34 protein-coding genes (1 of these 34 running past the window's edge) are annotated in these 40,975 nt (G+C 41.5%); 25 read left to right on the forward strand and 9 right to left on the reverse strand.

The window, feature by feature from the left end:
- Positions 1-364, forward strand: partial view of a KUP/HAK/KT family potassium transporter gene (locus GWD08_RS01580; RefSeq protein ID WP_159559730.1) — the end only. It extends 1,649 nt beyond the left edge of the window; 364 of the gene's 2,013 nt are visible here — the last part of the coding sequence; its start codon lies off the left edge, out of view; its stop codon occupies positions 362-364.
- A gap of 194 nt (positions 365-558) precedes the next feature.
- Here the strand turns inward: GWD08_RS01580 and GWD08_RS01585 are convergent, their stop codons facing one another.
- Positions 559-825, reverse strand: a complete 267-nt coding sequence (locus GWD08_RS01585; protein ID WP_159543693.1) for a GIY-YIG nuclease family protein — start codon at positions 823-825, stop codon at positions 559-561.
- Entirely contained in the window at positions 818-1,591 is a 774-nt protein-coding gene (locus GWD08_RS01590; RefSeq protein WP_408022830.1) for a tRNA1(Val) (adenine(37)-N6)-methyltransferase, read from the reverse strand. Before GWD08_RS01590 ends, GWD08_RS01585 begins: the two co-directional genes overlap by 8 nt.
- A gap of 119 nt (positions 1,592-1,710) precedes the next feature.
- Between GWD08_RS01590 and GWD08_RS01595 the strand changes: the two genes are divergently transcribed.
- From GWD08_RS01595 to GWD08_RS01620, 6 genes are all read left to right on the forward strand, one after another.
- Positions 1,711-2,448: a lysophospholipid acyltransferase family protein gene (locus GWD08_RS01595; protein ID WP_167547758.1), complete on the forward strand. Its 738-nt coding sequence runs from the start codon at positions 1,711-1,713 to the stop codon at positions 2,446-2,448.
- 63 nt (positions 2,449-2,511) lie between these two features.
- A complete protein-coding gene (locus GWD08_RS01600) occupies positions 2,512-3,192 on the forward strand; it encodes a ComEA family DNA-binding protein (protein ID WP_159563983.1) in 681 nt (226 codons plus the stop codon).
- Positions 3,173-5,464, forward strand: a complete 2,292-nt coding sequence (locus tag GWD08_RS01605; protein ID WP_159563984.1) for a DNA internalization-related competence protein ComEC/Rec2 — start codon at positions 3,173-3,175, stop codon at positions 5,462-5,464. The genes GWD08_RS01600 and GWD08_RS01605 overlap by 20 nt, the downstream gene beginning before the upstream one ends.
- A 30-nt stretch (positions 5,465-5,494) precedes the next feature.
- Positions 5,495-6,532, forward strand: a complete 1,038-nt coding sequence (gene holA / locus GWD08_RS01610; RefSeq protein WP_159563985.1) for a DNA polymerase III subunit delta — start codon at positions 5,495-5,497, stop codon at positions 6,530-6,532.
- Between the two features lie 87 nt (positions 6,533-6,619).
- Positions 6,620-7,228, forward strand: a complete 609-nt coding sequence (sodA, locus tag GWD08_RS01615) for a superoxide dismutase SodA (protein WP_159563986.1) — start codon at positions 6,620-6,622, stop codon at positions 7,226-7,228.
- 393 nt (positions 7,229-7,621) lie between these two features.
- Positions 7,622-8,686 carry a serine hydrolase gene (locus tag GWD08_RS01620; protein WP_231700353.1) on the forward strand — a complete coding sequence of 355 codons (1,065 nt, stop codon included), beginning with the start codon at positions 7,622-7,624 and terminating at the stop codon, positions 8,684-8,686.
- Between the two features lie 159 nt (positions 8,687-8,845).
- Here GWD08_RS01620 and queA read toward each other — a convergent pair whose 3' ends face one another.
- The gene (gene queA / locus GWD08_RS01625) at positions 8,846-9,874 is read right to left on the reverse strand and encodes a tRNA preQ1(34) S-adenosylmethionine ribosyltransferase-isomerase QueA (protein WP_159543703.1); all 1,029 of its coding nucleotides are present in this window, start codon (positions 9,872-9,874) and stop codon (positions 8,846-8,848) included.
- A 347-nt stretch (positions 9,875-10,221) separates the two neighbouring features.
- Here queA and nagB point away from each other — a divergent pair, with 347 nt between their 5' ends.
- The 10 genes from nagB (at position 10,222) to alaS (ending at position 22,477) form a co-directional block, all read left to right on the forward strand.
- Positions 10,222-10,926, forward strand: a complete 705-nt coding sequence (nagB, locus tag GWD08_RS01630; RefSeq protein ID WP_159563987.1) for a glucosamine-6-phosphate deaminase — start codon at positions 10,222-10,224, stop codon at positions 10,924-10,926.
- A gap of 66 nt (positions 10,927-10,992) precedes the next feature.
- A complete protein-coding gene (locus GWD08_RS01635) occupies positions 10,993-11,709 on the forward strand; it encodes a pseudouridine synthase (RefSeq protein ID WP_159563988.1) in 717 nt (238 codons plus the stop codon).
- A 77-nt stretch (positions 11,710-11,786) separates the two neighbouring features.
- Entirely contained in the window at positions 11,787-12,932 is a 1,146-nt protein-coding gene (locus GWD08_RS01640) for an MFS transporter (RefSeq protein ID WP_159563989.1), read from the forward strand.
- Between the two features lie 78 nt (positions 12,933-13,010).
- The gene (locus GWD08_RS01645) at positions 13,011-13,964 is read left to right on the forward strand and encodes a competence protein CoiA (RefSeq protein ID WP_159563990.1); all 954 of its coding nucleotides are present in this window, start codon (positions 13,011-13,013) and stop codon (positions 13,962-13,964) included.
- A gap of 9 nt (positions 13,965-13,973) precedes the next feature.
- The gene (gene pepF, locus GWD08_RS01650; protein WP_159563991.1) at positions 13,974-15,776 is read left to right on the forward strand and encodes an oligoendopeptidase F; all 1,803 of its coding nucleotides are present in this window, start codon (positions 13,974-13,976) and stop codon (positions 15,774-15,776) included.
- A gap of 51 nt (positions 15,777-15,827) precedes the next feature.
- Entirely contained in the window at positions 15,828-16,442 is a 615-nt protein-coding gene (locus tag GWD08_RS01655) for an HAD-IA family hydrolase (protein WP_159563992.1), read from the forward strand.
- 158 nt (positions 16,443-16,600) lie between these two features.
- On the forward strand, positions 16,601-17,821 hold the full coding sequence (locus tag GWD08_RS01660) for an L-lactate MFS transporter (RefSeq protein ID WP_159563993.1): 1,221 nt from the start codon (positions 16,601-16,603) through the stop codon (positions 17,819-17,821).
- A gap of 42 nt (positions 17,822-17,863) precedes the next feature.
- Entirely contained in the window at positions 17,864-18,565 is a 702-nt protein-coding gene (locus tag GWD08_RS01665; protein WP_159563994.1) for an O-methyltransferase, read from the forward strand.
- Positions 18,566-18,635: 70 nt separating this feature from the next.
- Positions 18,636-19,583 (forward strand): peptidylprolyl isomerase PrsA, encoded by a 948-nt coding sequence (prsA, locus tag GWD08_RS01670; RefSeq protein ID WP_159543721.1) that lies wholly within the window; start codon positions 18,636-18,638, stop codon positions 19,581-19,583.
- A 275-nt stretch (positions 19,584-19,858) separates the two neighbouring features.
- A complete protein-coding gene (gene alaS, locus GWD08_RS01675) occupies positions 19,859-22,477 on the forward strand; it encodes an alanine--tRNA ligase (protein ID WP_159563995.1) in 2,619 nt (872 codons plus the stop codon).
- 378 nt (positions 22,478-22,855) lie between these two features.
- Here alaS and GWD08_RS01680 read toward each other — a convergent pair whose 3' ends face one another.
- The 5 genes from GWD08_RS01680 to nrdH form a co-directional block, all read right to left on the reverse strand.
- Positions 22,856-24,616 carry an LPXTG cell wall anchor domain-containing protein gene (locus GWD08_RS01680; protein WP_159563996.1) on the reverse strand — a complete coding sequence of 587 codons (1,761 nt, stop codon included), beginning with the start codon at positions 24,614-24,616 and terminating at the stop codon, positions 22,856-22,858.
- Positions 24,617-24,938: 322 nt separating this feature from the next.
- Positions 24,939-26,192 carry a chloride channel protein gene (locus tag GWD08_RS01685; protein WP_159563997.1) on the reverse strand — a complete coding sequence of 418 codons (1,254 nt, stop codon included), beginning with the start codon at positions 26,190-26,192 and terminating at the stop codon, positions 24,939-24,941.
- A gap of 266 nt (positions 26,193-26,458) precedes the next feature.
- A complete protein-coding gene (gene nrdF, locus GWD08_RS01690; RefSeq protein ID WP_159543729.1) occupies positions 26,459-27,418 on the reverse strand; it encodes a class 1b ribonucleoside-diphosphate reductase subunit beta in 960 nt (319 codons plus the stop codon).
- 60 nt (positions 27,419-27,478) lie between these two features.
- Positions 27,479-29,638 carry a class 1b ribonucleoside-diphosphate reductase subunit alpha gene (nrdE, locus tag GWD08_RS01695; protein ID WP_159563998.1) on the reverse strand — a complete coding sequence of 720 codons (2,160 nt, stop codon included), beginning with the start codon at positions 29,636-29,638 and terminating at the stop codon, positions 27,479-27,481.
- A gap of 26 nt (positions 29,639-29,664) precedes the next feature.
- Entirely contained in the window at positions 29,665-29,883 is a 219-nt protein-coding gene (nrdH, locus tag GWD08_RS01700) for a glutaredoxin-like protein NrdH (RefSeq protein ID WP_159549789.1), read from the reverse strand.
- A gap of 555 nt (positions 29,884-30,438) precedes the next feature.
- On the opposite strand from nrdH, the gene GWD08_RS01705 reads away from it, so the two are divergent.
- From GWD08_RS01705 to GWD08_RS01720, 4 genes are all read left to right on the forward strand, one after another.
- The gene (locus tag GWD08_RS01705) at positions 30,439-30,702 is read left to right on the forward strand and encodes a phosphocarrier protein HPr (RefSeq protein WP_012515399.1); all 264 of its coding nucleotides are present in this window, start codon (positions 30,439-30,441) and stop codon (positions 30,700-30,702) included.
- A gap of 2 nt (positions 30,703-30,704) precedes the next feature.
- Entirely contained in the window at positions 30,705-32,435 is a 1,731-nt protein-coding gene (gene ptsP, locus GWD08_RS01710; RefSeq protein ID WP_159543735.1) for a phosphoenolpyruvate--protein phosphotransferase, read from the forward strand.
- A gap of 349 nt (positions 32,436-32,784) precedes the next feature.
- Positions 32,785-34,212, forward strand: coding sequence for an NADP-dependent glyceraldehyde-3-phosphate dehydrogenase (locus tag GWD08_RS01715; RefSeq protein ID WP_159549786.1), 1,428 nt, complete (start codon positions 32,785-32,787; stop codon positions 34,210-34,212).
- Positions 34,213-34,336: 124 nt separating this feature from the next.
- Positions 34,337-35,620, forward strand: a complete 1,284-nt coding sequence (locus GWD08_RS01720; protein ID WP_159549783.1) for a polysaccharide deacetylase family protein — start codon at positions 34,337-34,339, stop codon at positions 35,618-35,620.
- A gap of 715 nt (positions 35,621-36,335) precedes the next feature.
- Here the strand turns inward: GWD08_RS01720 and GWD08_RS01725 are convergent.
- A complete protein-coding gene (locus tag GWD08_RS01725) occupies positions 36,336-37,424 on the reverse strand; it encodes a DEAD/DEAH box helicase (RefSeq protein WP_159543741.1) in 1,089 nt (362 codons plus the stop codon).
- Positions 37,425-37,596: 172 nt separating this feature from the next.
- Between GWD08_RS01725 and udk the strand changes: the two genes are divergently transcribed.
- The 4 genes from udk (at position 37,597) to dnaX (ending at position 40,822) form a co-directional block, all read left to right on the forward strand.
- Positions 37,597-38,223: a uridine kinase gene (udk, locus tag GWD08_RS01730; RefSeq protein ID WP_159543743.1), complete on the forward strand. Its 627-nt coding sequence runs from the start codon at positions 37,597-37,599 to the stop codon at positions 38,221-38,223.
- Between the two features lie 75 nt (positions 38,224-38,298).
- Positions 38,299-38,532, forward strand: coding sequence for a DUF1294 domain-containing protein (locus GWD08_RS01735; protein WP_425280422.1), 234 nt, complete (start codon positions 38,299-38,301; stop codon positions 38,530-38,532).
- A 113-nt stretch (positions 38,533-38,645) separates the two neighbouring features.
- Entirely contained in the window at positions 38,646-39,143 is a 498-nt protein-coding gene (locus GWD08_RS01740; RefSeq protein ID WP_328707132.1) for a GAF domain-containing protein, read from the forward strand.
- Entirely contained in the window at positions 39,143-40,822 is a 1,680-nt protein-coding gene (gene dnaX, locus GWD08_RS01745) for a DNA polymerase III subunit gamma/tau (protein ID WP_159563999.1), read from the forward strand. The genes GWD08_RS01740 and dnaX overlap by 1 nt, the downstream gene beginning before the upstream one ends.
- Positions 40,823-40,975: the final 153 nt, after the last annotated feature.

A 40,975-nucleotide genomic window follows, 5' to 3' on the forward strand; every position in this document is an offset into this window, starting at 1 on the left:
TAGGATGCCCCAGTCTGTCCCTCGTTATCTGCGCACCATTGTTCAAGACCTAATGGAAAGTGGTCGTTTACCCAAGCAAGTTCAAGATTACTCCATCACCCCTGGTCGAACGGTTGGAGATTTTAAATTTGTGATTATCGAAGAACGCGTCTCCAACGCCCGAAAGCTCAGCGGATTTGAGCGATTCATTATGCAAACCAAAGCAAGCATTAAACACTTTACAGCCACACCAATGCGCTGGTTTGGCTTACAGTATTCAGAAGTCGCCGTTGAGGTTGTGCCCCTCATTTTATCGGATATTTTGAAATTACCTATTAAAGAATACGTTCCTGCTATCGAAAGTGATACCAGTGCTAAAAAATAACAAAGTGAGGCAAAACCACAAGGACTACAGGCAGTTCATGTGCTTTGTCTCACTCTTTTTTTGACGGATGCTTAATATCGCTAAGCAAGGCCTAAGGCCTGATAAGGCTGCGCTAACCAATGAAGCTAGGTAGGCAGGTGTTCTCTTTTGCACTTAGCCAAGCTGTTAAAAATTAGCCATATCCATAAATAGGGTTAGGGTTTTGTTTGCTGCCTTGCAATATAAGCTAATTTTTCTTGTCGACTTTTTTGTTTAAAATAGCTCTCAGCACTCATGGCTGCTTGCTTACTGGGAAAAGCTTCGACATATCGAAGAACGACTGGCCGCCTATGGCGTGTGTACTTAGCCCCCTTACCCGCATTATGTGCTTTGAGGCGTTTTTGGACATCAGTGGTGTAACCAGTGTACAAGGTGTGGTCTGCGCATTCTAAAACATACATGTAGGCTTGCTGTTTACTCATGCGGGCCGTCCTTGCTTGTTGGTTTTTGACCAAAATAAATCTCAAAAATGGTATCGGTATAGTCCCCATTATCTTGGTGGACAATAAGCGGTGCTAACACCTGCATCCCCTCAATGGAGCCGTCTTTAATAGCTTCGATGAGTAGTAGATTAGCTTGACGCTGAGCTTTTGGATAGACAAATTGGATACGTTTTGGGGCGAGCTTGTATTTGCGCAAGCAATCAATAATCTCAATAAATCGATCTGGACGATGCACCATGGCCAGACGGCCGTTCGATTTGAGGGCGTGTTGACTAATTTGGCAGATCTCTTCTAGATTGGTTGTGATTTCGTGCCGCGCCAGCAGATAATGCTCAGAAACATTCTTACGTGACGTCTCTGTCGCTTTAAAATAGGGCGGATTACAGAAAATAAGGTCAACGCCTGAACGGGGAACATGCGTTAGTAAGTTCTTCAAATCATCCTGAACCATTGTAACTTGTTCCTCTAAGTGGTTCAGGCTAATGGAGCGCTTGGCCATATCTGCTAGGCGCTCTTGCAGTTCGATTCCAATAAGCTTTGCTTTGGTTTGTGTACTTGCAAACAGGCCGACTGCACCGTTACCTGCGCACAAATCAACGATAAGCCCTTTGCTTGGGATGCGTGGAAAGCGTGATAGTAAAACACTATCAATGGAGTAACTAAAGACATCCTTGTTTTGGATAATTTTGACATCGCTAGAGAACAGCTGATCAATTCGTTCCCCGTCTTTGAGAGTTATATTCATAATAATTATTATAGCAAAATTCTGAGTCTGCTGATAGTCTTCTCCCAATGCTTACTCAGGCTTTGCTATTAGTCGTAATCATGGTACAATAAATAAGATATTTATGAAGGAGAATGCCTGTGTTTTATGCTTATTTAAGAAGCCTTGTTATGGCACTGTTATGGGTAGCTAACGGCAATGCCCATTATCATCATCAAGATCGCATCTTGCCTGTGGAGGAAAATTACATTTTAGTGGCTCCTCACCGAACCTTCTGGGACCCTGTCTATATGGCCTTTGCTGCCCGTCCTAAGCAATTTATCTTTATGGCCAAAAAAGAGTTGTTTCAGAACCGGTTATTTGCTTGGTGGATTAAAATGTGTGGAGCCTTTCCGATTGATCGGGATAAGCCTGGTTCGGATGCCATCAGGTATCCTGTTAATATGTTGAAAAAAGCCGATAAATCCTTGGTTCTTTTTCCAAGTGGGAGTCGTCATTCAAATGAACTCAAGGGAGGGGTAGCTGTTATTGCCAAGATGGCAAAAGTTAAGATTATGCCCGCAACCTACGCTGGACCACGTACCCTTAAAGGCCTTCTTAAAGGCGAACGGGTGGATATGAACTTTGGTCAAGCTATTGATGTTTCTGATATTAAACGGATGGATGATGAGGGGATCCAAGAAGTATCACGGCGAATACAAGCAGCCTTTACAAGGCTAGATCAAGAAACATCAGCCTACCAGCCAGGTAAACGCCTGAATATCCTGACTTATCTTTATCGTATTCCTCTAGGCTTGCTCTTGCTTGTGGTGGTGCTTTTAACTATGATTTTTAGTTATCTGGCAAGTTTTGTCTGGGATCCTGATAAACATCATTAAAAAATGTCTACAAGGGCATTTTTTTGTTGGCTTTTTTCGAATAATACAATGAAAGGAGACGAGATGTTCAATCAGATAAAACAAAAGCTAACAGTAATTACCACGCTGCCATCACGTAGACCCTATCTACTCATGGCTTTTTTACTATTACTTTTAGTGCTCATGCTTCTTGTTAGTGTCACTAGCTGTCATCGATCAGCAAGCTCCAAGCCGGTTTCGCCAGCTGAATTCAGCTTTACCAGTCAGAGTTCACCAGACACTACTAGCCAAGAACAAGACACTAAAAAAACAGAAGACATCGTAGTAGATGTGAAAGGCGCGGTCAAAAAAGAGGGGGTTTATCAGTTAGCAAAGGGCAGTCGTTTAACAGATGCTATTGCTTTAGCGGGTGGTCTAACAGAGGATGTTGATCGAAATGCAGTGAACTTTGCTATCAAGTTAACCGATGAGTCGGTGGTTTATATTGCTCGAAAGAGTGACCACAAGGCTCCTGTGACGGTTAGTCAAGCACAAGAGGCAGCCCAAGGACCCTCTTCTCGGGCCTCAAAGCAAGCGATTAATATCAATCAAGCCACATTAGCAGATTTGATCCAAATACCAGGAGTAGGTGAAAAGCGGGCTCAAGAGATACTTACTGTGCGAGAACAGCTGGGAGGTTTTAACAAGTTAGAAGATTTAAAAAAAGTATCAGGTATCGGACCTAAGATGATTGAAAAACTAAAAGATGAGATTACGATTGATTAAGGCTTATTGTATCAAACCCGTTCATTTGGCGTTTTTAGTTTTGTTACTTTATTTTACCTTCCACACTTTCTTTCAAGCCTTTGAAGGGTATTGGTTGATTATTTGGGGCCTTGTTTTTCTTCAATTAGCGCGCCAATATTGCTGGCAAAAACTTCTTTTTACTGGAGGCTGTTTGCTTATTTTTAGTTGCTGGTTCTTTTGGCAGTTTAGTAAAGTTCAGGTAGAGCCATCAGCAAGAAATGTTGATTTAGCCCAGGTAACTCTGAATCCTGATTCCATTACCATTGATGGTGACTTAATGACAGGAGTGGTTCATAGTAAAGGTCAGGCCTATCGGTTGTCCTATCGCCTCCAAAGTCAAAAAGAACAACGGTTTTATCAGAAGTTGACCTCAATCGTTCAGTTACAGGGTGATTTCATTGTGGAGCAGCCAAGTGGGCGGCGAAATCCCAAAGGTTTTGATTACCAAGCTTACTTGCGCCATCAGCAATTAAAGGGCCTGCTTGCACCCAAACATCTCAGAGTGACAGCGATGTGCCAGCCACAGCGATTGACCGAGTACCTTGCAGTTTGGCGCCGAAAAGCAATCGTTTATGCTCAGACGTCATTTCCAAAACCATTATCACATTACATGACAGGACTCTTATTTGGGTATTTGGATAAGGATTTTTCAGAAATGGCTGATCTCTATAGCCAATTGGGGATTATCCATTTGTTTGCCCTATCTGGTATGCAAGTTGGTTTTTTCATGCGGGCATTTCGTAAAGTCATGCTTGGTTTACAGCTACCCTTAGAAATTATTCCTTATTGTGAACTGATTTTTTCTGTGATGTATGCTGGAATGACAGGTTATAGTATTTCGGTCTTACGAAGTCTGATCCAAAACAGTCTATCACAATTTCGCGTGCGAGGACTAGATAATCTAGCGCTTACCTTTTTGATAATGTTTTTCTTGCAACCCTTTTTTCTAGCGACCATTGGTGGCCAACTCAGTTTTGGCTATACCTTTATGCTGATAGTAATGACCTTTGATGAGCTGAGCGGTAAAAAGCGAGCGGTGTTTCAATGTTTAGCAGTGTCTTTAGCTGTTATTCCAATCATCTTATTTCATTTTTCAACATTTAACCCGCTTGCCATTCCACTAACTTTCATTTTTGGCCTCTTTTTTGATCTATTCTTGCTCCCTTATTTGTGCTTGGCTTTTTGCTGCACACAAGTATTGGCGAAGCTTCTAAATCCTATCAATCATACTATAAATGCAGTGCTTCATCAGCTAGAAAGAGGAATTCATTTATTAGCTGAGTGTCTTTTTACCCAAATGACTTTTGGTAGTCCCTGTGTTTGGCTCTTGGTCCTGTTGCTTTTAATGATAGCGGTGGCTTATGATTTTCGAAAGAAGACATCACGACTAGTTGCTAGTCTTACTATAGTATTTGCTCTTTTTTGGGGAATGGGCCAAGCCGTCTATAATGAAATCACTATTGTCGATGTGGGTCAGGGTGATAGCATTTTGTTAAGAGATATGTACCAAAAGACAATTTTAATTGATGTTGGCGGTTATCCTAGCCCACCTAAGGAAGCCGCATGGCGTAAGCGACATACAAAAGCTAATGCTGAGCGAACCTTGATTCCCTACCTAAAGAGTAAGGGTATTCGTACCATTGATCAGCTCATTATTACACATGCTGACTTTGATCATCGTGGTGATTTGCCTTGGGTACATCAACATTTTAAGATCAAGGAAGTCTTGGTTAGCCCAGGCAGCCTTAGCAATAGACAGTTTGCTCAACAATTGCGGAAATTCAAACTCAAGGTCAAAATTTTAAAAGTTGGTGACAAAATCCCGATAATGGGTTCTCATCTGGTAACCCTTTATCCCTTTCAAGCTGGTGATGGAAAAAATAATGACTCCTTGGTCTTATATGGACACTTACTGAATCAACGTTTTTTGTTTACAGGAGATATTGAAGAAGAGGCCGAGGCTGCCTTACAAGAACATTACCCTTCTTTAAAGGTAGACATCTTAAAAGCGCCTCATCATGGTTCCAAGGGTTCATCAACAGAAGATTTTCTCAAGCAAATCCAGGCAAAAACAGTCTTGATTTCAGCTGGCCAAAACAATCATTTTAAGCACCCGCATCCTCAAACGCTAGAGCGTTACAAAAAGCAAAAGATGACTGTTTATCGTACCGACAAAGATGGGGCGATTCTTTTGAAAGGCTGGCGCAACTGGCATATTAGTACCACTCGAAAAATGCATAAAGATGACTAGTATTTACGAAGAAGATGGTATAATAAAAATATGATTGCATTGGAAGAATTACAAAAACTGACAGTTGACCAACTCGGTCCTTTGACCCTTGTTACAGGAGATGATGTTGGTCAATACACTGAGCTTAGAGATACACTTTTAAGCAAAATTGGCTATGATAAGGATGACCTCACTTATTCTTTTTTTGACTTGTCAAACACTAGTTATAAAGAAGCAGAAATGGATTTGGTTAGTCTTCCCTTTTTTGCTGACTATAAATTTGTGATTTTTGATCAATTGTTAGACATTACAACAGCGAAGAAGGCTTATTTTAAAGAGCAAGAGCTAAAAGCTTTTGAAGCTTATCTGGAAAAGCCACTTGAGAGTACACGCTTAATCATCCTTGCCCCTGGTAAATTAGATGGGAAGCGTCGCTTGGTGAAATTACTTAAGCGCGATGCTCGTGTCTTTGAGGCGACTCCGCTTAAGGAGCAAGAGTTTAAACGTTTTTTTCAAGCTTATGGTGATCGTTTAGGCCTCTCATTTGACAGTGGTGTCTTTGATAGGTTATTAGTAAAATCAAATGGTGATTTTGGTCAAATGGTTAAAAACCTAACCTTCTTAAAAGACTATAAACCAGATGATTCTATTACGTTAGATGACATAGAAGAGGCTATCCCCAAAACCCTCCAAGATAATGTGTTTCAATTAATAAAACATTTATTACGAAAAAACGCTTCTAAGGCTAGCTCTTTGGTGCATGATTTGCGTCTACAAGGTGAAGATGAGATTAAATTGATTGCTATCTTACTGGGGCAATTCCGACTTTATTTGCAGCTTGCCATTTTACAAGAGAGTGGGAAAAATGAGCAGCAAATGCTGGCCCATCTTTCTACAGTCATGGGCCGTAAGCTTAACCCTTATCAAATCAAGTATGCTTTAGCCGATACAAGATCTCTTTCTATTGCTTATCTAAAAACCGCGGTAGGGCAGCTCATTGAGACTGATTATCAGATAAAAACAGGAGTCAATGATAAAGCATATCTCTTTGATATTTGCTTGCTAAAGCTAATGGCTAGCCCGCTCTGATAACCCTTTATGGTCTGGGCAAATTAGTTGAAAGCTCTATCAAATTGCGTTACTATGGTTTTAGACTATAGGAAAGAGGATAAAACAATGGCAATTACCTTACCAGATCTTCCGTATGCGTACGATGCACTTGAACCGCAAATTGATCAAGAGACAATGACTCTTCATCATGATAAACACCATGCTACCTATGTCGCTAATACGAATGCGGCTTTAGAAAAGCATCCTGAAATTGGCGAAGACTTAGAAACCTTACTGACCAATCCTGACACCATTCCTGCTGATATTCGACAAGCACTAATCAACAATGGTGGAGGCCACCTTAACCATGCTTTGTTCTGGACATTATTATCTCCAGAAAAAACTGAAATTACAACAGATGTGGCTAAAGCTATCGATCAGGCCTTTGGTTCTTTTGATGCCTTTAAAGCTGCGTTTACTAAAGCTGCTACTGGTCGTTTTGGTTCTGGCTGGGCTTGGCTTGTAGTAAATAAAGAAGGTAAGCTAGAAGTGATTTCTACAGCTAACCAAGATACACCGATTTCCCAAGGCCTAAAACCCATTCTTGCTTTAGATGTCTGGGAACATGCCTATTATTTGACGTATCGCAATGTCCGGCCAAATTATATCAAGGCCTTCTTTGAAATTATCAACTGGAATACAGTTGCTGAATTGTATCAAGCTGCGCTAGCTTAATACCTCTTTAAGCAAATTTTAATACCTACCAAGTTATCTTACGAACTTACAATGCCTGTAGATTGAAGAATGTCCTTTTGGGTCTGTTTCTTCAATCCTTTTTATTTGCTACAATAATAGGCTTAATTATCTCTGGCGAACATTTCGGTTAGTTTGCTTCAAAGACTTAGTTGATAAACACTGGCGTTCAAGTTGGCCGTGTATCTGAGTGGAAAATCTTGCCCAAGGGCCAGTTTAGTCAGATTATGATAGCTTATTTTATTACAAACTGTTGACAAAAAATATATTTTTGGTTACATTAGTAATAATTATGAAATATTTTTGTAAAATAAAGAAATCCTGATCGTTATTTCTTGGATTTTTTATTATTAACCAGGCAAAGGAGTTCAAGTTTTGGATAAGAAAAACCGCTCTGTCTTGAGGGAACAATCTACTCTGCTTATTCTGACCTGTGTCACCTTATTCCTTGCAGGAATTATCCTATCCACGTTACTGATTGCTAATGCGAAAAGTGAAGATAGGCCATCAAAAGCAGTGGTTAAGCACGAACAAGCTAAAAAACCTTTTAAGCCTAAGTCAGTTGAAAAATCTCAGGCAGCTAAACAAGCTGTGATGGCACATGATTTAGAGCGAATGAATGCTCTCAATCTTTATTATGACTATCCCAATCTCTCCTTAGCTGCTACGGTTAAGGCTTATTTACAAGAATATGGTATTGATCCCTCACAGGTAGCCTTTTCTTACAAGGATGTGCGCACAGGTAAAACAGATGGAATGAATGAAGTGGTGCCAATGACTGCAGGGAGTACTTACAAACTTCCTTTAAATATGCTTGTGCTTGATGAGGTCGCAAAGGGTAAACTCTCGCTGACAGAACGCTTTGATATTACCCATACCACCTATGAGTATCAAGGAGAGCATGCTGCCTATGTTAGCCAATTTAAGGGCGCGATGACCATTCCTCAGATGCAGGAATATTCGCTGGTTTACTCTGAAAACACACCAGCCTATGCTCTAGCTGAGCGATTTGGCGGACTTGATCAGGCATTTAAAGCCTTCGATCGTTACGGAAAATCACGTTCAAAAGAACTTCCAACGATCGCTCGAGCGGGCAATAAGACGACAGCAAGTTATTACCTGCAAGTTCTAGATTACTTATGGAAACACCAGGACAGCTATAAGCCGATTCTTGATTGCATCGGCCGTTCCTTTCCTGGGCAATATTACAAAACCTATCTCCCTGATCTAATCATCTATCAAAAGCCAGGCTATGTTCATGAAGCGCTCAATGTTGCTGCTATTGTTATGGAAAAGTCACCCTACCTCGTTGCAATCTATACGCGTCAGCTAGGAGGAACAACTCCAGAAAGTCAGGAGATTAGCCCTTTAGGCTATAATCAATTAGCTGCGCTGACCTATGTGATAAATGAATGGCACCGGGTTAACCAAAATCCCTAAAGCTTGGGCCAAAGTTTTCTTTGGTATAAAAAATAGCAGGACATTAAACTCTCTTAGAATTTAATGTCCTGCCATTTTAGTCATTTTAGTGTATTACAAGGCCCAAGGTCTCGTTAGGACTAAGTCTTAAAAATAAGCCTTTTTCAATCTTTAGTGCCTTTACATCACAAACATGGCATCGCCAAAGCTAAAGAAACGGTATTTTTCGTGAATGGCATGCTGATAGGCTTCTAAAACAAAGTCTCGCCCAGCAAAGGCTGCCACTAACATGACAAGTGTTGATTTGGGAAGGTGAAAGTTGGTTGAAAAGGCATCAACAACTGTAAACTGGTAACCAGGTTTGATAAAAATAGTTGTCCAGCCAGAATCTGCTTGGATTTCTCCTTTGAACTTAGAACCAATTGTTTCGAGGGTGCGAATGGATGTCGTTCCTACGGCTACAACGCGGCCGCCTTTGGCTTTGACTGCACGCAGTGTTTGCGCAGCTTCTTCACTTAGGGAATAAAACTCCGAGTGCATCTCATGTTCTTCAATATTATCCACTGAGACTGGTCGAAATGTGCCTAAACCAACGTGTAACGTGAGATAGACCAGGTGCACTCCCTTTGCTTGAATGCGTTCCAATAGCTCTTGTGTAAAATGGAGCCCAGCAGTCGGAGCAGCAGCTGAGCCATTTTCTTTGGCATAGACTGTCTGGTAGCGTTCTGCGTCGTCTAATTTTTCGTGGATATAAGGGGGAAGAGGCATTTCTCCTAAACTTTCCAAGACTTCTAAGAAAATCCCAGTATAAGAAAAGGCAACGATGCGGCCACCATGTTCAAGCTCTTCTAATACCGTAGCTGTTAGGCGTCCGTCTCCAAAAGAGATTTTTGTGCCGACTTTTAAGCGTTTAGCTGGTTTGGCCAAAACTTCCCATTGGTCCTCTCTGATGTTGTTTAAAAGGAGCAGTTCCACGTGGCCAAGTGTGTCTGTTTTTTGGCCGTGGAGGCGGGCTGGTAGGACACGAGTGTTATTCATAACCAAAGCATCACCTGGGTTCAATTGATCAATGATATGGTCAAAATGGCTATCAACCATTGTTTTTTGCTGGTGATCAATGATTAGTAATTTTGAGCTATCACGTTTCTCAAGCGGGGTTTGGGCAATCAGCTCCTCAGGCAGATCAAAATCAAAATCATTGGTATTCATAGCTACTCCTTTGTTACTATTGTTACTTTTCTTTTAGCTGTACTATTATATCACGACTAGGCAGGAACGTCATCTGATTGACCAGTTACTTTTCTTTGATGACCAAATGAAAAGCCAGGTCTATTGTCTCCGCTAACCATGAACAGCAAAATAATCAGTGTGGAGGAAAAGGTTTAGAGAGTTGGCTGTTTTTCGTTTAAAGCAGGCTATGTTTAAGGTGTAGGGAGGAGATTTGTTTGTTTTCTACCAACCTTATTGACAAATTGTTGGAGAATTAAAAATAGTTTCCTTGACAAAAATTGGTATATACCATATAATAGGTATATACCAGTAAAGGAGCTTAGCAGATGAAACTAATTCGTGTTGAAAACCCAGCAGAAGGTGGCAAAATTGCCTTTACTCTCCTTAAGGAGCAAATGAAAGCAGGTGCTAAGACTTTAGGCTTAGCAACAGGCAGTACGCCAGAAACGTTCTATCAAGAAATCGTAAAGAGTTCACTTGATTTATCAGATATGACCAGCATTAATTTGGATGAATATGTAGGCCTAGCTGCTAGCAATCAGCAAAGTTACCATTACTTCATGCATAAGCACTTATTTGATGCTAAACCCTTTAAGGAAAACTTCCTACCAAATGGTTTAGCAAAAGACTTGGCAGCTGAAGTCAAAGCTTATGACCAGCTGATTGCTAAACACCCAATTGACTTTCAAATCTTAGGCATTGGGCGTAATGGGCATATTGGTTTTAATGAACCAGGCACATCGTTTGAAGTCACCACACATGTGGTTGATTTAGAACCAGACACCATTGAAGCGAACAGTCGCTTCTTTGCAAGCAAAGACGAGGTGCCTAAGCAGGCCATTTCTATGGGGATTGCTTCGATTATGCAATCAAAAATGATTGTCTTATTGGCCTTTGGCAAGGAAAAAGCAGAAGCAGTGAAGGCCATGGTTGAAGGACCAGTTACCCAAGACTTGCCAGCTAGTATTCTTCAAAAGCATCCCAATGTTGTTGTGATTGTTGATCAAGCAGCAGCTGAACTGTTAGACTAAGAGCAACGTTAGAGCCAATCGCAAGGCTCTTTTTTTCTTGTGCCAAAGTATGCTAAACTAGTTACTATGCGATTAGATAAACTATTAGAATTAGCAAAAATTGGCTCGCGCAAGCAGGTCAAGCAACTTCTGGCCCGCAAGCAAGTGCTTATTGATGGGCTACCAGCTTGGTCTGCGGCGCAAAATTGTGATCCAGGTTTACAAGTCATCACGGTTAAAGGGCAGGTTATTAGGGATTTTGCAGCCCAGTATTTTCTCTTGCATAAGCCTGCGGGCGTTGTGTCTGCTTGTTGGGATACTACCTATCAGACGGTCCTTGATCGGGTTGATCCTAAGCATGTTTATGATAACCTTTATCCGATTGGTCGATTGGATCGCGATACAGAAGGCCTAATATTAATCACAAATAATGGTCCGCTAGGATTTCGGATGTTGCATCCGAAATACCATGTGTCTAAGACCTATTTTGTCGAAGTGAATGGCTATTTAGGCCAAGATGCTTGTCAATTCTTCAGCCAGGGTGTGGTCTTTGCTGATGGGACCAAGTGTAAAGCTGCGCTTTTGGAAGTTATGGCTAGTGGAGCGACCCTTTCTCAGGCCCAGGTAACTATCTCAGAAGGTAAATTTCACCAAGTTAAGAAAATGTTTTTGGCTTATGGGGTTAAGGTTGTCTATTTGCGCAGAACGGCTTTTGCTGGTTTTACTTTGGGCCAACTGCCTGTGGGTGCTTTTCGGACTTTAACTGCGGAAGAACTGCGGCACTTAAAAACGTTCTTAGACTAGTGTGTTCATTCACAATACTTGCAGAATTGTGAAACACTCTATATACTAGTGACGTATTATTAAAAAGGAGTTTTTCAATGAAAGATAAGTTATCATCAAAAGTGGCGATTTTATCGATTTCCATTTTTTTGATGTCGCATTTGGCTATTGCTCCAGCAATTCCTAAGATGTTTGAGTTTTACCATGCGCAAAATCCGCAGCTTGGGCTAGCATCTGTAGAAAATTTGGTGACCATCCCGGCCATGATGATTACGATTTTTGTCATGCTCAGTCCCTTTGTAGTGGCCAGGTTAGGTAAGAAAAAAACAGTTCAATTGGGTTTGATCCTTATTTTAATTTCTGGTTTGGTCTCGTTTTTTACACGTCAGTTTGTCGTTGTTTTGGTTTGCCGCTTATTGTTGGGGATTGGGATTGGTTTGTATAATTCTCTTTCCATTAGTATTATTAGTGATCATTATACTGGTCAAACTCGGGCTAATATGATTGGTCTACGTACGGCTACTTTAAATATTGGTAAGGCTCTAACGACCTTTATTGTTGGCTTGGCACTGCTGGTTGGTGTTAACTATACTTACCTCGTGTATTTACTGGTTATCCCGGTCTACTTTTTCTTTAGCAAATTTGTGCCGGAATCAACACAAGATCCGCATTCTGTTAAGGCTATGGCTACTTTTGATCGGTCGGCCTTGTATTTGATGTTAATAACGTTTTTTGTGGGGATTAGTTACATTGGGGCAACCATTAAAATACCAACTCTTTTAGTTAGCAAATACCACTATTCGAGTTTTTTTGCCAGCAATATCTTAACCGTTTTGGCTGTTAGTGGGATTATCATTGGTATTGTTTTTGGTTATCTAACACGTGTGCTAAAAGAAGGAACCCTGTTACTCATGATTGTGGCTATGGGACTTGGCAATCTGCTGTTAACTTTTGGAAATTCAAAAATCCTCTTTGTTGTTGCGGCTATTTTGATTGGTGCCAGTTTTGTAGGTACGATGTCATCTGTCTTTTACTATATTGCTAAGCACTATTCCCTAGCTCATAATAATTTTATAACGAGCTTAGCACTGACAGCAGGAAATATCGGAGTTATCTTGACACCTGTGGTATTAACCAAATTACCTAGTGCTTTACACTTAGAAGCTTTTATCACACCCTTTTATATGACCAGTGCCTTAATGTTGGTTTGTATGGGACTTTATAGTTTACTCAAAAAAGTTTAAATCATTGCCTGTTGCCGTACACAACAGGCATTTTTTTTCGAATAGATAAGTGAGGTCTATTTGGAAAGGAAGTTTGTGATGCTCTCAGCGATTAATCAGCAAGGCCAGGTCATCTCTATTTTGAAAGAACCGCCTAAAGATGCCATTTATTTTTGCCCAGTGTGTCATGGCGAGGTGCTCGTACGCCGGGGACCGATAAAACGCCCGCATTTTGCCCACCGGCAGTTAAGCCAATGCCCACATGAAAGCTCAAATGAATCAGCCGAGCATCTCGGTTTAAAAGCACTCCTTTATCATTCCCTATCTGCTAGTGCAGATGTCATTGTGGAGTATTATTTGCCAGAAATTGCCCAGATTGCCGATCTGTGTGTTAACCACAAACTGATTTTAGAAGTACAATGTAGCCCCTTATCGCTTGAGAGACTGAGCCAAAGGACACAGTCTTATCAGGCAGCTGGCTTTACGGTGCTTTGGTTATTGGGCCAAAAGCTGGCGCTTAAGCAGCGACTGACAGCTTTGCAGCGGGCCTTGCTGCAGTTTTCCTGGCAAATTGGCTTTCACGTGTGGGAGCTTGATTTACAAAAATCAGTGATTCATTTGCATTATATGATACACGAGGATTTATTTGGCCGCCTGCATTATCTCACTTATTCCTATTCTTTAAAAAAATCGATCCTGCCCTTGTTGCGGTGGCCATATGTGCCTAAGCTGTCTCCGACAATGCAGGTCACAACAGATCGGGATTTGCTTTTGAAAATTCAAAGAGCCTTATACCAGCGTGACCCTCGTTGGTTAAAAATCCAAGAGCAGGCTTATTTGCAAGGGGAGAATATATTATCTTACTCAGCGCAAGCCTTTTACCCACCACTTAGGCCCATTATAATTGATGCAACGCACTGTTCTTATCATCCAAAACTGCTCAGCTATTATCAAGCCTATGACAGTTATTACAAAGAAATGTCTAATAAGCATGTGCAAACGCTTTATGCTCCAGACTTTTATGTTAAAATGAAAAGGAAGAAAATATACTAGGAGGATTCTATGTCAGATAATCGCAGCCATTTAGAAGAAAAATATACGTGGGATTTAGGGACCATCTTTGCCAGTGATGATGATTGGGAGCAGGAGGTGCAAGCTCTTAATGCCGCACTTGATCAGGCTAAGAGTGATGCCGGACACTTGCTAGATAGTAGTAGTCAGTTATTACGCATTACCCAGACCCAACTGGCCTTATCACGCCGGATTGAGACAGTATATGTGTATGCGCACATGAAAAATGACCAAGATACAACTGTGGCTAAATATCAGGAATATCAGTCCAAGGCTGCAGCTTTATATGCCCGCTTTGGAGAAGTTTATTCCTTCTATGAACCAGAGATTATGGCTTTAGATGAAGAGACTTTGATTGACTTTGAGGCTCAAGAAGCTGGCCTAAAGCCCTATCGTCATTATTTTGAGCGTCTGCTTAAGAATAAAAAACATGTATTGACGCCGCATGAAGAAGAGCTCTTAGCTGGGGCACAGGAAATTTTCAATGCCCCTGAGGATACCTTTGGCATTCTAGATAATGCTGATATTTCGTTCCCAACGATTGTAGATGATCAAGGCCAAGAAGTGGAAATAACGCATGGTAATTTTATCAAACTGATGGAATCAAAAGACCGTAAAGTCCGGCAAGCTGCTTTTGAGGCTCTCTATCAAACCTATGAACAATTCCAGCATACTTATGCAAAAACCTTACAAAGCAATGTGAAAGTCCATAATTTCCAAGCACGTGTTCACCACTATGATTCAGCGCGTCAAGCAGCTATGTCTGCTAATTTTATTCCAGAAGCTGTCTACGATACGCTACTTGCCTCTGTTCATAAGCATCTGCCTCTTTTGCATCGCTACCTTAAGTTACGGCAGGAGGTTCTAGGACTTTCAGAATTAAAAATGTATGACATTTATACCCCTTTGTCGGAGGTGGACCTGGCCGTATCTTATGATGAAGCACTGGCCAAAACAGAAAAAATCTTAGAGGTCTTTGGTCCTGATTATGCCAAGCGAGTGCACCGTGCCTTTACTGAGCGTTGGATTGATGTTCATGTCAACAAAGGGAAACGTTCAGGCGCCTATTCTGGTGGTGCTTATGACACCAATGCCTTTATGCTGTTGAACTGGCAAGATACATTAGATAGTATGTATACCCTAATCCACGAGACAGGTCACAGCATGCACTCAACCTTTACCAGGGAAACGCAACCTTATGTCTATGGTGATTATAGTATCTTTTTAGCCGAGATTGCCTCAACAACTAATGAAAATATTTTGACAGAAGCTCTCCTTAAGGAAGTGACTGACGATAAAGAGCGTTTTGCGATTCTAAATCATTATCTTGATGGCTTTAGGGGGACCGTTTTCCGCCAAACACAGTTTGCGGAATTTGAATTAGCAATCCACCAAGCTGATCAGGCTGGCCAGGTGTTAACCAGTGATTATCTAAACAACCTCTACGCCACCTTAAACGAAAAGTATTATGGCTTACCAAAAGCCGAAAATCACTACATTCAATATGAGTGGGCACGTATTCCGCATTTTTATTATAACTATTATGTCTACCAATATGCTACTGGTTTTGCTGCGGCCAGCTACCTAGCGCACAAGATTGTCCATGGTCAGCCAGAAGATATTGAGCGTTACTTGGCTTACTTGAAAGCGGGTAACTCAGATTTCCCACTAGCAGTTATCGCCAAAGCAGGTGTTGATATGACAGATACGACTTATCTAGATGAGGCCTTTGCTGTCTTTGAAAAACGTTTAACAGAATTAGAAGCACTAGTGGCAAAAGGCGTATTACATTAAGATGGGCTGTAAGCCTTAAAAATCAAAGAGATAAGGGTGAGGGTGTGAGATATGACAAAAACAGCATTTATTTGGGATTTTGATGGAACCTTGGTTGAGTCTTATGAGGCTATTCGCCAAGTGATTCAAGAAATGTATCATGTGTATGATCTACCTTTGGATGAGGCATGTGTCATGGACTTTATCTTAAAAGAGTCTGTTTACTCGCTACTAAAGGACATTGCGCGGGCCTATCGCATTCCCTTTAAAGAGTTGCTGACATTCTTTAACCGTGAACAAGAAGTGCGTGATCATATGATAACTTTGATGCCAGCCACTAAGGAGGTTTTAGAGTATACTCAAGAACAAGGAATTGATAACTTTATCATTACGCACAAAGGTGCAACGACCCAAGCTGTTTTAGAAAAGCTAGGCATAGCCACTTACTTTAAGCATGTCCTTACAGCACAAGATGGCTTTAAACGAAAACCGCATCCAGAATCCATTACCTTTTTAGTGGATACTTATCAGTTAGATAAGCAGCATACCTATTATATAGGTGATCGTTTGTTAGATGTTCAGGCAGCTGAAAATGCTGGCATTAAATCACTTAATCTCACCCAGCCTGATTCTAAGGGAAATAGTCATATTGACTCTTTATCAGCCATTACTGCCCTTGCTTTATAAACTCAAAGAGATAAAAACCTTGATTTCGAGCGCCAAGCTTTTTGTCTCTTTTTCAGTTAAACATAATCTTTGACGAAAGGTCTAAGTTATCATAAAATAAAATCCTGACGATAAATAAAAAAACAAAGAAAATATTCGTTTTTTGGAAAGAGGTTTTTGTGAAAATAACCAATCGATACGTTGTAGCAACTGCAGGGGTAATATTACATTTGATGCTGGGCTCTACCTATGCTTGGAGTGTCTTTCGTAACCCCATGATGACAGAGACAGGCTGGTCTCAGTCCTCCATTGCCTTTGCGTTTTCATTAGCTATTTTTTGCCTAGGCATGTCGGCAGCGTTTGTTGGTCGCTTTGTCGAACGTTTTGGTCCTCGTCTTGTTGGCTCTTTTTCGGCCATTTTCTATGGTGGCGGGACGATGCTGACTGGTTTAGCCATTCAGCATCATAATCTTACCTTACTGTATTTGGGGTATGGGCTTATTGGTGGGTTAGGGTTAGGCGCAGGATACATCACCCCAGTATCAACCATTATTAAGTGGTTTCCTGACAAGCGCGGCTTGGCTACTGGCATGGCGATAATGGGCTTTGGTTTTGCCTCTTTATTAACCAGTCCCATTGCACAGCTCTTAATGACGAGTAGGGGAGTGGTTGAGACTTTCTATTTATTAGGCTTTCTTTATTTTAGCGTTATGATTATTGCAGCGCAGTTTATTCAAAAACCGAGCGCTAGCGAATTTGCAGCTGTAAGTAAGAGCATACCAGGCGGTGCGGCCTTAGAGCAAGGGTACAGTGCTCATGAAGCGATTCGCACACCAGAATTTTATACCTTGTGGTTCCTTTTGTTCATTAATATCGCTTGTGGCTTAGCTCTGATTTCGGTAGTTGCACCCATTTCGCAAGATCTTGCACATTTGACACCTACTGATGCGGCCTTAGCTGTAGGCTTAATGGGGATTTTTAATGGCTTTGGACGTCTGGTGTGGGCTTCTTTATCAGATTGGTTGGGACGATCCATGACCATGATTCTCTTGTTTGTAGTCAATATTCTGATGATGCTTATGCTGATGGTTGTCCATGTCCCTATCATTTTTATTGGTGCTTTGGCTATTCTCATGACCTGTTATGGGGCGGGCTTTTCGCTCATTCCTCCTTATTTGAGTGATCTTTTTGGGGCGAAGGAACTTGCTACCTTGCATGGTTATATTTTAACAGCTTGGGCTGTTGCAGCCTTGGTAGGTCCCATGTTACTTTCTATCACTTTTGAGATTACTCATTCCTATTACAGCACACTTGGATTATTTATTGGGCTCTACACCCTTGCATTTGGCGTTGCACTCAGACTGCATCTGAGCTTGTCTCGTCAAAAACAAATTCTTTAAAAACTCTAGTAAAGTCTAGAGTTTTTTTATATAATGAGAGGTATGGTTCAAACGTACAGTCAAAATGCAAATCGTAACATGCGCCGTCCGATTATTAAGGAGGATGTCCTGCAATTTTTGCGCACCAAGCAGACTCAAAATCAGGGTCATTTAGCAGAATTAGAAGTTTTTGCGAAGTCCGAAAACATTCCGATCATCCAACACGAAGTTGTTGCTTATTTTCGTGTCCTTCTTAAAGCATTAGCACCAGCAAAAATACTTGAAATTGGTACAGCAATTGGCTTTTCTGCTCTGGTTATGGCAGATGTCCTACCGGAGGCTAAAATTGTAACCATTGATCGTAATGACGAAATGATTGCTTTGGCCCAAAAAAACTTGGCGCGCTTTGATCAGCGCAAGCAAATTACCCTTTTACAAGGAGATGCAGCAGATATTCTCAAAGAAGTTGAGCAAGACTTTGATTTTGTCTTTATGGACTCGGCTAAGTCAAAATACGTCGTATTTTTACCGGAAATTTTACGCCATTTAAAGGTTGGTGGAGTGATTATTATTGATGATGTCTTTCAAGGTGGTGACATCGTTAAACCAATCGAAGAAGTGCATCGCAGTCAGCGAGCGATCTATCGTGGCTTACAAAAGTTATTTGAGGTGACACTAGATCATCCTGCTCTAACAAGCAGCTTAATTCCGCTAAGCGATGGGTTATTAATGATTCGTAAGGACCAAGAAGTTGAGCATTTGTAACAGATTAAGTATTATTTAAGAATTTGTGTTATAATAAATTGGTTAAAGACAAAAAAAGGAGTTCATCATTATGAAGACATCACGCAAAATCCTCACAGGGGTAGTCACAGTTGCTTCAGTGCTAACACTGGCAGCCTGTCACTCAACCAGTGAAGGAACAAATGTTATCACAATGAAAGGTGATACAATCACTGTCAGTGATTTTTACAACGAAGCTAAAAACTCTAGCGCTGCACAACAATCCATGCTTAATCTGGTATTATCACGTGTGTTTGAGTCACAATATGGTAAGCAAGTGTCAGAAAAAGAAGTCAAACAATCATATGACAAGACTGCTAAACAGTATGGCTCATCATTCTCAGGTGCTTTGCAACAAGCTGGTTTAACTCCTGAAACGTATAAAAAGCAAATTAGAACAACAATGCTTGTTGAGCACGCTGTTAAAAAAGCAGCTAAGAAAGAACTGACAGATAAAAATTACGAAAAGGCTTATAAAGATTACACGCCAAGTATGACAACGCAAGTCATGGCCCTAAATGATGAAGAAAAAGCTAAAAAGGCTCTGGATGATGTCAAGGCAGAAGGGGCTGATTTTGCCGCAATTGCTAAGGATAAAACAACAGCAGCAAATAAGAAAATTGATTATACCTTTGATTCTGCTAGCACAACACTGCCAAGTGAAGTAATCAAGGCAGCAAGTAAGCTTAAAGAAGGTGACCATTCAGAGGTGATAACTGTCTTAGATTCAGCAACTTACCAAAAGAAATTCTACATTGTGAAAGTACTTAAAAAAGCTGAGAAAAAAGCAGACTGGAAATCCTCTAAACCTCGTTTGAAAGAAATTATCTTAAAAGAAAAAACAAATGATACCAACTTCCAAAATAAGGTGATTTCATCAGCTTTAGATAAAGCAAATGTGAAGATCAAGGACAAAGCCTTTGCTAATATCTTGGCACAATTTGCTTCAAAGAAAGATACAAAGGCAAATAATAATCTAGGTACACCTGTAGGTCAATAAGGATAAGAGATTGACCGACTGGATAAAAAACGATATACTTATAAAAGTTAAGAATTGTCTTTCGGCGATTGGATTCAGAGAAGTGACGGGAGCTGCGAGTCATGGACAATCAGAAAGTACATGCTACTTAATGAAATAGTTGAATATAATAATGAGAATGACAAGTTCATTGAATAGAGGTGGTACCGCGGTTTTCGCCCTCTGTTAAATGAACTTGTTTTGTGTTTGTAAAGGCCAAGCCAACTTGCGCTTTACAAAATAGAAAAGGACATGCTATGAAACAAATGACTTCTGCTGAAATTCGTCAAATGTGGCTAGATTTCTGGAAATCAAAAGGTCACTCTGTTGAGCCATCAGCTAACCTGGTCCCTGTCAATGACCCAACGCTTCTATGGATTAACTCTGGTGTGGCAACTCTCAAAAAATATTTTGATGGTTCTGTAATTCCAGAAAACCCACGGATTACTAATGCTCAAAAGTCCATTCGGACAAATGATATTGAAAATGTTGGGAAAACAGCTCGCCACCATACCATGTTTGAAATGCTTGGTAATTTTTCCATTGGTGATTATTTCCGTGATGAGGCAATTGAGTGGGGCTATGAATTGCTCACAAGTCCAGAGTGGTTTGCTTTCCCAAAAGACAAACTGTATATGACTTATTACCCAGCTGATACTGATTCTTACAACCGCTGGATTGCTTGTGGGGTAGAACCGAGTCATTTGATTCCCTTAGAAGAAAATTTTTGGGAGATTGGTAAAGGTCCTTCAGGGCCAGATACAGAGATTTTCTTTGACCGCGGCGCAGCCTTTGACCCTGAAAATATTGGCATTCGTCTCTTAGAAGAAGACCTTGAGAACGATCGTTACATCGAAATCTGGAATATCGTCTTATCCCAATTTAATGCTGATCCTGCAGTGCCCCGTTCACAATATAAAGAACTGCCTCACAAAAATATTGATACGGGAGCAGGCCTAGAGCGTTTAGTTGCTGTTATTCAAGGGGCTAAAACTAACTTTGAAACAGACCTTTTCTTGCCAATCATTCATGAGATTGAGCAGATGTCTGGCAAAACCTATGACCCAGATGGTGACAACATGAGCTTTAAAGTCATTGCCGACCATATCCGGGCTTTGGCATTTGCCATCGGAGATGGGGCCTTACCTGGTAATGAAGGGCGTGGCTATGTACTTCGCCGTTTGCTGCGCCGGGCTGTCATGCATGGTCGCCGTCTGGGGATTCATGAAACCTTCCTTTACAAATTAGTCCCAACAGTTGGCCAGATCATGGAAAGTTACTATCCAGAAATTCTTGAAAAACAAGACTTTATCCAAAAAATTATCAAGCGTGAAGAAGAAACCTTTGCACGGACTATTGATGCCGGGTCTGGTCATTTGGATCAATTGCTAGCGCAGCTCAAGGCCAGTGGCCAAAACACTCTGGAAGGTCAAGACATCTTCAAACTTTATGACACCTATGGTTTCCCTGTGGAATTAACAGAAGAATTAGCAGAAGATGCAGGTTATCAGATTGATCACGCTGGCTTTAAAGCAGCCATGAAAGAACAGCAAGAGCGAGCACGTGCAGCTGTGGTCAAGGGTGGCTCAATGGGGATGCAAAACGAAACCCTTGCTGGGATTACAGAGCCATCGACTTTCTTGTATGAAACAGAGAGTGTTGATGCCCGTTTGACTGTGATTATTGTTGACAATGAACGCAGCCAAGTGGTTTCAGAAGGTCAGGCCTTGCTGGTCTTTGATCAGACACCTTTTTATGCAGAAATGGGTGGCCAGGTGGCTGACCATGGCGTGATTAAAAATAGCCAGGGTGAGATAGTTGCACATGTGACGGATGTGCAAAAGGCGCCAAATGGCCAAGCCCTACACACCGTCAAGGTCCTAGCTAGTCTAGCTTTAGATGAGGTTTATCACCTCGAGATTGATACTAAACGTCGTTATGCAGTGGAGAAAAACCACACCGCAACCCATTTGTTGCATGCGGCTCTTCATCGAGTTGTCGGTGAGCATGCTACTCAGGCTGGTTCGTTAAATGAAGCAGACTTCCTTCGCTTTGACTTCACCCATTTTGAAGCTGTGACAGCTGCTGAGCTTCGCCAGATTGAAGAAGAAGTCAACCAACAAATCTGGAATGCCCTGACGATCACAACAACAGAAACGGATGTCGAGACGGCTAAAGCAATGGGAGCGATGGCCCTCTTTGGTGAGAAATATGGCAAAACGGTGCGTGTGGTCCAAATCGGAGATTATTCGGTTGAACTTTGCGGGGGAACCCATTTGCACAATTCCTCAGAAATTGGCCTCTTTAAAATCCTCAAAGAAGAAGGGATTGGTTCAGGAACCCGCCGTATTTTGGCGGTTACCGGCCAAGCAGCCTATGAGGCCTTCCGCAAGCAAGAAGATGCCCTAAAAGAAATTGCCCAGACATTAAAGGTCCCTCAAATGGACCAAGTTCCTGCTAAGGTTATGAGCCAAAGTGAGCAGCTTCGCGATTTGCAAAAGGAAGTGGCTGAGCTCAAGGAAAAAGCAGCAGCCGCCCAAGCCGGTGATGTCTTTAAAAATGTCAAGGAAGCTAAGGACTTGCGCTACATTGCCACCCAAGTTACGGTCTCTGATGCCGGTGCCTTACGCACCTTTGCTGATAACTGGAAGCAAACAGACTACTCAGATGTGCTGGTACTTGTCGCTGCCATTGGTGAAAAAGTCAATGTTCTTGTGGCCAGCAAGACCAAGAACGTTCATGCTGGAAACGTGATTAAAGCCTTGGCCCCAATCATCTCTGGTCGTGGAGGGGGTAAACCAGATATGGCTATGGCTGGTGGATCAGATGCTAGTCAAATAGCAGAGCTGCTAAAAGCTGTACCAGAGCACCTATAAGCCTGTCAAAAGGCTGCTTGCCTTGCTAGTCGCCTAGATAGAATGCTGCTAAGTATCAAAATAAAAAACGAGTTGCTACTTTACAATTCGTTTTTTAATGTGCTGAAAGCAAGAAAACTCACATCATTCTAAGGTCAGTAATTTTATTTTTTCTAAAATGATGAAAACAAAGAGAGGCTGACTTTTTCCTTGTGGGTGTTTGTCGCCCTGCTGGCTATCACATGAGCTTTGTGTTGTGTAAAGATGAGCAAAACCCTTCCTGCTGGTAGCAAGAAGGGTTTTGATGTGGATTGAGTCTTAGCTAGCGCCCAAGGAGCGTGGTCCCTAGCTTACTTATAGGAAGAGGAGTTGAAATCGGCTTGCCGATGCCAGCGGTGCTTAGTCTTTCTTGCGCTTGAGGCTAAGGACGCCAGCAGAAGCTATGACAGACAGAGCAGCTGCCGTGAAGAAGCTAGTAGCCGCCTCACCAGTAGCAGGTAGTTGGTTGGCGCTGTGTTTGCCAACTGGTACTGACTGAGCAGCAGGTGCTGCTTGGCTTGCTGTGTTAGCAGCAGCTGGTTTGCCAGTATTTTGCTTACCAGCTGGTGTTTGTGTAGTCTTGCCATCTTTGGCATTCTTAGCGTTGGTATCCTTACTTGGAGCAGCCGGTGTTAGAGTCGTCCAAGGAATGCTGTGTTTCTCAGGCTTAGCCTGTGGAGTTTGGGCACTTGGCTTGTCTTTGCCTGCTTCTGGAGCTTTTGGCTCAGCTGGTTTTTCCTCAGGAACTTTAGGTTCTGGTGCAGGCTTAGGTTGCGGTGTAACCTCTGGTTTTTGAGGAGTCTCTGGCATGCTTGGAGCTTTTGGCTGATCCTCAGGCTTCTGAGGCATGTCCGGCGTTTTCTCATGCTCTTTTTTAAGCATGTCAAGCTTAGTCATCAAGTCTTGCAGTTCGTGTTGGAGTTTAGCCTTGTCCTCAGCGCTGAGCTTGCTTTGGTTTTCAAGCTTAGCAGTCGTTTCAGTTAGCTTACTTTCAAGACTCTTGATAGCGTTTTCCTTTTCAGTGATTTTTGCTTGCACATCAGCTAACTTTTGCTCCAGTTGCGCTTTTTCATGCTCACTAAGTTCCGTTTTCTCTTGCAGTTGGGCTTCAATCTCAGCCTTTTGTTTGGTTAAGTCAGCGACTTTTTCTTGAGCCTCTTTTTGCGCTGTTTCTAAGTCTTTAACTTTTTGTGTTGATTCAGTGACTTGGGTTTCTAACTCACTAATTTTAGCGTTCTTTGCATCTAACTCCTTTTGCAATTGTGTTCTGGTTTGAGTATTAGATGCTTGCGTTGCTTGAAGTTTGGCTTGAAGTTCAGTTGCTTCTTGCTTTTCTTGCTTAAGCTGTGCTTGTAGTTCTTGATTTTGCTGAGTCGCTTGAGCAACTTTTTCTTGACTGGCTTGTAAGTTTTGAGCAGTTTTGTCGGCTTGCTCTTGAAGCGCTTTCATATTTGTCTCGAGATCGGCCTTAGCTTGGTTAGAATTTGTCAACTGTGTTTTAATAGCTTCACGTTCAGCTTCTAACTTTTTCTTGTCTGATTTGTACTGTAAATCCGTTAGACGGAATTGCTTTATGAGTTCTTGTAGCTGATGTTTTTCCTGATTTAATTGATTTGAGAGTTGTTTTTTTTCCTCGTTTGACTTTTTTGCCTCTAAGGTCAATTTCTTAGTTTCATTACTTAATTCGTTATTTTGATTTTCTAATTGGTTGTTTTTATTGGCTATCTCTTCTCTTTCTTTAGTAAGAGTCTTTACCTTTTCCTTGTTTTCTTGATCCTTAGCTTCTAACACTTTATTTTTTTGCTTTTCACGTGTATTTTCTTCTTTAAGCCTACTTACTTCAACCTTGTGAGTAATATCCTCTAGCGCTCGTTTTACTGTTTCGTTAAACATTTTTAATGAACTATAGGTTTGATAATTGCTAGTAGCAACCACTAGCTGTGCTAAATTTCCTTTAACTTTTGTCAGAAGACCGTCAAATTCTTTTTCCAACCCCGTCGTAATTCTTTTTTGTTCATCATATTGTGCATCCGCCTTCACTGTTCCCTGCCCACTCAACAGCCCCGCACTGATGACTAGGCTGGCTAGTACTGCTTTTTTGCCCCAATGACCTTTTGCCATGTTCCTCTTATCTCCTTAGTTCGTTCATTTATCTGCATTTTGCAGCAAAGAACAGTATATATATATATATATATATATACTCAAGGTCAGAAATTGCTGTGTTAGAAAACTTGAGATTAAGTGCTTAGAAAGCGTTTTAAAGGCTGTTTTAATAGGATTTTAGAATGGTAGTGGCTAAAGGAAATAGAATTATGAAATCAATTAGGTAAAGGAAAAATTTTGCCAGGACTGTCATTGTTAATCGCGTCATTACTGCATCTGGCAGTATAAAAAATAGGAAGATCGCGTGGTTCAAAGCATGAATGCACGGTCTTCCTATTTTTTATTGATTTTTTAATGAATGAATGATTGGCTGGAAACGACGCCATAGCTTAGGACTGTAAGCTATCAGCATAGCTAGTGCTAGGGGAATGGATTGGGACCAGGCTTGGCCTGATATTTCAGTGAGAAAGACAATGGCCGCCAAAGGAATGTCATTGATGATAGCTAGAAAGAGGGCAGCGCCAATAATCAAGGCCAATTGAGGATCAACGTTGGTTTGTAGTAGCTGATTACTGTAGTGAGCTAGGAGGTAGGCCAGACCCCCGCCTATCATCATTGCGGGAGCAATTTTCCCGCCATAGGTGCCAACAGCTAGCGTCAAGAGCACAGCAACGACTTTAGTCAGGACTAAGCTTAGGGCGTAGTGGGCATTATAAGGCTGGTGCTGTAGATAGAGTAGGCCCGCCTTGCCATTGCCGAGTATTTGCGGGGTGACATAACTAAGACAAGCAACGACAAAAAAGGCTGCCAGGACGCGCCAAATATAGCTGGTTTTTGTGCGATCGACCTGAGGCAGGCGAGCGATCAGTCTTTGCAAACTAAAGCCTAGTACGCCAAGCAAGGGCGTGGCAAGTAGGATCCACAGCCACAAGGAGGTGGTCCAAGGCGAGAGCGTGATCTGGTATTGGACATCTGCTCCGATGAGGAGACGAACGGTTCCAACGGCGACGAAGGCTGTCACGATAGCAGAATAGACCGTTTTTCCTGAGCGCTTTAAAAAAATGCTTTCAAGGATGAAGATACTCGTAGCCCAGGGGGCATTATAAACAGCTCCTAGGGCAGCACCAGAGGCGCAGCCAAGTAAGAGGCTGCGCTCATGTGCGCTTAAAGGCAGCTGTTTTGTCCAGCCTTGGGTCAAAGCAACTGCAACTTCACGAGAAGCCCCTTCGCGACCAAGGGGTGAGCCCATGGAGACAGTGGTCATCTGTAGAAGTCCGTGGCAGAGATGCGTGAGCGGATTAGGCTGCTTATTGTTTTGCACAGTTGTTTTGATAGATTGCAAGGGAACAAGGAAGCGACTCATGCTATACCAACCACTACCTGCTACCAGACCGGCTGCCATGACCGAGCCAAAGCGGCGCCAAGGGTGCACTTGGGCAATCTTTTGGCTAAAAGAGCCATGGCTATAACCAAAGGACAGTGCTTGAATGAAGTGAATCAGTTCGATTAAAACGACCGCAACAAGTCCTGCGGTTATGCCAGTCATAAGCAGCAGACAGGTCCATTTCAGCCAGGATACTAGTAATTTTTTCATATGTTCTATTATAGCAAACTTGACCAGAAGATGCTTTTCAAATGGTGAGTTTCCATCAGCTCTGGTAAGTCAGGTAGGGACATGTTATTGTATTGCTGTAGCTAAAAAGACCCCGGAGGGTCTTGTTGTTGCCATGTCATCAAGGGTAGTGGCTAAAGCCACAGACAAGGCACAATTGCCAGTGGGCCCCTTTTTCACTAACTCGTCAAGGCTAGGGGATGGCTACTGGATGTTCTCAACAAGATCAGCTGAGTTGGATTCTACGCTTATAGCCCGTAGTTGTAGTCTTCATCAGCCATAGCTTCCACAGACCCGAGTAGGTACCCATTCCCCACTTGTGAGAAAAAGTCATGGTTGGAGGTTCCGGTTGAAATACCATTCATGACAATAGGATTGACATCATTAGCGGTGTCTGGGAAAAGGGGGTCCTGTCCAAGGTTCATGAGGGCTTTATTAGCATTGTAACGCAGGAAGGTCATGACTTCATCAGTCCAACCAACGCCGTCATAAAGCGTCTTGGTATAGAGTTCTTCATTTTCATAGAGTTGGAATAATAAGTCATACATCCATTCTTTGAAGCTTTCTTGTTCGCCTTTTGATAATTCATTAAAGCCGAGCTGAAACTTGTAGCCAATATAGGTACCATGAACGGATTCATCACGAATAATTAATTTAATGATTTCAGCAACGTTGGCAAGCTTATTATTTCCTAAATAATAGAGTGGGGTAAAAAAACCTGAGTAGAACAAGAAGGTCTCAAGATAAGTAGAGGCCACTTTCTTTTGAAGCGCATCGCCATTTTCATAAATGTCGTTAATGATCTTTGCTTTTTTTTGCAAGTATTCATTGTTATTAGTCCACTCAAAAATCTCTTCGATTTCTTTTTTAGTATTTAAGGTTGAAAAGATAGACGAATAGGATTTGGCATGGACAGATTCCATAAATTGGATATTATTAAGCACAGCTTCTTCATGCGGTGTCCGAACATCGGCGCGAATTGCTTCTACTCCGGATTCGGATTGCATAGTATCCAGCAGGGTCAAGCCGCCAAAAACTTTGCCTACTAAATCCTTTTCCTGGGCGGGCAATTTGCGCCAATCATCCAGGTCATTGGATAGAGGAATGCGTGTATCTAACCAGAATTGTTCGGTTAATTTCTCCCAGGTTGACTTATCAATCACATCTTCGATTTCATTCCAGTTAATAGCTTCATAATAGGTAGTCATAGGTAATATCTCCTAAAGAGTACGAGCTGCTCTAAGAGCAGCAGTCAAGTCGGTGCCAGATTAGATGACACAGGATTCACATTGATTAGAACCGACCTCATCACCATTATCAGTAAAGGTCCGAATATAATAGATGGACTTGATCCCTTTATTAAAAGCGTAGTTACGAAGGATAGAGAGGTCACGTGTTGTTTGCTTACTCTTTGTTTTCCATTCATAGAGTCCTTGTGGTAACTCGCTTCGTAGAAAGAGCGTCAATGACAAGCCTTGGTCCACGTGCTGTGTCGCAGCGGCATAAACATCAATGACTTTTCGCATATCCATGTCATAAGCAGAAGTATAGTATGGAATCGTGTCTGTAGCTAAGCCGTTTGCTGGGTAGTAAATTTTCCCAATTTTCTTTTCTTGCCGCTCTTCAATCCTTTGGGTAATAGGGTGAATAGAAGCAGAGCAGTCATTGATATATGAGATTGAACCATTTGGAGCTACTGCCAGGCGGTTTTGATGATAGAGTCCCTCTTTCATAACAGCCTCACGTAGCTCTTGCCAGTCTTTCGCCTGAGGAATAAAGTGGTCGGCAAACAGCTCCTTGACTTTGTCGGATTTTGGGACAAATTGCCCGGTCACATACTTATCAAAGTAGGTACCATCAGCGTATTTGGAATTTTCAAAGCCAACAAAGCTGGTCTTGCGTTCCCGAGCAATCTGGTTAGATTCAACCAAAGTCCAGTAATTCATCAGCATAAAATAAATATCAGTGAATTCAATAGACTCTGGGCTACCATATTCCATATGATGTTGGGCCAGATAAGAATGAAGACCCATCGCGCCTAAGCCGATAGTATGGGCTTGCTGATTTCCATTTTTGATGGTTGGTACAGCGTCAATTGCTGAAGAATCAGTCACATAGGTCAGTGCTCTGGTCATGGCTTTAATAGAATGGCCAAAATCAGGCGAAGTCATCATGTTTAAAATGTTGGTTGAACCAAGGTTACATGAAATATCCGTTCCCATTTCCAGGTATTCCTGGGCATCATTGATGAAACTTGGTTTTTGCACCTGTAAAATCTCTGAACATAAATTGCTCATGATAATTTTACCATCAATTGGATTAGCTTTATTGGCTGTGTCAATATTGATGATGTAAGGGTAACCGGATTCTTGTTGGAGTTTAGAGATTTCTGTTTCTAAATCGCGAGCCTTGATCTTCGTTTTAGTAATGTTGGGATTGGCGACTAGTTCATCATATTTTGCCGTAATATCAATATAGTTAAAAGGGATGCCGTACTCACGCTCAATGCTGTAAGGACTAAACAGATACATGTCCTCGTTCTTTCGAGCCAATTCATAGAATTTATCAGGAACAGTTAAACCAAGTGAGAGGGTTTTGACCCGAACTTTTTCATCAGCGTTTTCTTTTTTTGTGGATAAAAAGGCGATGATGTCTGGGTGAAAGACATTTAAGTAAACGACTCCCGCACCTTGGCGTTGCCCTAATTGATTAGAGTAGGAAAAACTATCTTCGAATAGTTTCATGACAGGAACAACACCAGAGGCTGCTCCGGCATAGCCTTTAATGGGAGCTCCAGCCTCACGCAAGTTAGACAAGGTAATACCAACACCACCACCAATGCGAGAAAGTTGGAGGGCTGAATTGATCGAGCGACCAATAGCGTTCATATCATCGGTAACTTGGATAAGAAAACAAGACACCAATTCCCCGCGCCGGCTGCGACCAGCATTCAAAAAAGAAGGGGTTGCAGGTTGGTAGCGCTGATTAATCATTTCAATAGCTAAGTCTTTGGCTAACGTTTCATTACCATCAGCAAAATACAAGGCATTGAACATGACCCGATCTTCAAGACTCTCTAAATAGTAGTTCCCATCATTGGTTTTTAAAGCATACTGTTGATAAAACTTATAAGCTGCCATAAAAGATTTAAAGCTAAAGTGCTCTTTTTGAATCTTGGCAGCTAATTGTTCGATAAATTGCGGTGAATATTTTTCAATAAAAGCCCGCTCAATGTAGTCATTATCAAGTAAGAAAGTAATTTTTTCTGTGATTGATGAGAACTGCTTGGTATTAGGGATGACATTTTCCTTAAAGAAGGCTTGTAGCGCTTCTTTGTCCTTGTGTAGGGGAATTTGTCCATTAACAGGACGATTGATTTCGTTATTGAGGCGAAAGTATGAAATGTCGCCGAGATTTTTTAAGCTCATAGCCTTATCCTTATCTAGTGGAGATGCTAAATAATTTCTTTTAATTTAGCTGGTTGGAAACCGGAAAAAACATGCTCAGCTGTTTCGATAACTGGAACAGAAGTAAATCCTAAACGTTTAACATAATCAATTTTTTCAGGCATTTCATCAATATTAATTTCCTGATAGGCAGCTCCATTTTGCTCGAGGAATTTCTTGGTCATCTTGCACTGCATACAATTGTTTTTGGAATAAACCGTAATCATTATGTATCTCCTTTTCTGTGATCATCTGACTATACTAGGATATAAAATTTAAGGTCAAAATGCAAGCTATAGAATCGAAAAGAACACAATATTTGGGGGTATATTTTTTTAATTAATACTACATGTTGTGTGAATGTTCTTAAGAAGCGCAGCTATTATTATCACCAAAAAATGTCTGTGGGCTTGTTTGTGCACCCCTGATAGGAACAGTTAAACAATGCAAAAGTAGCCAAAGCCATCAAAAAGACTAGTTTATTGAGCCATGAGTGCCTGTAGTGCATGAAAGTGAGATTAAAAGGTTGAAAATAAGTAATCTAATAGAAAAAGAGAAGTTTTTGCCTTACGAACTGTAAGGAAAATCGCTATTATTTAAGGAAGAAAGTTTCTAAATAGCCCCAGTGAGATGCTATGAAAAAAGTTAGAAAAAATTTCAAGTCATTTTTCACATAAGGACATTTAATCTTGAAAATAAAATAGCAATATGCTATAATCTGATGTTGTAAGGGTTATCATTGGATAGCTCAAACTACACAACTATTAAAAGGAGAACCATCTATGGCTTCAAAAGATTTTCATATTGTTGCAGAAACAGGAATTCATGCTCGTCCAGCTACTTTATTAGTACAAACAGCTAGTAAATTCGCTTCAGACATTACGCTTGATTACAAAGGTAAAGCGGTAAACCTTAAATCAATCATGGGTGTTATGAGCCTAGGTGTAGGACAAGGCGCTGATGTAACCATCACTGCTGAAGGCGCTGATGCTGACGATGCAATTGCAGCAATTGAAGAAACAATGACTAAAGAAGGATTGGCTTAAAAATGACAGAAATGCTTAAAGGAATTGCTGCCTCTGATGGTGTTGCTGTTGCTAAAGCATATCTACTGGTTCAACCGGATTTGTCATTTGAGACTGTAACAGTCGAAGATACAAGTGCAGAAGAAGCTCGCCTTGATGTTGCATTACAAGCTTCACAAGACGAGCTTTCTGTTATTCGTGCCAAAGCAGTAGAGAGCCTTGGAGAAGAGGCAGCAGCAGTATTTGACGCTCATTTAATGGTTCTTTCTGATCCAGAGATGATCAGCCAAATTAAAGAAACCATTCGCGCTAAACAAGTTAATGCAGAAACTGGACTTAAAGAAGTGACTGACATGTTCATCACTATCTTTGAGGGTATGGAAGATAACCCTTATATGCAAGAAAGAGCAGCGGATATTCGAGACGTTGCCAAACGTGTATTAGCGCATCTTTTGGGTGTTAAGATGCCAAATCCAGCTACTATTGATGAAGAATCAATCGTAATCGCTCATGATTTGACACCTTCAGATACAGCACAATTAAACAAGCAATTCGTTAAAGCCTTTGTAACCAACATTGGTGGGCGGACTAGTCACTCAGCAATCATGGCTCGGACTCTGGAAATTGCTGCTGTGTTAGGTACTAACGATATTACTAGCCGTGTTAAAGATGGTGATATTCTTGCTGTTAACGGTATCACCGGAGAAGTCATTATCAATCCAAATGAAGACCAAATTCTTGCTTTTAAAGCAGCTGGTGAAGCCTATGCTAAACAAAAAGCAGAATGGGCACTCCTAAAAAATGCACATACTGAAACAGCTGATGGTAAACATTTTGAATTGGCAGCAAACATCGGAACGCCAAAAGACGTTACTGGTGTTAATGATAATGGTGCCGAAGCTGTTGGCCTTTATCGGACGGAATTCCTCTACATGGATTCCCAAGATTTCCCAACAGAAGATGAACAATATCAAGCCTACAAAGCTGTGCTTGAAGGGATGAATGGCAAGCCAGTTGTTGTTCGGACCATGGACATTGGTGGAGACAAAGAATTACCTTATTTTGACCTACCAAAAGAAATGAATCCTTTCCTTGGTTTCCGAGCACTTCGGATTTCAATCTCTGAAACAGGCGATGCCATGTTCCGTACACAAATTCGTGCCTTGTTACGCGCTTCTGTGCATGGACAATTACGCATCATGTTCCCAATGGTAGCTCTTCTTAAAGAATTCCGCGCTGCTAAGGCTGTATTCGAAGAAGAAAAGGCAAACTTGTTAGCTGAAGGCGTAGCAGTTGCTGAGGATATTCAAGTTGGGATTATGATTGAAATTCCAGCAGCGGCTATGCTAGCCGACCAATTTGCTAAGGAAGTTGATTTCTTCTCAATTGGAACCAACGACCTTATCCAGTACACAATGGCTGCTGACCGTATGAATGAACAAGTATCCTACCTTTACCAACCATACAACCCATCTATCTTGCGTTTGATTAACAATGTCATCAAAGCAGCTCACGCAGAAGGCAAATGGGCTGGTATGTGTGGTGAAATGGCAGGTGATCAACTAGCAGTACCATTACTTGTTGGAATGGGCTTAGATGAATTCTCCATGTCAGCTACCTCAGTTCTTCGGACACGTAGCTTGATGAAGACGTTGGATTCAGCAAAAATGGAAGAATACGCTCAACGTGCTTTAACAGAATGCTCAACTGCTGAAGAAGTGCTTGAACTCCAAAAGGAATACCTTCCACAATAAGAAACCCAACAGGTTAAGGAATCACTAAGTGGTTCCTTTTTTGTGCGCTGCTAGCTGACTTAGGGCAACGGTATGAAGACAGGTTCGTTTTCAAAAATAGCCGTTTTTCATAATCGGTAGTATCCTTTTAGGAAATCTTTATAGATGGCCCAACTGAATTTGCAAGATTGGCTAGGTCAGGCTGTCATGCTGTGCAAATAGATTGAACACAGGCCACAGGCAGATGAGTAGAAAATGATTGCAGTCCATTTCTTTAAGTGTACCTTATACTAGCAGCATGCTAAGGACTTGGAGGGAACCGTTGAATGTGATAAAATAGAATTACTATTGTAAAAAGGAGATCATATTTGTGACTAAACAATATAAAAACCTTGTGAATGGAGAATGGAAGACTTCGCAAACGGAGATGACCATCTATGCTCCAGCAACAGGTGAGGCCTTAGGGACCGTTCCTGCTATGTCACAGCAAGAGGTGGATGCTGTTTATGAAGTAGCACATCAAGCAGCTCCTGCCTGGCGAGCACTTTCATATGTTGAACGTGCGGCTTATCTGCACAAAGCTGCAGATATTCTAGTCCGTGATGCGGCTAAGATTGGTGCAGTCCTTTCAAAAGAAGTGGCCAAAGGGCATAAAGCAGCTATCAGCGAGGTGATCCGAACTGCAGAAATTATTAATTATGCAGCAGAAGAAGGCCTCCGCATGGAAGGAGAAGTCCTTGAAGGCGGTAGCTTTGAAGCAGCAAGTAAGAAAAAAATTGCTATTGTTCGTCATGAACCAGTAGGTTTGGTCTTAGCCATCTCACCGTTTAACTATCCGGTTAATTTAGCTGGCTCTAAAATTGCTCCTGCCCTTATTGCCGGCAATGTTGTAGCCTTTAAACCACCAACACAGGGCTCCCTTTCTGGTTTATTATTAGCACAAGCCTTTGCAGAAGCTGGTCTACCTGCTGGTGTTTTCAATACAATTACGGGTCGCGGGGCTGTGATTGGGGATTACATTGTTGAGCATGAGGCTGTTAATTTCATTAATTTTACCGGTTCTACACCAGTAGGCGAGCGGATTGGTCAGTTGGCTGGTATGCGTCCGATTATGCTAGAACTAGGTGGTAAGGACTCAGCCATTGTCCTTGAGGATGCTGATTTGGATTTGGCGGCTAAAAATATTGTAGCGGGTGCCTTTGGCTATTCTGGCCAACGTTGTACCGCTGTTAAACGTGTCCTTGTCATGGATCAAATCGCTGATGAGTTGATTGCTAAAGTCAAGAGTCGTGTGGATCAGTTGACAGTTGGTATGCCAGAAGACGATGCTGATATAACACCATTGATTGATACCAAGGCAGCAGATTTTGTCGAAGGTCTTGTTCATGATGCCAATGAGAAAGGCGCTAAAGCTCTAGCGCAATATCAACGCCAAGGAAACCTCATTAGCCCACTGATCTTTGATCATGTGACCACAGACATGCGCCTAGCCTGGGAGGAACCTTTTGGACCGGTGCTTCCATTTATCCGTGTGCATTCCGTAGAAGAAGCGATTGCTATTTCGAATGACTCAGAATATGGTTTACAGGCTTCTGTTTTCACCAATAACTTTCCCCAAGCCTTTGCCATTGCAGAGCAGCTAGAAGTGGGTACGGTTCATATTAATAACAAAACCCAACGTGGTACAGATAATTTCCCATTCTTAGGTGCTAAGAAATCCGGTGCTGGGGTCCAAGGAGTCAAGTATTCGATTGATGCCATGACCAACTTGAAATCAATCGTATTTGACATTCAATAACGATTTTTAATTGACAGAAAGATTAGGTTCCTTAAATGAAACTTAATCTTTTCTTTTGGTCTTAAATTTGTCTTGTTTTCTCAATCTTTCTTGTGTTACAATATCATACATGAAAGGCTAAAAAATGAAGAAAAAATTAATAATTACTATAATTGTCTTAATAGCTTTGTTAGGTGGCCTCTTTGTTGCACATAAAGTGATGATGCATCAATCACAAGAAAAATTGATTCAAGCGCACAAAGAAGCTTTAATCCAACAATTTTCTGAACAGGATCGCTTAACGATTAAGCGACCGAGAAAAAGGCAATTCCATTTTACCTTAGCGGATAAAAATAATCTTATTGCTCGGGAAATCGCTAAAGGAGATGGCAGTAAAGAGACCATACAGCCAATGCAGCTTGTTTTTATTGAACCTAAGATCATTGAAACACCAATCAAAGGTATCCGTCGCGTCAAGGTGCAAAGAGTTCAGTATGATTATCAGTGGACAGCTTATCAAAAAACATCTGAAAAAGACTTGCGTGATTTTTATATTGATAGCAAAAATACACTTTTTGGTTTAGATCAGCTGTTAGGTGGTAAGGTAGATTTCTTAAGTCAATTAATAAAAAAACAAGATCCGTCCTTGCAGACGTCAGAACAGCAGCTAGAAGAGATGTTTAAGCACCCTTCAACAAAAAAGCTTCCGTTTAAAATAGACCAGCACCAACTGGTTATTGACTCGCAGATAGCTTTACCCATTTCAGATCTTTTTGAAGTTATCAATCCCGCTTACTTACCAAAGGATGAGCAAGCAAATTATGCGGACTATCAAAAGAAAAAGGAAGAGGCTTTAAAAAAAGCGCGTGAAAATCGTAAAGTTATTGCCTTGACCTTTGATGATGGCCCAGATGCTGAGACTACGCCTCAGGTGCTTAATATTCTAGCAAAATATCATGCGGTTGGAACCTTTTTCATGATTGGTTCAAAAGTAGCTGGTCATGAAGCCCTAGTTAAAAAGGTTTATAATCAAGGAAATGAAATTGGGAACCATACCTGGACACATCCTAATCTAACCCTGCTATCGCCTGACCAGGTAAAAGCAGAAATTAATCAAACCAATCAGGTGCTCGAGAAAATTACCGGTAAAAAACCAGTCTTTTTAAGACCGCCGTATGGGGCAACCAATGAGCGCGTGAAGGAAATAACTGGTATGGAACAAGCGATGTGGACAGTAGACACTAGGGATTGGGAAAATCATAGCACTCAAGGAATTATGGCGAATCTTAAAAATCAAGCTGGACCAAATGGTGTCGTTTTAATGCATGACATTCATCAAACCAGTGTCAATGCCTTACCTTCAGTTATTGAATATTTGCAAAGCCAAGGCTACTCTTTTGTAACCCTTAGCCAGCTTTACGCATCTTAGTGTTATTGACGCTTTTAGTGTTATTGACACTTAATGATAGCTATTCAAGCTCAAACAAGGCTTGTCCGCTTAGCAGATCAACTCTAACCCTGCAAGCTTGGCCGCTTCTTAAGGCCAAAAAGCAAAATAGTGACTACGGTTTGACTAATAACTGATAGATGAAAATATCATTTGTTCTAGCAAAGAAATGAAGCCATCTCATCACTGTATGTTCAGCTAGTCATTGTAAGGCAACATCAAACTCAGCAAAGCTTAATAGTAAAAAGTGCGCCCCTAGGATAAGGAAGCGCACTTTTTGACGCACTATGTGGCTTTTTAGTTCCTTTTGCTGCGAATGAGGCATCACCGAATGCCCAAAATACGAGGGGCTTTCTTCCAAAGCTTTTTTATCACCATCCCTTTAGGCTAAGTAAAGGAGTTGCTTACTTGCCTAGCTGTTCCAAAGCCGAGGTGCTGACAGCAGCGGGTAAGACCTGCCTTGGTCTTACTGAAAAAGTAGCGCTCAAAAAAATTAACAACTCATCAAAAGCGAATGGCACACTGAAAATAATTTGCCACTTACTTTTAAAATATTGCCAACAAAGCTCGGGTGTAACTTGCTAGGGTGTAACTTGCTAGGGTGGTCAAGTTCAGTAAGAATCCTTGATGATAAGAGCTTTTCCCTAAGCCTGCTTAATAATCAGGACAAATGAGATTCTAAGTTAGTTGACCAAGATTAGTTTTTCCTAAAACTTAGTAGCTGGTTTTTGAGGGTTACTTGTTTTACTGGTGCAAACTTCTTTAGCTTTTTGAGGTCTTCAGGATGGGTAATAAATGTGATGACAGCTCCTTGTTGCCCCATTCGACCAGTTCGCCCTGCACGGTGGGTATAGGTTTCTTTATCTCTTGGCACATCAAAGTTTATGACGTATTCTAATTGTTCAATGTCAATGCCGCGAGCAACTAAGTCAGTTGCTAGAAGTAAGGGCAGTTGATGCTGCTTAAAATGTTCTAAAATGGTTTTTCGCAATTTTACATTCACATCACTAGCTAGGGAGACCGCATTGATACGGTTAAACTGTAGTTTTTCTTCACTAGCTCCTAAGTCTGAGAGGCTGTTGAAAAACACCAGCCCACGAAAGTTAGGCAGATTAGCCAGTTTACGTAGGGTTTCCAGCCGCTGACGTTTGTCAACCTGCATATAGAAATGTTCAATTTCTGGCTGTTCTTGATCTGAGAGATCAATCATTGTAGTAGCATCAGCCAAAGAGGCGGTGGCGACCTTACTTGTTGCTGAAATATAAATCATTTGGTGTTGACGTGGCACGTGATGGGTCACCTTATGGACAAAATCAATTTGTGAATCTCCTAGTAATTCATCGTATTCATCTAAGATAATGGTATCAACCGCCATCATTTTGATTTTCTTTAGTTTGACAAGCTCATAAATCCGCCCTGGTGTACCGATGAGAATTTCCGGCCCCTTTTTTAACCGCTCTATTTGCCGTTTTTGACTGGAGCCAGATAGAAATAGCTGAGCGCTTAAGCCGATTGGACTGGCCCACTCTTTGGTTACTTCAAAGATTTGGCCAGCCAATTCGGAGTTAGGGGCAAGGATTAGGAGTTGCTGTGCCTTACCTTTTTTAACCTTTAGCAGAGCAGGAAATAAATAGGCCAAGGTTTTGCCGCTTCCTGTTGGACTGACACCTAATACATTTTGATTGCTAGAAATAACATCAAACAGTTTCTCTTGAATGGGGGTTAATTGTGCATACTGCAGTTGGGCTAACTTATCTTGCCAGGGTGTGGGGAATTTACTAAACATAACAGGTCCTTTTTTATTTAATTGTTACCATTATATCATGAAATGCTGCTAGCTATCCAGCTGGCAACTTGTCTATAAGCGTTATTGTGGGACAAATGTGTGGTAGGACAAGTAGAAAAAAGCACTGAAATTTGGTAAAATAAATAGCAGAACTTAGAATTTGGAGTTAGAAATGCCTAAAAAACCCATTATCATTGGTGTGACTGGAGGATCTGGTGGCGGAAAAACCAGTGTCTCTAGAGCCATTCTAGATAGTTTCCCCAATGCTCGAATCGCAATGATCCAACACGATTCTTACTATAAAGATCAGTCTCACCTTAGCTTTGAAGAGCGCATTAAAACCAACTATGACCATCCCTTAGCTTTTGATACTGATTTTATGATTGAACAGCTTAAGGAATTGCTCGAAGGACGTCCGGTTGACATCCCTATTTATGATTACAAGCAACATACCAGAAGCAATAAAACCTTTCGCCAAGAGCCTCAAGATGTCATTATCTTAGAGGGCATTTTAGTGCTTGAAGATGAACGTTTACGTGATCTCATGGACATCAAACTTTTTGTGGATACTGATGATGATATTCGCATTATTCGACGAATCAAACGTGACATGGTTGAGCGCGGTCGAAGTCTAGATAGTATTATTGAGCAGTACACCACTGTTGTGAAGCCCATGTATCATCAATTTATTGAGCCAAGCAAGCGCTATGCTGATATTATAGTCCCAGAAGGGGTTAGCAATGTGGTAGCGATTGACTTAATCAACACTAAAATTGCTAGCATTTTAGCAACCGTCTAAAGGTACTCTATGCTATTACTAATCAAGAGTGACTTTCAAATAGTGGTATGCTTGACCTTGTTGATGTGGAATGTAATGGTGTTTGGCCTGTATGGGTACGATAAGAGACAGGCCCTTTACCATAGGTGGCGTGTCTCTGAACGAACACTCTTGTTGAGCAGCCTTTTATTTGGTGGCTTAGGAGCTGCATTTGGGGGTTATTGCTTTCATCACAAGACACGTAAATGGTATTTTAAAGCCTGCTGGTTGCTTGGTTTGCTTGTTTTGGGACTAGGAGTTTATACCATCTGTGCTTTGCCCGCTTTATAAAAGAATAAGAAGGTGTCAAAACGCGTCAGCTATGGCGGGCTGTGGCACCTTTTTTGTAGGAAAATGCTGCCGCAGACCTGTGCCTCAGATTATTTTGTGATATAATAAAACACATGGACATTACAGAAAAAGAAAATAATTATGCCATCTTTCTTGCGCAAGCAGAAGCTCTTTTTGCAACTGAGCATAATGCTCTTGCTAATTTAGCGAATGCCAGTGCGTTGTTAGCGATGACTTTGCCCAATACTGTTTTTGCTGGTTTTTACTTATATGATGGGACAGAATTAATTTTAGGTCCCTTTCAAGGTAAGGTTTCTTGTGTGCACATTGGCCTTGGCAAAGGTGTTTGCGGTGAGGCTGCGGCGACTAAGCAAACCATGATTGTCCAGGATGTTAAGCAGCATGCCAATTATATTTCTTGTGACTCTGCTGCGCGCAGCGAGATTGTCCTGCCCATGTTTAAGAATGGCCAGCTCCTTGGTGTTTTGGATTTAGACTCTGCAGTTGTCGGGGATTACGATCAGGTTGATCAAAAAAATCTGGAAGCTTTTGTGGAGATTTTGTTGGCTAATACGGATTTTAACTTTGACATGTTTGGAGCTAAAAAATAATGTATCAAGCACTCTATCGCAAATACCGCAGTCAGACTTTTGAGGAGATGGTCGGTCAAAGTCTCATCTCCCAAACGCTTAGACAGACTGTTGAGTCAGGTAAGATTAGCCATGCCTATCTTTTTTCGGGGCCTCGGGGCACGGGAAAAACCAGCGCTGCAAAAATCTTTGCAAAGGCGATGAATTGTCCCAATCAAGTAAATGGGGAGCCTTGTAATCGCTGTGCCATTTGCAAAGAAATCACTAATGGCAGCCTAGAAGATGTCATCGAAATTGATGCGGCTTCTAATAATGGTGTGGATGAAATTCGAGAGATTCGTGACAAATCGACCTATGCTCCCAGTCAGGCAGAATATAAGGTCTATATCATTGATGAGGTACACATGTTATCAACAGGTGCCTTTAATGCTTTATTAAAAACGCTAGAAGAACCAACTGCTCATGTGGTTTTTATTTTAGCAACAACGGAATTACATAAAATTCCTGCTACTATTTTATCTCGAGTTCAACGTTTTGAATTTAAAGCCATTAAACAAGCAGAGATTGTCCATCACTTGACGCATATCCTGGATCAAGAAGGCATCAGCTATGAAAACAAAGCGCTTGAGCTTATTGCTCGTCGTGCCGAAGGCGGCATGCGTGATGCCTTATCAATTCTTGATCAGGTTCTCAGTCTTTCAAGTGACCATACCGTCACCTTGACAATCGCTGAGGAGATGACGGGGACGATTAGTCGCCAAGCTCTAGACAATTATGTCTTGCATGTGAGCCAGACAAAAACTCAGGCTGCTCTAGCGGATTTGGCCACGATTTTTGATAGTGGTAAGAGTATGTCACGCTTTGCGACTGATTTGTTGATTTATTTGCGTGATTTATTAATGGTTAAGGCTGGTGCTGAAAGTTTTCAATTTTCTTCCACTTTTGAAAGTAATCAGCAACTCACTAATGAGAGCCTTTTTCAGATGATTGATTTAGTTACTAAGCATTTGCCTGCGATTAAAAAGGGCACCCACCCACGCATCTATGCAGAGATGATGACCATTGAACTCGCACAAAGCCAAGAGAGTGTTGCGCAGCCGATTATCCCTGAAAACCTCCAAGGAGTTATTGATGATTTAAAGCATGAGGTTTCTGAATTGAAGAAACAGCTTTCCCAAAGCGCCCAGTCAGGTCGTCAAACAGCTGGGGCTGGGGTAAGTGCTTTGCAAAAACGTGGGCAACAACAGTCCTACAAGGTTGATCGTACCAAAATTTTGACCATCATGGAGGAAACGGTTCGTGATAGTGAGCAGTCACGCGGCTATCTGGAAGCCTTGAAGGAGGCTTGGAATGAAATCCTAGATAGCATTGGTCCCCAAGACCGCGCGTTATTGCTAGGCTCTGAACCAGTTTTGGCTAATAGCGAAAATGCTATTTTGGCGTTTGATGCGGCTTTTAATGCTGAACAGGCCATGCTTCGGACTGATCTTAATGACATGTTTGGTAATATTATGAGTCAAGCAGCAGGTTTTTCACCTAATATCTTAGCTGTACCTAGAGCTGATTTTAATCGCTTGCGCAGCGAGTTTGCTAATCACTTTAAGGGCAAGCAAAAGCAAGCACCTGAGGTAGCACCTGCTGCTGAAATTCCTGTTGAATTTGATTTTTTGAGTGAGCGGATGACAACAATTGAGGATTAGTTATTTGAATTTGCACTGTTAGCAAAGAATGTCAGCTATACCTATGCTCAATATAGAACTTAACCTAGCGGTGTGGCTTTGGTTGGGCTAATCCCTTTTAGTCAGTTTAGAGTTAGTAGGGCGAGACGCATAAAGGCATTTTCTCTATAATCC

The sequence above is a fragment of the Streptococcus halichoeri genome (assembly GCF_009870755.1).
In the GTDB taxonomy this organism is placed as follows: Bacteria; Bacillota; Bacilli; order Lactobacillales; family Streptococcaceae; genus Streptococcus; species Streptococcus halichoeri.

Excerpts from the sequence above, each read along its gene's own strand:
- GWD08_RS01585 (WP_159543693.1), bottom strand. The coding sequence starts at position 825 with ATGAGTAAACAGCAAGCCTACATGTATGTTTTAGAATGCGCAGACCAC.
- GWD08_RS01590 (WP_408022830.1), bottom strand. The coding sequence starts at position 1,591 with ATGAATATAACTCTCAAAGACGGGGAACGAATTGATCAGCTGTTCTCT.
- GWD08_RS01600 (WP_159563983.1), top strand. The coding sequence starts at position 2,512 with ATGTTCAATCAGATAAAACAAAAGCTAACAGTAATTACCACGCTGCCA.
- GWD08_RS01605 (WP_159563984.1), top strand. The coding sequence starts at position 3,173 with ATGAGATTACGATTGATTAAGGCTTATTGTATCAAACCCGTTCATTTG.
- holA (WP_159563985.1), top strand. The coding sequence starts at position 5,495 with ATGATTGCATTGGAAGAATTACAAAAACTGACAGTTGACCAACTCGGT.
- sodA (WP_159563986.1), top strand. The coding sequence starts at position 6,620 with ATGGCAATTACCTTACCAGATCTTCCGTATGCGTACGATGCACTTGAA.
- queA (WP_159543703.1), bottom strand. The coding sequence starts at position 9,874 with ATGAATACCAATGATTTTGATTTTGATCTGCCTGAGGAGCTGATTGCC.
- nagB (WP_159563987.1), top strand. The coding sequence starts at position 10,222 with ATGAAACTAATTCGTGTTGAAAACCCAGCAGAAGGTGGCAAAATTGCC.
- GWD08_RS01635 (WP_159563988.1), top strand. The coding sequence starts at position 10,993 with ATGCGATTAGATAAACTATTAGAATTAGCAAAAATTGGCTCGCGCAAG.
- GWD08_RS01640 (WP_159563989.1), top strand. The coding sequence starts at position 11,787 with ATGAAAGATAAGTTATCATCAAAAGTGGCGATTTTATCGATTTCCATT.
- GWD08_RS01645 (WP_159563990.1), top strand. The coding sequence starts at position 13,011 with ATGCTCTCAGCGATTAATCAGCAAGGCCAGGTCATCTCTATTTTGAAA.
- pepF (WP_159563991.1), top strand. The coding sequence starts at position 13,974 with ATGTCAGATAATCGCAGCCATTTAGAAGAAAAATATACGTGGGATTTA.
- GWD08_RS01655 (WP_159563992.1), top strand. The coding sequence starts at position 15,828 with ATGACAAAAACAGCATTTATTTGGGATTTTGATGGAACCTTGGTTGAG.
- GWD08_RS01665 (WP_159563994.1), top strand. The coding sequence starts at position 17,864 with ATGGTTCAAACGTACAGTCAAAATGCAAATCGTAACATGCGCCGTCCG.
- prsA (WP_159543721.1), top strand. The coding sequence starts at position 18,636 with ATGAAGACATCACGCAAAATCCTCACAGGGGTAGTCACAGTTGCTTCA.
- alaS (WP_159563995.1), top strand. The coding sequence starts at position 19,859 with ATGAAACAAATGACTTCTGCTGAAATTCGTCAAATGTGGCTAGATTTC.
- GWD08_RS01680 (WP_159563996.1), bottom strand. The coding sequence starts at position 24,616 with ATGGCAAAAGGTCATTGGGGCAAAAAAGCAGTACTAGCCAGCCTAGTC.
- GWD08_RS01685 (WP_159563997.1), bottom strand. The coding sequence starts at position 26,192 with ATGAAAAAATTACTAGTATCCTGGCTGAAATGGACCTGTCTGCTGCTT.
- nrdF (WP_159543729.1), bottom strand. The coding sequence starts at position 27,418 with ATGACTACCTATTATGAAGCTATTAACTGGAATGAAATCGAAGATGTG.
- nrdE (WP_159563998.1), bottom strand. The coding sequence starts at position 29,638 with ATGAGCTTAAAAAATCTCGGCGACATTTCATACTTTCGCCTCAATAAC.
- nrdH (WP_159549789.1), bottom strand. The coding sequence starts at position 29,883 with ATGATTACGGTTTATTCCAAAAACAATTGTATGCAGTGCAAGATGACC.
- GWD08_RS01705 (WP_012515399.1), top strand. The coding sequence starts at position 30,439 with ATGGCTTCAAAAGATTTTCATATTGTTGCAGAAACAGGAATTCATGCT.
- ptsP (WP_159543735.1), top strand. The coding sequence starts at position 30,705 with ATGACAGAAATGCTTAAAGGAATTGCTGCCTCTGATGGTGTTGCTGTT.
- GWD08_RS01720 (WP_159549783.1), top strand. The coding sequence starts at position 34,337 with ATGAAGAAAAAATTAATAATTACTATAATTGTCTTAATAGCTTTGTTA.
- GWD08_RS01725 (WP_159543741.1), bottom strand. The coding sequence starts at position 37,424 with ATGTTTAGTAAATTCCCCACACCCTGGCAAGATAAGTTAGCCCAACTG.
- udk (WP_159543743.1), top strand. The coding sequence starts at position 37,597 with ATGCCTAAAAAACCCATTATCATTGGTGTGACTGGAGGATCTGGTGGC.
- GWD08_RS01735 (WP_425280422.1), top strand. The coding sequence starts at position 38,299 with ATGGTGTTTGGCCTGTATGGGTACGATAAGAGACAGGCCCTTTACCAT.
- GWD08_RS01740 (WP_328707132.1), top strand. The coding sequence starts at position 38,646 with ATGGACATTACAGAAAAAGAAAATAATTATGCCATCTTTCTTGCGCAA.
- dnaX (WP_159563999.1), top strand. The coding sequence starts at position 39,143 with ATGTATCAAGCACTCTATCGCAAATACCGCAGTCAGACTTTTGAGGAG.